The 56,049-nt window shown below is 68.8% G+C and carries 54 protein-coding genes and 2 riboswitches (1 of these 56 cut by a window edge); of the genes, 41 read left to right on the top strand and 13 right to left on the bottom strand.

Annotated features, from left to right (window positions below):
- Positions 1-102 precede the first annotated feature (102 nt).
- From rbfA to ABD255_RS37450, 3 genes are read left to right on the top strand one after another with little or no spacing between them, the layout of a single operon-like run.
- Positions 103-540 (top strand): 30S ribosome-binding factor RbfA, encoded by a 438-nt coding sequence (gene rbfA, locus ABD255_RS37440; protein ID WP_344221548.1) that lies wholly within the window; start codon positions 103-105, stop codon positions 538-540.
- Positions 521-1,435 carry a tRNA pseudouridine(55) synthase TruB gene (gene truB / locus ABD255_RS37445; protein ID WP_344221549.1) on the top strand — a complete coding sequence of 305 codons (915 nt, stop codon included), beginning with the start codon at positions 521-523 and terminating at the stop codon, positions 1,433-1,435. Before rbfA ends, truB begins: the two co-directional genes overlap by 20 nt.
- A gap of 20 nt (positions 1,436-1,455) precedes the next feature.
- Positions 1,456-2,340, top strand: a complete 885-nt coding sequence (locus tag ABD255_RS37450) for an NAD-dependent protein deacetylase (protein ID WP_344221550.1) — start codon at positions 1,456-1,458, stop codon at positions 2,338-2,340.
- Between the two features lie 109 nt (positions 2,341-2,449).
- Here ABD255_RS37450 and ABD255_RS37455 read toward each other — a convergent pair whose 3' ends face one another.
- On the bottom strand, positions 2,450-3,469 hold the full coding sequence (locus ABD255_RS37455; protein ID WP_344221551.1) for an SGNH/GDSL hydrolase family protein: 1,020 nt from the start codon (positions 3,467-3,469) through the stop codon (positions 2,450-2,452).
- Positions 3,470-3,589: 120 nt separating this feature from the next.
- Between ABD255_RS37455 and ABD255_RS37460 the strand changes: the two genes are divergently transcribed.
- The 9 genes from ABD255_RS37460 (at position 3,590) to ABD255_RS37500 (ending at position 16,090) form a co-directional block, all read left to right on the top strand.
- Positions 3,590-4,549, top strand: a complete 960-nt coding sequence (locus tag ABD255_RS37460; RefSeq protein WP_344221552.1) for a bifunctional riboflavin kinase/FAD synthetase — start codon at positions 3,590-3,592, stop codon at positions 4,547-4,549.
- 141 nt (positions 4,550-4,690) lie between these two features.
- Entirely contained in the window at positions 4,691-4,963 is a 273-nt protein-coding gene (rpsO, locus tag ABD255_RS37465; RefSeq protein WP_325021337.1) for a 30S ribosomal protein S15, read from the top strand.
- A 276-nt stretch (positions 4,964-5,239) separates the two neighbouring features.
- On the top strand, positions 5,240-7,474 hold the full coding sequence (locus tag ABD255_RS37470) for a polyribonucleotide nucleotidyltransferase (RefSeq protein WP_344221553.1): 2,235 nt from the start codon (positions 5,240-5,242) through the stop codon (positions 7,472-7,474).
- The gene (locus ABD255_RS37475) at positions 7,471-8,784 is read left to right on the top strand and encodes a M16 family metallopeptidase (protein WP_344221554.1); all 1,314 of its coding nucleotides are present in this window, start codon (positions 7,471-7,473) and stop codon (positions 8,782-8,784) included. The genes ABD255_RS37470 and ABD255_RS37475 overlap by 4 nt, the downstream gene beginning before the upstream one ends.
- 78 nt (positions 8,785-8,862) lie before the next feature.
- Complete coding sequence (locus ABD255_RS37480) at positions 8,863-10,266, top strand: FAD-binding oxidoreductase (RefSeq protein ID WP_344221555.1); 1,404 nt, start codon at positions 8,863-8,865, stop codon at positions 10,264-10,266.
- Positions 10,267-10,371: 105 nt separating this feature from the next.
- A complete protein-coding gene (locus ABD255_RS37485; protein ID WP_344221556.1) occupies positions 10,372-12,201 on the top strand; it encodes a hypothetical protein in 1,830 nt (609 codons plus the stop codon).
- A 58-nt stretch (positions 12,202-12,259) separates the two neighbouring features.
- Positions 12,260-13,006, top strand: coding sequence for a 4-hydroxy-tetrahydrodipicolinate reductase (gene dapB, locus ABD255_RS37490; protein WP_344221557.1), 747 nt, complete (start codon positions 12,260-12,262; stop codon positions 13,004-13,006).
- A 1-nt stretch (position 13,007) separates the two neighbouring features.
- Entirely contained in the window at positions 13,008-13,445 is a 438-nt protein-coding gene (locus tag ABD255_RS37495; RefSeq protein ID WP_344221558.1) for a hypothetical protein, read from the top strand.
- 89 nt (positions 13,446-13,534) lie between these two features.
- Positions 13,535-16,090 (top strand): ATP-binding protein, encoded by a 2,556-nt coding sequence (locus ABD255_RS37500; RefSeq protein WP_344221559.1) that lies wholly within the window; start codon positions 13,535-13,537, stop codon positions 16,088-16,090.
- Between the two features lie 598 nt (positions 16,091-16,688).
- Here ABD255_RS37500 and ABD255_RS37505 read toward each other — a convergent pair.
- On the bottom strand, positions 16,689-18,398 hold the full coding sequence (locus ABD255_RS37505) for an alpha/beta hydrolase (protein WP_344221560.1): 1,710 nt from the start codon (positions 18,396-18,398) through the stop codon (positions 16,689-16,691).
- Positions 18,399-18,492: 94 nt separating this feature from the next.
- The gene (locus ABD255_RS37510) at positions 18,493-19,137 is read right to left on the bottom strand and encodes a TetR/AcrR family transcriptional regulator (protein ID WP_344221561.1); all 645 of its coding nucleotides are present in this window, start codon (positions 19,135-19,137) and stop codon (positions 18,493-18,495) included.
- A 55-nt stretch (positions 19,138-19,192) separates the two neighbouring features.
- Here ABD255_RS37510 and ABD255_RS37515 point away from each other — a divergent pair, with 55 nt between their 5' ends.
- The 5 genes from ABD255_RS37515 to ABD255_RS37535 all read left to right on the top strand — a co-directional run bounded on the left by ABD255_RS37515 (position 19,193) and on the right by ABD255_RS37535 (position 21,005).
- Positions 19,193-19,486, top strand: coding sequence for a hypothetical protein (locus ABD255_RS37515; protein ID WP_344221562.1), 294 nt, complete (start codon positions 19,193-19,195; stop codon positions 19,484-19,486).
- A 97-nt stretch (positions 19,487-19,583) separates the two neighbouring features.
- Positions 19,584-20,141 (top strand): DinB family protein, encoded by a 558-nt coding sequence (locus ABD255_RS37520; protein WP_344221563.1) that lies wholly within the window; start codon positions 19,584-19,586, stop codon positions 20,139-20,141.
- Positions 20,138-20,575: a VOC family protein gene (locus ABD255_RS37525; RefSeq protein ID WP_344221564.1), complete on the top strand. Its 438-nt coding sequence runs from the start codon at positions 20,138-20,140 to the stop codon at positions 20,573-20,575. Before ABD255_RS37520 ends, ABD255_RS37525 begins: the two co-directional genes overlap by 4 nt.
- Positions 20,575-20,790: a hypothetical protein gene (locus ABD255_RS37530; RefSeq protein ID WP_344221565.1), complete on the top strand. Its 216-nt coding sequence runs from the start codon at positions 20,575-20,577 to the stop codon at positions 20,788-20,790. Before ABD255_RS37525 ends, ABD255_RS37530 begins: the two co-directional genes overlap by 1 nt.
- Entirely contained in the window at positions 20,787-21,005 is a 219-nt protein-coding gene (locus ABD255_RS37535; RefSeq protein WP_344221566.1) for a DUF5655 domain-containing protein, read from the top strand. The genes ABD255_RS37530 and ABD255_RS37535 overlap by 4 nt, the downstream gene beginning before the upstream one ends.
- Here ABD255_RS37535 and ABD255_RS37540 read toward each other — a convergent pair.
- Entirely contained in the window at positions 20,998-21,783 is a 786-nt protein-coding gene (locus ABD255_RS37540) for an alpha/beta fold hydrolase (protein WP_344221567.1), read from the bottom strand. The genes ABD255_RS37535 and ABD255_RS37540 overlap by 8 nt on opposite strands.
- A gap of 370 nt (positions 21,784-22,153) precedes the next feature.
- Between ABD255_RS37540 and ABD255_RS37545 the strand changes: the two genes are divergently transcribed.
- Both ABD255_RS37545 and ABD255_RS37550 read left to right on the top strand, forming a co-directional pair.
- Positions 22,154-22,318 carry a hypothetical protein gene (locus ABD255_RS37545; RefSeq protein WP_344221568.1) on the top strand — a complete coding sequence of 55 codons (165 nt, stop codon included), beginning with the start codon at positions 22,154-22,156 and terminating at the stop codon, positions 22,316-22,318.
- Between the two features lie 60 nt (positions 22,319-22,378).
- Positions 22,379-23,071, top strand: coding sequence for a DsbA family oxidoreductase (locus tag ABD255_RS37550; protein WP_344221569.1), 693 nt, complete (start codon positions 22,379-22,381; stop codon positions 23,069-23,071).
- Positions 23,072-23,075: 4 nt separating this feature from the next.
- Here the strand turns inward: ABD255_RS37550 and ABD255_RS37555 are convergent, their stop codons facing one another.
- Positions 23,076-23,462 (bottom strand): cupin domain-containing protein, encoded by a 387-nt coding sequence (locus tag ABD255_RS37555; protein ID WP_344221570.1) that lies wholly within the window; start codon positions 23,460-23,462, stop codon positions 23,076-23,078.
- 52 nt (positions 23,463-23,514) lie between these two features.
- On the opposite strand from ABD255_RS37555, the gene ABD255_RS37560 reads away from it, so the two are divergent.
- Positions 23,515-24,489 (top strand): GlxA family transcriptional regulator, encoded by a 975-nt coding sequence (locus ABD255_RS37560; RefSeq protein WP_344221571.1) that lies wholly within the window; start codon positions 23,515-23,517, stop codon positions 24,487-24,489.
- A 75-nt stretch (positions 24,490-24,564) separates the two neighbouring features.
- On the opposite strand, the gene ABD255_RS37565 is transcribed toward ABD255_RS37560, so the two are convergent.
- Positions 24,565-25,176, bottom strand: a complete 612-nt coding sequence (locus ABD255_RS37565) for a GNAT family N-acetyltransferase (RefSeq protein ID WP_344221572.1) — start codon at positions 25,174-25,176, stop codon at positions 24,565-24,567.
- A gap of 171 nt (positions 25,177-25,347) precedes the next feature.
- Between ABD255_RS37565 and paaA the strand changes: the two genes are divergently transcribed.
- The 6 genes from paaA (at position 25,348) to ABD255_RS37595 (ending at position 29,815) form a co-directional block, all read left to right on the top strand.
- The gene (gene paaA, locus ABD255_RS37570) at positions 25,348-26,277 is read left to right on the top strand and encodes a 1,2-phenylacetyl-CoA epoxidase subunit PaaA (RefSeq protein ID WP_344221573.1); all 930 of its coding nucleotides are present in this window, start codon (positions 25,348-25,350) and stop codon (positions 26,275-26,277) included.
- On the top strand, positions 26,274-26,585 hold the full coding sequence (gene paaB / locus ABD255_RS37575) for a 1,2-phenylacetyl-CoA epoxidase subunit PaaB (protein WP_344221574.1): 312 nt from the start codon (positions 26,274-26,276) through the stop codon (positions 26,583-26,585). Before paaA ends, paaB begins: the two co-directional genes overlap by 4 nt.
- Positions 26,582-27,322, top strand: coding sequence for a 1,2-phenylacetyl-CoA epoxidase subunit PaaC (gene paaC / locus ABD255_RS37580; protein ID WP_344221575.1), 741 nt, complete (start codon positions 26,582-26,584; stop codon positions 27,320-27,322). The genes paaB and paaC overlap by 4 nt, the downstream gene beginning before the upstream one ends.
- Positions 27,319-27,795 carry a 1,2-phenylacetyl-CoA epoxidase subunit PaaD gene (gene paaD, locus ABD255_RS37585; protein ID WP_344221576.1) on the top strand — a complete coding sequence of 159 codons (477 nt, stop codon included), beginning with the start codon at positions 27,319-27,321 and terminating at the stop codon, positions 27,793-27,795. Before paaC ends, paaD begins: the two co-directional genes overlap by 4 nt.
- A gap of 51 nt (positions 27,796-27,846) precedes the next feature.
- Positions 27,847-28,929, top strand: a complete 1,083-nt coding sequence (gene paaE / locus ABD255_RS37590; RefSeq protein WP_344221577.1) for a 1,2-phenylacetyl-CoA epoxidase subunit PaaE — start codon at positions 27,847-27,849, stop codon at positions 28,927-28,929.
- A 76-nt stretch (positions 28,930-29,005) separates the two neighbouring features.
- Positions 29,006-29,815 (top strand): metal-dependent hydrolase, encoded by an 810-nt coding sequence (locus ABD255_RS37595; protein WP_344221578.1) that lies wholly within the window; start codon positions 29,006-29,008, stop codon positions 29,813-29,815.
- A gap of 67 nt (positions 29,816-29,882) precedes the next feature.
- On the opposite strand, the gene ABD255_RS37600 is transcribed toward ABD255_RS37595, so the two are convergent.
- From ABD255_RS37600 to ABD255_RS37610, 3 genes are all read right to left on the bottom strand, one after another.
- Positions 29,883-31,118, bottom strand: coding sequence for a hypothetical protein (locus ABD255_RS37600; protein ID WP_344221579.1), 1,236 nt, complete (start codon positions 31,116-31,118; stop codon positions 29,883-29,885).
- A gap of 71 nt (positions 31,119-31,189) precedes the next feature.
- Positions 31,190-32,392, bottom strand: a complete 1,203-nt coding sequence (locus tag ABD255_RS37605; RefSeq protein WP_344221580.1) for a neutral zinc metallopeptidase — start codon at positions 32,390-32,392, stop codon at positions 31,190-31,192.
- 29 nt (positions 32,393-32,421) lie between these two features.
- Positions 32,422-33,588, bottom strand: coding sequence for a hypothetical protein (locus ABD255_RS37610; protein WP_344221581.1), 1,167 nt, complete (start codon positions 33,586-33,588; stop codon positions 32,422-32,424).
- 140 nt (positions 33,589-33,728) lie between these two features.
- Here ABD255_RS37610 and ABD255_RS37615 point away from each other — a divergent pair, with 140 nt between their 5' ends.
- Complete coding sequence (locus ABD255_RS37615) at positions 33,729-34,469, top strand: leucine-rich repeat domain-containing protein (protein ID WP_344221582.1); 741 nt, start codon at positions 33,729-33,731, stop codon at positions 34,467-34,469.
- Here ABD255_RS37615 and ABD255_RS37620 read toward each other — a convergent pair.
- Entirely contained in the window at positions 34,460-34,972 is a 513-nt protein-coding gene (locus ABD255_RS37620) for a hypothetical protein (RefSeq protein ID WP_344221583.1), read from the bottom strand. The genes ABD255_RS37615 and ABD255_RS37620 overlap by 10 nt on opposite strands.
- A 246-nt stretch (positions 34,973-35,218) precedes the next feature.
- Between ABD255_RS37620 and dapA the strand changes: the two genes are divergently transcribed.
- The 3 genes from dapA (at position 35,219) to ABD255_RS37635 (ending at position 38,950) form a co-directional block, all read left to right on the top strand.
- Positions 35,219-36,133 carry a 4-hydroxy-tetrahydrodipicolinate synthase gene (gene dapA / locus ABD255_RS37625; RefSeq protein WP_344221584.1) on the top strand — a complete coding sequence of 305 codons (915 nt, stop codon included), beginning with the start codon at positions 35,219-35,221 and terminating at the stop codon, positions 36,131-36,133.
- On the top strand, positions 36,130-37,824 hold the full coding sequence (locus tag ABD255_RS37630) for a ribonuclease J (RefSeq protein ID WP_344221585.1): 1,695 nt from the start codon (positions 36,130-36,132) through the stop codon (positions 37,822-37,824). The genes dapA and ABD255_RS37630 overlap by 4 nt, the downstream gene beginning before the upstream one ends.
- A 94-nt stretch (positions 37,825-37,918) precedes the next feature.
- A complete protein-coding gene (locus tag ABD255_RS37635) occupies positions 37,919-38,950 on the top strand; it encodes a LacI family DNA-binding transcriptional regulator (RefSeq protein WP_344221586.1) in 1,032 nt (343 codons plus the stop codon).
- 88 nt (positions 38,951-39,038) lie between these two features.
- On the opposite strand, the gene ABD255_RS37640 is transcribed toward ABD255_RS37635, so the two are convergent.
- Both ABD255_RS37640 and ABD255_RS37645 read right to left on the bottom strand, forming a co-directional pair.
- Positions 39,039-40,133, bottom strand: coding sequence for a fatty acid desaturase family protein (locus tag ABD255_RS37640; RefSeq protein WP_344221587.1), 1,095 nt, complete (start codon positions 40,131-40,133; stop codon positions 39,039-39,041).
- A gap of 120 nt (positions 40,134-40,253) precedes the next feature.
- On the bottom strand, positions 40,254-40,964 hold the full coding sequence (locus ABD255_RS37645) for an ANTAR domain-containing protein (RefSeq protein ID WP_344221588.1): 711 nt from the start codon (positions 40,962-40,964) through the stop codon (positions 40,254-40,256).
- A 137-nt stretch (positions 40,965-41,101) separates the two neighbouring features.
- On the opposite strand from ABD255_RS37645, the gene ABD255_RS37650 reads away from it, so the two are divergent.
- Both ABD255_RS37650 and ABD255_RS37655 read left to right on the top strand, forming a co-directional pair.
- Positions 41,102-42,634 carry an alkaline phosphatase D family protein gene (locus ABD255_RS37650; protein ID WP_344221589.1) on the top strand — a complete coding sequence of 511 codons (1,533 nt, stop codon included), beginning with the start codon at positions 41,102-41,104 and terminating at the stop codon, positions 42,632-42,634.
- A 55-nt stretch (positions 42,635-42,689) separates the two neighbouring features.
- Entirely contained in the window at positions 42,690-44,750 is a 2,061-nt protein-coding gene (locus ABD255_RS37655; protein ID WP_344221590.1) for a prolyl oligopeptidase family serine peptidase, read from the top strand.
- Positions 44,751-44,905: 155 nt separating this feature from the next.
- Here the strand turns inward: ABD255_RS37655 and ABD255_RS37660 are convergent, their stop codons facing one another.
- Positions 44,906-46,270: an aminotransferase class V-fold PLP-dependent enzyme gene (locus tag ABD255_RS37660; protein WP_344221591.1), complete on the bottom strand. Its 1,365-nt coding sequence runs from the start codon at positions 46,268-46,270 to the stop codon at positions 44,906-44,908.
- Between the two features lie 16 nt (positions 46,271-46,286).
- Positions 46,287-46,401: riboswitch (SAM riboswitch) on the bottom strand.
- A 139-nt stretch (positions 46,402-46,540) separates the two neighbouring features.
- Between ABD255_RS37660 and ABD255_RS37665 the strand changes: the two genes are divergently transcribed.
- The 9 genes from ABD255_RS37665 to ABD255_RS37705 all read left to right on the top strand — a co-directional run.
- Positions 46,541-47,056 (top strand): DinB family protein, encoded by a 516-nt coding sequence (locus ABD255_RS37665; protein ID WP_344221592.1) that lies wholly within the window; start codon positions 46,541-46,543, stop codon positions 47,054-47,056.
- A gap of 102 nt (positions 47,057-47,158) precedes the next feature.
- A riboswitch (SAM riboswitch) is annotated at positions 47,159-47,257 on the top strand.
- Positions 47,258-47,305: 48 nt separating this feature from the next.
- Positions 47,306-48,109, top strand: a complete 804-nt coding sequence (locus ABD255_RS37670) for a DUF4184 family protein (protein WP_344221593.1) — start codon at positions 47,306-47,308, stop codon at positions 48,107-48,109.
- Positions 48,110-48,380: 271 nt separating this feature from the next.
- Positions 48,381-50,795: an FtsK/SpoIIIE family DNA translocase gene (locus tag ABD255_RS37675; RefSeq protein WP_425554635.1), complete on the top strand. Its 2,415-nt coding sequence runs from the start codon at positions 48,381-48,383 to the stop codon at positions 50,793-50,795.
- Positions 50,796-50,798: 3 nt separating this feature from the next.
- Positions 50,799-51,371 (top strand): hypothetical protein, encoded by a 573-nt coding sequence (locus ABD255_RS37680; RefSeq protein WP_344221595.1) that lies wholly within the window; start codon positions 50,799-50,801, stop codon positions 51,369-51,371.
- 96 nt (positions 51,372-51,467) lie between these two features.
- Positions 51,468-52,226, top strand: a complete 759-nt coding sequence (locus tag ABD255_RS37685) for a helix-turn-helix domain-containing protein (RefSeq protein WP_344221596.1) — start codon at positions 51,468-51,470, stop codon at positions 52,224-52,226.
- Positions 52,227-52,591: 365 nt separating this feature from the next.
- Positions 52,592-54,322, top strand: a complete 1,731-nt coding sequence (locus ABD255_RS37690) for a MiaB/RimO family radical SAM methylthiotransferase (protein ID WP_344221597.1) — start codon at positions 52,592-52,594, stop codon at positions 54,320-54,322.
- Complete coding sequence (gene pgsA, locus ABD255_RS37695) at positions 54,319-54,936, top strand: CDP-diacylglycerol--glycerol-3-phosphate 3-phosphatidyltransferase (protein WP_344221598.1); 618 nt, start codon at positions 54,319-54,321, stop codon at positions 54,934-54,936. Before ABD255_RS37690 ends, pgsA begins: the two co-directional genes overlap by 4 nt.
- 134 nt (positions 54,937-55,070) lie before the next feature.
- A complete protein-coding gene (locus tag ABD255_RS37700) occupies positions 55,071-55,610 on the top strand; it encodes a CinA family protein (RefSeq protein WP_344221616.1) in 540 nt (179 codons plus the stop codon).
- Positions 55,611-55,773: 163 nt separating this feature from the next.
- A protein-coding gene (locus ABD255_RS37705) for a helix-turn-helix domain-containing protein (protein WP_344221599.1) crosses the window boundary here: on the top strand, positions 55,774-56,049 show its 5' portion. 18 nt of this gene lie beyond the right edge of the window; the window shows 276 of its 294 coding nt (coding positions 1-276); it begins with the start codon at positions 55,774-55,776; the stop codon falls past the right edge of the window.

Genomic DNA, 56,049 nt, shown 5'->3' on the forward strand with positions numbered 1-56,049 from the left:
GACCCGGCCGCCGGTCAGCCTTGTAACGTCCGGAGTGGCGGGTTTGATGCCGTCGCTCCGGACGTTACGCATGAGTGCAGGAATACGAGGGAGTGAGCCCTGATGGGTGAAGCAAGGGCGAAGCAGCTGGCCGACCGGATCCAGGTCCTGGTCGCGGAGTTGCTGGAGCGCCGGGTCAAGGACCCGCGGCTCGGCTTCGTCACCGTGACGGACGCCAAGCTGACCGGCGATCTGAGCGAGGCGAGCGTCTTCTACACGGTGTACGGCGGCGAGCAGGAGCGGGCGTCCACCGCCGCCGCGCTCGAGTCGGCTCGTGGCCTGATCCGCAGCGAGGTCGGCAAGGCCCTGGGCCTGCGGCGCGCGCCGACCCTGGCGTTCTACCTGGACGCCATCCCGGAGACCGCCGGCCAGATCGAGGAACTGCTGGCCAAGGCGCGGGCAGCCGACGCTGAGGTGGCCAAGTCGGCGGCGGGCGCCAAGCCGGCCGGCGACGCCGACCCGTACAAGCACCGCGAGGACGATGACTCCGACGACGAGTGAGGTCGACCTGTCCGTTGCCGACGGCATCGTCGTGGTCGACAAGCCGGCCGGGCTGACCTCGCACACGGTGGTGGCTCGCGTCCGCAAGCTCGCAGGCACGCGGAAGGTCGGCCACGCGGGCACGCTCGACCCGATGGCTACCGGTGTGCTGGTGGTCGGGCTGAACCGCGCGACCCGGTTGCTCGGCCACCTGCAACTGGCCGACAAGTCGTACGACGCGACGATCCTCCTCGGCGCCACGTCCAGTACGGACGACGCCGAGGGGGAGATCACCGCAACCGCGACTTCCGAGGAGCTTGCCGCGATCACCGCCGAGGAGATCTCGGCGGCGGTCGACGGTTTCCGCGGCGAGATCTCGCAGGTCCCGTCGAAGGTCTCCGCGATCAAGGTGGACGGCAAGCGCGCCTACGAACGCGTCCGCGCGGGCGAAGAGGTCGCGCTCAAGGCCCGCAGCGTGACCATCAGCCGGTACGACGTGGTCGACGTACGGGCTGGCGCTGCCGGTCTTGAGGTCGACATCTCCGTCGACTGCTCGAGCGGCACCTACATCCGCGCGCTGGCTCGTGACCTCGGCGCCGAACTCGGCGTCGGCGGCCACCTCACCAGGCTTCGGCGTACGCGGGTCGGGGCTTTCGGCATGTCCACCGCGCACACGCTGGAGGAGCTCGCCGAGGACTTCGCGCTGCTCCCGATCGCCGAAGTCGCCGCGGACACCTTCCCCCGCTTCGACGCCGACCCCGACCAGGCAGCCGCCATCCGTACGGGCCGCCCGCTGCCCGGTCTGAAGCTCACCCCTGGCGAACAAACCGCCATGTTCGACCCCTCCGGCACCTTCTTGGCGCTGTACGAACCCCACGGCCCCCTCGCAAAACCCACGGCCGTCTTCGTCTCCTGACGGGCACGTACTCTTGAGGAGTGCGTTCCCGTCCCACACTGACCTGGTCCCCTGGGCCTGACGTGCTCTCGCTTGCTCCCGGTACTACGGACGTCGCGCCCGTGGTGGACGTGGTCGCCGCGGGGGGAGTGGTGGTTCTCAGCGGGGCCGGGATCTCGACGGAGTCGGGGATTCCGGATTACCGCGGGGAGAGCGGGAGTCTGCGGACGCACACGCCGATGACGTACGGCGATTTCGTGGGGAGCGAGTCTGGGCGGCAGAGGTATTGGGCGCGGAGTCACCTCGGGTGGCGGACGATCGCCAGGGCCGCGCCGAACGACGGGCACCGGGCGGTCGCAGTACTGCAGGCCCGGGGGTTCGTCGACGGGGTGATCACTCAGAACGTCGACGGGTTGCACGGCGCTGCCGGTGCTCGGAACGTCATCGAACTGCACGGGAATCTCGACCGAGTGATCTGCCTGGACTGCCGGCAGACGACGCCACGCGAGCATCTGGATCGGCGGCTGCGCGAGGCCAACCCGGTGTTCGAAGGCGAAGCGACCCGCATCAACCCCGACGGCGACGTCGAACTGCCCGACGACGTGGTGAAGCACTTCCGCTTGGTCGATTGCACGAACTGCACTTCGCCGTTGCTCAAGCCGGATGTTGTCTTCTTCGGCGAAAACGTCCCAAAGCCCCGAGTCGAACGCTGTTACCAACAGATCGACGAGGCGCAGGCCGTCATGGTGCTCGGCTCGTCGTTGACGGTGATGTCCGGCTTCCGCTTCGTCCGCTACGCCGCGAAGGCAGGAAAGCCGGTCCTGATCATCAACCAGGGCCACACCCGAGGCGACCCATACGCCACGCTCCGCGTGAACCTCCCTCTCGGCCAAGCCCTGACAGAACTTGCTGACGCCCTCGTCTAGCCACGTACTACCCGCTGCCCGTCACGCCGCACCCGAACCCAAAGCCACCGAGCCGGCACCCTTGCGTGGAGGGAGCCGGCTCGGTGGTCGCCGTACGGATTGGAAAGGGTCAGCGTTGCGCGCTGGTCCGTAGGCGATCCAGGGAGGCCATGACGGCCGGGTCGGACTTTGCTTGGTTGGTGAGGGTGCGGGCTTCCGCGGCCCAGGTGGCCTGCTCGGCCGGCGTCACCGTTTGCCTCAAGCCGGTGAGCTTCTTGTACGTCAGCGAAGCGACGCCCGCCTGGCCCTCGAAGCGCGGGTGGTAGTTCAGCGCGCGGAGGAGGTTGACGTCCTTGCCCTGGATCCACGCCTGGCCGTCGGGGGCGCAGGCGTCGTGACCGGTCGACGGCCCGAAGGTGTCGACGTACGTCGCTCCGCCGGCCAGCGCCGCGTTCTCGACCGCCAGGTTGAGCTTCTGCTCGATCGAGTAGAGGTAGGCGTAGTCGCCGTCGGAGAACGGCAGGATGTCGGGGCAGGTGCCCGTCTCCGGCGCGATCTTCGGGTAGCCGATCAGCAGGACCGTTGCCTTCGGCGACCTCAGTTTCACGCCCCGGACCACTTCGGTGATCCGTGCCTCGGTCTGGGTGATCTTGGCGGCCAGCGTGTCGACGCCGTTCACCGTGAAGTGCGTCTTGCACGGCGAACCGGTCGGATCCGCGGCGCGCAGGCCGGGGCAGGTGCTGGTGATGTCGCCGAACACCCCGAAATCGTTGCCACCGATCCCGACGGTGACCAGGTCCGTGTCAGGCGTCAGCGCGTTGAACTGCGGGGGAAAGGTGCCCAGCGGCGTGCTCTGCGGCTGGGTCATGTTCGTGGTGTCCGCACCGCCGCAACTGACGTCCTTGAACGAAGGGATCCTCAACAGCGCGGCCAGTTGCTTGGGGTAGTTGCTGACCGACCGCACACACCCCAGCGACAGCAGTTCGGGCAGCGGGACCAGCGGCGCCGACGTGTACGAGTCGCCGAGCGCGACGTACCTCTTGTACTCCGCTGTCGGGGCGAAGGCCGAAGCCGGAGCGGCACTCGTGATCAGCAACGTGCCGGTGGCTGCCACCGCGAGGCAGGTGGCGACGAGGCGGTGAACGTTCACGGGACCTCCGAGGGCTCGAAAGAGTGCGCGCCCACCCTAAGTTGAGTGACACGATGATTACAAGGGGTGACCAGGGGACCTGTTGACAGACCCCGGCCGGGGACGTGGAATCCTTCTCTCATGCATGTCTGGCACGGTTTGGACGAGGTGGACCCCGGTTACGGTCCGTCGGTCGTCACCATCGGCAACTTCGACGGCGTGCACCGCGGCCACCAGGAGGTACTGGCTCACGCTCGCGCCCGGGCCGCCGAACTGGGCGGCCTGCCGGTGGTCGCGATGACGTTCGACCCCCACCCGATGGCCGTACTGCGCCCCGGCCACGCGCCCGCGATGATCAGCGAGCCCGGCCAGCGGGCCGAGTTGCTCGGCACGGCCGGAGCCGACGCGGTGCTGATCCTGCCGTTCGACAAGGACGTGGCGTCCTGGGCACCGCAGGAGTTCATCGACCGGGTCCTGGTCGGCACCCTGCACGCCAAGGCGGTCGTCGTCGGGGAGAACTTCCGCTTCGGCCACAAGGCCGCCGGGCACGTCGACACGCTGGTCGCGGCGGGTGCCGTCGCCGGCTTCCAGGTCGAGGGCCTGACCCTGGCGGGGGACAGCCGGCCCTGGTCGTCGACGTACATCCGCGAACTGATCGCCGAGGGTGACGTCGAGGGGGCCGCGGAGGCGCTCGGGCGGCCGCTGCGGGTCACCGGCGTGGTCATCGAGGGCGACAAGCGCGGCCGCGAACTGGGCTACCCGACCGCCAACATCCCCGCGGAGCCAGGCGCCGCGGTACCGCTGGACGGCGTGTACGCCGGCTGGCTGACCGTGCTCGAGCCCGCACCCGGCGCCCCGCAGTACGGCGAACCGTTGCCGGCCGCGATCAGCGTGGGCAGCAACCCCACCTTCGACGGGGTGGACCGCCGGGTGGAGTCGTACGTGCTCGACCGCGACGACCTGGAACTGTACGGCTCCCGGGTCGCCGTCGACTTCGTCGCCCGCCTCCGCGGCTCCCAGATCCGCTTCGACACCATCGACGACCTCCTGGTCCAGATGAAAGCCGACGTCGACAACGCCCGCCGACTCTTGACCCAGTGACCCCGCGAGGGGGTCACAAATTAGGGTGACGCGTCCACAGGCTGATACTCTGGGCGCTGCCGTCTGAACGGCCGCGGATCGAGAGTGCCCGGGTGACAAAAGCCCCGGTGCGCCGCGCAACGGACATCGAGAGGATCGCACGTGTCGTCAGCCAATCCTGAGGCGAAGAAGAAGATCATCGGCGAGTACGCCCTGACCGAGGGCGACACCGGTTCCCCCGAGGTCCAGGTCGCGCTCCTCACGCACCGCATCGCGGAGCTCACCGAGCACCTGAAGGAGCACAAGCACGACCACCACAGCCGTCGTGGCCTGCTCCTCCTGGTCGGTCAGCGCCGCCGGCTGCTGAACTACCTGTCGAAGAAGGACATCAACCGCTACCGGTCCCTGATCGAGCGGCTCGGCCTTCGCCGATGACCTCGTGAGAAGCGGCCCCCGAGTCCTGGGTGGCCGCTTCTCGCGTATCCGTGCCCGGCGTCGAATCGGCGCCAGGCGCGGCACAACTGAATAATCAACGACAACGAGACGACGCGAAACGCGTCCCGGGCCGACGACCGGTCCTCGGTAGTGGCCTTCGGGAGTGCGACTCAGCACCCGCGGGCCTCGATCGAAGACCGGCACCCCGGAACTCGCGCCTCGCAGTCGTCTCAAGCGAGAGAGGGGTATCCCGTGTCGGGATCCACCAACGCGCCCATGGAGGGCGCAGAGTTCGCTGAAGCCGTCATCGACAACGGCAGCTTCGGCACCCGTACCATCCGCTTCGAGACGGGCCGTCTGGCCCAGCAGGCCGCCGGCTCCGCCGCCGCCTACCTCGACGGCGACACGATGGTGCTGTCGGCCACCACGGCCAGCAAGAAGCCCAAGGACCAGTTCGACTTCTTCCCGTTGACGGTGGACGTCGAGGAGCGGATGTACGCCGCCGGCCGCATCCCGGGCTCGTTCTTCCGCCGGGAGGGCCGCCCTTCCGAGGAGGCCATCCTGACCTGCCGGCTGATCGACCGCCCGCTGCGGCCGTCGTTCGTCTCCGGCCTGCGCAACGAGATCCAGGTCGTCATCACGGTTCTGGCGCTCAACCCGGACAAGCTGTACGACGTGCTGGCGATCAACGCCGCGTCGATGTCCACCCAGATCGCCGGGCTGCCGTTCTCGGGCCCGATCGGCGCCACCCGCGTCGCCCTGATCGACAAGCAGTGGGTCGCATTCCCGACCCACACCGAGCTCGAGGACGCCGTCTTCGACATGGTGGTCGCGGGTCGTGTCACCGACACCGGTGACGTCGCGATCATGATGGTCGAGGCCGAGTCCACCCCGGGCACCTTCGACGCCGTTGCCGGCGGCAAGCAGGCGCCGACCGAGGAGATCGTGGCCGAGGGCCTGGAGGCCGCCAAGGGCTTCATCAAGACCCTGGTCGAGGCGCAGTCCGAGCTGGCCGCCAAGGCGTCCAAGCCGACCGGCGAGTTCCCCGTCTTCCCGGACTACCAGGACGACGCGTTCGCCGCGGTCGAGGCCGCTGCCACCGAGGAGCTGTCGCAGGCGCTCACCATCGCCGGCAAGCACGACCGCGAGTCCGCCACCGACGCCGTCAAGGCCGCCGTGGTCGACAAGCTGGCCGCCGACTTCGAGGGTCGCGAGAAGGAGCTGTCCGCAGCCTTCCGCTCGCTTACCAAGAAGCTGGTCCGGCAGCGTGTGCTCAAGGACAAGGTCCGCATCGACGGCCGCGGCCTGAGCGACATCCGTCCGCTCAAGGCGCAGGTCAAGGTGCTGCCGCGGGTGCACGGTTCGGCCATCTTCGAGCGCGGCGAGACCCAGATCATGGGTGTCACCACGCTGAACATGCTCCGGATGGAGCAGCAGCTCGACACGCTCTCCCCGGAGACGCGCAAGCGCTACATGCACAACTACAACTTCCCGCCCTACTCGACCGGTGAGACCGGCCGGGTGGGTTCGCCGAAGCGCCGCGAGATCGGTCACGGCGCGCTGGCCGAGCGGGCCCTGGTGCCGGTGCTGCCGTCGCGCGAGGACTTCCCGTACGCGCTGCGTCAGGTGTCCGAGGCGCTCGGCTCCAACGGCTCCACCTCGATGGGCTCGGTCTGCGCCTCGACGCTGTCCCTGCTCTCGGCCGGTGTACCGCTGAAGGCTCCCGTCGCCGGTATCGCGATGGGCCTCATCTCCGGTGAGGTCGACGGCAAGACCGAGTACGTCGCGCTGACCGACATCCTCGGTGCCGAGGACGCCTTCGGTGACATGGACTTCAAGGTCGCCGGAACCAAGGACTTCGTCACGGCCCTCCAGCTGGACACGAAGCTCGACGGCATCCCGGCGAGCGTGCTGGCCGGCGCGCTGACCCAGGCCAAGGAAGCCCGCCTGACCATCCTCGACGTGATGGCCAAGGCCATCGACGCCCCGGGTGAGATGAGCGAGTTCGCGCCGCGGGTCATCTCGGTGAAGGTCCCGGTCGACAAGATCGGCGAGGTCATCGGCCCGAAGGGCAAGATGATCAACCAGATCACCGACGAGACCGGTGCCGACATCTCCATCGAGGACGACGGCACGGTGTACATCGGTGCGACGGACGGCCCCTCGGCCGACGCGGCGCGCGCGATGATCAACGCGATCGCCAACCCGACCATGCCGGAGAAGGGCGAGCGCTACCTGGGCACGGTCGTGAAGACGACCAACTTCGGTGCGTTCATCTCCCTGCTCCCGGGCAAGGACGGTCTGCTGCACATCTCGAAGCTGCGCGGCCTGGCCGGCGGCAAGCGGGTGGAGGCCGTCGAGGACATCTTGTCCGTCGGCCAGAAGCTGCAGGTCGAGATCGCCGAGATCGACGACCGGGGCAAGCTGTCGCTGATCCCGGTCCTCGAGGAGGACAAGGCCGGCGACGACGCCGCGAAGGCCGACGACGCAGAGGTCGCTCCCGCCGAGTGACAAGGGCGATCACCAGCACGCTGCTGAGCCCGGAGGCGGGCGGTCCGGTCAAACGGACCGTCCTGCCCTCCGGGCTTCGCGTGCTGTCCCAGTCCGTACCGGGGTTCCGCTCGGTCACCTTCGGCGTCTGGGTCGGCGTCGGTTCGCGCGACGAACCGATCCAGCTGTCCGGCGCGACGCACTTCCTCGAGCACCTGCTGTTCAAGGGCACCGAGCGCCGGGACGCACTGGAGATCTCGGCGTCGCTGGACGCCGTCGGTGGCGAGATGAACGCGTTCACCGGCAAGGAGTACACCTGCTACTACGCCCGGGTGCTCGACGTCGACCTGCCGCTGGCGGTGGACGTCATCTGCGACATGATCACCTCGGCCACGCTCACCGCGGAGGACGTGGAGAGCGAGCGGGACGTGATCGACGAAGAGATCGCGATGCACGCCGATGAGACCTCGGACCACATCCACGACCTGTTCGCCGAGCAACTCTGGGGCGAGACGCCACTGGGCCGCTCCATCACCGGTACGCCGGAATCGGTGGCCGGCCTGAGCCGCAAGCAGGTGGTCGGCTGGTACCGGCGCCGCTATCTGCCCGAGAACATCGTCGTCTCCGTCGCGGGCAACGTCGAGCACTCCGACGTGGTGAAGTTGGTCCGCAAGGCGTTCGAGCGGCACTGGTTCACCGGTGAGTCCGAGCCCGCGCCCGTACGCCGGGGGTCGGCGCGCCGCGTTCCGACGTACGGGGGAGTGCGGGTGCATCGCCGGGACGTCGAGCAGGCGCACCTGGTGCTCGGCATGCCCGGCCTGGTGCGCAACGACGAGTGGCGGTTCGTCGCCGGGGTCCTGCACGGCATCGTCGGCGGCGGAATGTCCTCGCGGCTGTTCCAGGAGGTCCGGGAGAAGCGCTCGCTGGCGTACTCGGTGTTCACCTTCGGTTCGGCGTACGCGGACTCCGGCATGGTCGGGGTCTACGCGGCCTGCCTGCCGAAGAAGGCGCCCGAGGTGCTCGACGTGGTCCGGGCCGAGCTGGCGACGATTGCCAAGGGCAACATCACGCCGGACGAGCTGCTCCGGGGCAAGGGCCAGATGCGCGGCTCGGTGGTGATGGGCCTGGAGGACACCGGCGCCAAGATGACCCGGATCGCCAAGGCCGAACTCGTCTACGGCGAACTCCCGACCGTCGACGAGATCCTCCGCCGCATCGACGCGGTCACCCTCGACGACGTCTGCGATCTCGCCGCCGACCTGTACGCCGGGACGCCCGCTCTGACGGTGATGGGTCCCTTCAGCGAGGACACCTCTGCCTTCGTTCTGTGACGCGGGTGTAGCGGTCCGGCGCCCCCTCGACAGTCCTGGACGACCGGCGCACACTGGCGGCAGGGAGGGGGGCCCGCCATGAGCACAATCACTCCGGACGCGCATGTTGACGCACAGGCACTCGACGATCTGAGGGCAGACTTCCGCGGCGAGCTCGTTGGCCCCGGTGATCCGGCGTACGACGAGCGCCGGAACGTCTGGAACGGGTCGATCGACCGGCATCCGGCCCTGATTGCCCGCTGCACAGGCGTCGCCGACATCCGGGCCGCGATCGGCTTCGGCCGGCGTACCGGTCTGCCGGTCGCGGTCCGCGGCGGCGGGCACAGTTTCCCCGGTCACTCGACCTGCGACGGCGGCGTCGTGATCGACCTGTCGCCACTCAAGGGCATCCGCGTCGATCCGCTCCGCCGGACGGCTCGGGCCCAGGCCGGCGTCCTGCTCGGTGAGCTCGACCGCGAGACCCAGGCCTTCGGCCTCGCCACGCCCTCCGGCATCGTCACCCACACCGGCGTCGCCGGTCTCACCCTTGGCGGAGGGATCGGCTGGCTCATGCGCAAGTACGGGCTCAGCATCGACAACCTGACCTCGGTCGACCTGGTCACCGCCGCGGGCGAGTTGGTGACCGCGAGCGAGGACGTCAACGCGGACCTGTTCTGGGGTGTTCGCGGTGGCGGTGGCAACTTCGGCATTGTGACCGAGTTCGAGTTCCGGCTGCACCCCGTCGGACCGATCGTGCTGGCCGGGCCGATCCTGTGGCCGATGGCGTCGTCGCCCGAACTGCTGCGCTTCTACCGGGACTGGATCACCGAGGTGCCGGACGAACTCACCACGGCGGTCATCCATCGCTGGGTGCCGCCCTTACCCACGATTCCGGCGGAGTACCACGGACGCCCGGTGGTGATGGTCGTCGCGTGCTACGCCGGTCCCGTCGAGGACGGCGAGCGGGTGCTGGCACCGCTCAAGGCCTTCGGGCGGCCGTGGCTCGACCTGTGCACACCGAAGCCGTACCTCGCCCTGCAGGCGATGCTCGACCCGGGCTACCCGCACGGGCGCTGGTACTACATCCGGGCCTGTGACGTCGCCGAGCTGTCCGACGAGGTGATCGACATCGCCGTGGAGCGAGGCCTGGCGATCGACTCGCCGCTGACGTCGTACCCGATCTTCCATCTCGGCGGCGCGATCCGTGCTGTCGACGGGGAGCGGACGGCGTTCGGCGGCAGGTCGAGCGGTCACACCTTCAACTTCGTCGGAGCGACGCCCGGTCGCGATGGTTTCGCCGAGCAACGCGACTGGGTCCGGCAGTCCTGGCAGGCGCTGGAGCCGCACCAGTCCGGTGCGTACGTCAACTTCCTGAGCGACGAGGGCACGCCGCGGATCAGGGAGGCGTACGGCGCCGCGGCGTACGACCGGCTCAAATCCCTGAAGCAGAAGTACGACCCGGGCAACCTGTTCCACCTCAACCAGAACATTCCACCCGGCTGAGGCAAGACCACCGCCAGTCGTCGGCGATGTCTGATGACTCGGGCTGTTGTCCTACGTCCCATCCATCGTCACGTGAGGTAGTGATTTCTGGTCTAAAGTTCTTCGGTGAGTCCCGAAGATGTCGCCGCGAGCAAGGCTAGCGTCACGATGCGTGACCGAACGCTGTTGTTCGCGGTGATCGGGGTTGCTTCGGCCGTCTGTCTGACCTGGATCATCACCGCGGCCCGGACGGTCGGCTACGGGTTCGACATCACAGACGAGGGCTATTACCTGCTGTCCTACCGCTGGTGGAGCAGCAATCCGTTGGCGCTGACCGGGGTGCAGTACATCTACGGGCCGGTCTTCGAGTTGCTGGGCTTCGACATCGTCCGGCTCCGGATCTTCCGGCTGGTGACGATCGTCGTCGGGCAGTTGTTCTTCGCCTGGAGCTTCATGCGCTGGCTGCGCGTTCGCCGCCCGGCCGCGCCGCCCACCAAGCTGTGGGAGCTGGCGGGGATCACCGTGATCCTGGCCGCCGGCGGGATGTGTTACAGCTGGCTGCCGCTCAGCCCCGGCTACAACGATGTGATCCTGCTCGGCTCGTTCCTCGGCGTCTCCTGCGTGCTCTGGGCGGCCACGGCCGTGGAGCAGGACAAGAAGGTCCCGATCTGGGCGCTGATCCTGTTCGGGCTCGTGGTCAGCGTGATGGTGCTGGCCAAGTGGTCGTCGGTGGTGGTGCTCGCCCTGATCGGCGTGGCCGCGATCGTGGTGCTGGCCGGGCAGGGCGCCCAAGCCGTTGCCCGAGGCATCTTCTGGGCCCTGGCCGGGGCGACCGGGACGGCCGTGCTGGTGCATTTCCTGGTGGTCCCGCTGACGGAGGCGATCCCCGGCGTCCTCGCGGTCAACCGTTTCATCGCGGAGACCTCCTACTCCCCGTTCACGCTGATCGAGATGTATTGGACCACCGGCCTCAAGCTGTTCGGTGAGACCCTCCAGCAGCATTTCCTGCTGCTCATCGCCGCGGCCGTCGCCGTCGTGAGCCACGGCCCCGTACTGCGAATCGCTGCCTGGTTGCTCGCCGCGGCAGGGCTGGGTCTCTCGATCTACCGGGTCTTCCAGGACGGCGGACTCGGCGGCGGTCCGGCCAACAACGGGAAGTTCCAGGTCACCCTGCTGGCCGCGGTCCTGGTCGCGGTGGTGACGATCGTGGTCGCGTTGATCGCCAAGCGCTGGTCACCCGGCCGGGAGAACCTGCGGACCTGGGTCGTCCTGGGCCTGCTCGCGGTGCTGCCGTTCGTCCAGGCGTTCGGCACGAACAACCCGCTGTACTTGATCGGGTTCAACGCCTTCGCCGCCTGGGCCGCGCTGATGATCGCGGTGGTCACCGGCCTCGAGGCGGCACCGCTGGTCGCCCGGGTGACGACCGGCCTGGTGACGGTCACCTCGATCGTCGCCGTGGCGGCGATCGCGTACGGCGGTCTGATGCTCAACCCGTACCGCTCGCTCCCGCACAAGGACCTGACCACCGCCACCCCGATGAAGCCGCTGAGCGGGCTCAAGCTGTCCCAGACCACGGCGGAGAGATACACCGCGCTCGACAAGTTGCTGAAGCCGTACACGACGCCGTCGGGCCGGCCGATCATCGCCTTCGACAAGATGGCCGGGATCGTTCTGATGCTTCGCGGCCGCCCGTTCGGCGAGGCCTGGGTGTCGCCGAAGGAGCGCGAGCGGACCGCCGCGGGGATCAAGGAGGTCTGCTCGACCAAAGAACCGTGGCCGGGCAACCGTCAGCCGCTGCTGTTCTTCAACCGCCGGATCAGCGAGTTGGAGATCACCGCGCTGCAGGCATGCGGGCTGGACCTGCGGGTCGACTACAAGCTGATCGCCCCGCCGAAGACGACGATGAACCTGCAGATCTACGTCCCGCTGAACGACCCGGCCACCCGGACTCCTTGACGCGGATCGGTCCTGAGATCCTTGGCGGGACCGGTGGTGGTGACGAGGAAGGCTACGGATGATCAAGGTTGCGGTGCTGGGTGCCAAAGGGAAGATGGGCAGCCAGACGTGCCAGGCCGTCGAGGCCGCCGAGGACTGTGAGCTGGTCGCGGCGCTCGACCAGGGCGACGAGCTGACCCGGCTCACCGAGGCCGGCGCGCAGGTGGTGGTCGACTTCACCCGGCCCGAGGTCGTGATGGGCAACCTCGCCTGGTGCATCGAGCACGGCATCCACGCGGTCGTCGGGACCACCGGCTTCGACGAGGAGCGGCTCGCGACGCTGCGCACGCAGCTCGAGGCCAGCCCCGGCACCGGAGTACTGATCGCCGCGAACTTCTCCATCGGCGCGGTGCTGATGATGCAGTTCGCCGCCCAGGCCGCCCGGTACTACGAATCCGTGGAGATCATCGAGCTGCACCACCCCGACAAGGTCGACGCCCCCTCCGGTACGGCGCGGCGTACGGCGGAGCTGATCGCCGAAGCCCGCCGGGAGGCCGGCGCGGGATCGATCCCGGACGCCACCTCGACCGGTCTCGACGGCGCGCGCGGAGCCGACGTCGACGGGATCCGGGTGCACGGCGTCCGGCTGCGGGGCCTGGTCGCGCACCAGGAGGTGCTGTTCGGCGATACCGGCGAGACGCTGACGATCCGGCATGACTCGATGCACCGCGAGTCGTTCATGGCCGGCGTGCTGCTCGGCGTCCGGCGGATCGTGGACACCCCGGGGCTCACCGTCGGCCTCGAGCACTTCCTCGACCTCTCCTGAGATGACGGCCAAGCGCTCCGCCCTGGTGATCGCGGCGGTCTTCGTCGCGTACGCCGTACTGCTCGGCTGGCGGGGGGTCCTGCTGATCGGCACGGGTGATCCCATGGCAGTCGGGCTCGGTGTCGCCGTCCTGGTCATTCCGCTGGTCGGGGCCTACTTGGTCTGGCGGGAGATCCAGTTCGGGCGGCAGACGGAGGCGCTCGCGCGGGAGCTCGCCGAGTCCGGTGGGCTGCCGGTGGATGACCTGCCGAGGCGGCCGTCGGGACGGATCGACCGGGCCGCCGCGGACGCCGCCTTCACGAAGTACAAGGAGGAGGCGGAGGCGGCGCCGGACGACTGGCGGGTCTGGTTCCGCCTCTCCACGGCGTACGACGCGGCGGGTGATCGCAAGCGCGCCCGGGCCTCGATGCGGACCGCGATCGCCCACCGCCGGCGCTAGCGCCAGTTGCGAGTTTCCTGTGAGTTGGCTGGGAACGCCCCCGCTTCCGCTGACAACGCGGTGCGGAACGGGATACCTTCAGCTTGTGGATGGCGACCGCCACCCACAAGGTCGGAGACTGGGTGGGCCGTCCTTTGCCATCAGACGGGTCTCGCCGCGGCTCGGACGACGCCCAGGCAACGGGTTTCGGCGATCTCCTGCGCCGGCACCGGCGTGACGCCGGTTTGTCGCAGGAGGGTCTGGCGGAGCTGGCCGGCCTGAGCGTCGATGCGATCGCGGCCCTCGAGCGAGGTCGTCGACGAGCGCCCAGGCCACACACGCTGAGGCTGCTCGGAGACGCTCTGCATCTCGGCGCGCTCGATCGCGCGGAGCTGACCGCGGCCGCCCGCCGCGACGGTGACGCCGGACCACGCACGGCGATGCGGCCGCTACCGGTCGCCGCCAACGAACTCGTCGGCCGCGGGGACGACCTGGCCGAAGCCGGCCGGCTGATCGGCGAACGGGTCACCCGGCTGTTGACCTTGAGTGGTCCCGGTGGCGTCGGCAAGACGAGGCTCGCGCTCGCCATCGCCGGGGGAGTGGGCTCCAAGTTCGACGACGGGGTCTGCTGGGTGCCGCTGGCGCCGGTGTCGGATGCCGGCGCGGTCGCTCCGGCCGTCGCCGCCTCGACCGGCCTGCACCCGCTCGACGGCGTCCGGCTGGTCGAGGAGATCGGCGAGCAGATCGGACGCCGCAGCCTGCTGCTCGTGCTCGACAACTGTGAGCACGTGGTCGCGGATGCGGCGCAGGTCTGCTCGGCTCTGCTGGAGCGCTGCCCGAATCTGTCGATCCTGGCGTCCAGCCGTGAGTTGCTGCGCGTTCCCGGCGAGAGCGTCTTCGTCGTGCCGCCGCTCGGGCTGCCTGAGTCCGACGAGCAGTCGGACAGGGCGCCCGCGGTCAAGCTGTTCGTCGAACGGGCGACCGCGCGCGGGCACGAACCAGTCGAGCAGTTCGAGCAGGTCGCCCGCGTGGTCCGGCGGCTGGAGGGCATGCCGCTCGCGATAGAGCTCGCCGCGGCCCGGACGAACGTGCTCACCGTCGAGGAGCTCGCGACCGAACTGGAGACGTCGTTCGCCATTCTCAGCAGCTCCAGCCTGGCCGGCGGCTCCAGTACCGCGACCCCGCGGCAGCAGTCCTTGTACGGCGCGATCGAGTGGAGCCACGACCTGCTGACACCCGCCGAGCGTGAACTGTTCGCGACGATGTCGGTGTTCGTCGGGGGATGGACCCTGAACGCGGCAGCGGCGGTGCTCGCCGGCACCGTCGCCCCGGGACCGCTCGAACGCGCTCGCGCCCTCGATCTCACCAGCCGGCTGGTGGACAAGTCGCTGATCCGGGTGAGCCGCGATCGCGGCATCGCGCGGTACGACATGCTCGCGGTGATCCGGGAGTTCGCCGCCGGAAAGCTGACGGCCGCGAGTCGGGAGCAGGAGACCGCGCGGCACCACGCGGCGTTCTACACCGCGCTGGCCGAAGAAGCCGAGGCACATCTGCGCGGGGCGAATCAGGCCGACTGGCTCGATCGACTGGACGGTGAACTGGACAACGTCCGCGCGGCGATGAACTGGGCCCTGCGGTCGGGATCAGCCGGCGAGGCTGTGCGGCTCGCCAGTGGGCTGTGGTTGTTCTGCTACCTGCGCGGCCACTACGCCGAAGGCGGCGAATGGCTGGAACGCGCTCTCGCCGTGGCGGACTCGCCCGGCGTCGGAGCGCAGTACAAGGCGAAGGCGTCGCTCGGGGCGGGGATGCTGGCGTTCCTGCAGTGCGAGTACGACGTGGCGACCGCCCGGCTGGAGTCCGCGCTGGCGCAGTACAAGGAGCTCGACGACACAGCCGGTACTGCGCTCGTCATGCAGCGGCTGGGGAGTGTCGCCCGGGAGCGCGGCGACTACCTGGCCGCGGAGAACCTGCACTGCCAGAGCTACGACCTGTTCGAGAGCCTCTCTGACCGGTCGGGGATGTCGTGGGCGCACAACCAGCTCGGGTTCGTCGCATGGTTGCGCGGTGATCTGGAGATCGGAGCGCGGCGCTGCCGTCGGGCGCGGGACAGCTTCCGGGTGCTGGGGGATGGGGAGGGCCTGGCCTGGTCGCTGATCAGCCTCGGCGCCATCGCGCAGTACAGCGGGGATCTGACCGAGGCCGAGGATTTGCTGCAGGAGAGCCTCGCGCTGTCGCAGCGGCTCGGGTACCGCGAGGGCGTCGCCTGGTCGCTCAACCTGCTCGGCATCGTCGAGCGCCGGCGCGGCTTCACCGATCGCGCCGTGCACCTGCTCGACGAGAGCCTCGCTGAGCATCGGGATCTTGGTGATCGGTGGCGGTCCGCGAGTGTGCTGGAGGAGCTGGCGACGGTTGCTCAGCAGCGCAACCGCACGGAGTACGCGGCGTTCTTGATCGGGGCGGCGGACGGGATCCGCGAGGTGATCGGGGCGCCTGTCCCGGAGGTGGAGAAGGCGGATCAGCTCGCCACCCGGCGGGCCATCGAGCAGACTCTGGACAGGCGGGCGTTCCGGGCTGCGTGGTCCGCGGGCCGCGCGGCGCCGCTGGCCGCCGTGGCCGATGGCTATCCGGGGCCGAGTGCCTCCCCGGACCGCTCGCACCGCCTCTGAGGTTCGATGGGGTGGCGGGGTTCGGGCTAGAGGGACTGGGCTGTCTGCACGGGGCTGGACATCGGCTGGGGTGCCGTCCTCTGGTGCCACATTTGCCGCGCGGGCCGGTTTGGGGAGGCTTACACCCCTGGATGGGGGTGAGATCCTCCCCGGTCGGCCTGGGAGTGTTTAACTCCCCGGATGGAAAACAGCCTCGCGAGGCACCACGACCTGGGGGATCGAAGGTACCCCGCGAGGGATCTCGGGACGCGGGACAGACCAAAACGGGTCCCGGCCGGCTGTGTTCTGTCTGACCCCCCAGGCAGTCCCCCCACCTCACAGCCGGCCGAAGCCTCGTTCCAGCGTGGGCATCTTCTCGTCGAGCCCTCCCAGACGACGTTCGGATGATTCCCCGCGTTGACTCAAGGTTGCCGGGGTCACGCTGCGTCGCACAGGGACGCTACCCTGACATCGCCCTGACAACACCCGGGTGACAACGAACGCCTCGTCGCGATCTTGCGGATCGTGACCAGGCGTTTCCGTTCTGTACCGCAATTGAACCGGCAATGCGCCCTTATTTCACGACGTAAACGGTGCTGCCGGCAAATTGCCGGGTTTGTCAGCGCAGATAACCGGAGACGGCCCTGGTGAATCCGGCGATCCGGTGCAGCGGCGCGCCGTCGATCTCCTCGCCGGGTTGCGGAGTGGTCGGTGCCGGAATTCCCTCGCCCTTGCAACTGGCGTCCTTGGCTGGCGCCTTGCCGGTGGTGAGGAACGTGTTGACGATCCGGTCGGCGCACTTGTTCACGCCGCCGTAGATGCCGTGGTCACCCTCACCGGTGATGGTCAGCAGCCGCGAACCGGCGTACCGGCTGTGGGCCGAGGTGGCCAGGGACAGGTTGGTCGCCGGGTCGTGCACGGACTGCACCATCAGCGTCGTCGGCAAGCCCTTCCCGGTCGGCGTCGGCATCTGCACCTGCGGGCGATCCCAGTAGTAGCAGGGGTTCTCGTTCATGCTCCAGCCGACCAGCGGATAACGCGGACCGAGCCGCGCCGACAGTTGGTCGCCGAACTCGCGGCCCTGCGGCCACTCGGTGTCGTTGCAGGTGACGGCGGTGAAGGTAGCGTTCTCCGCGTCGTCGGCGAACGGCCGGCCGAACGGCGTCAGCCCGACCGTACCGCGGGTCGCGCGCTGGACGAGTTCGTGCTGGCGGGCCAGCGGCAGGGCGTCCACCTTGCGCTGGGCGGCCTTGGGGCTGCCTTTGCTCTGGGCCGCGGACAAGTCGCGCAAAAAGGCGAGGTCGACCGCCAGGGACTGGAAATCCAGCTTTGTATACATATCGCCGGAGACGATGTTGTCCAGCGCGTTCTGGTCGTAGCTGATCTTCACCGAACCGTCCAGGAACTCCTCGACGGCCGGCTGCCTTTTCAGTTCGCGCCGAAGGCGTTCGTAGGTCCTGATCACCAGCCGTGCCGAATTCCCGAGTTTCAGTTGCTCATCGTATTTCGCCGCCCACGGTGCGAAATCCTCCCGGAAACGGCGTTCGAACGCTTCCGGCTGCGCGCTGAAGGTGTCGACCCAGGGCCGGGTGAAGTCGGTGTTGGAGTCGAGCACGAACCGGCCGACGTGACTGGGGAAGTAGGTCTGGTAGTACGCGCCCATCCAGGTGCCGCCGGAGTAGCCGACCCAGTCGATGACGTCGAAGCCGAGCAGTTGGCGGATCAGGTCGATGTCCTGGACGGTCTGCGCGGTGTTCACGTAGGGGAGCAGGCCGCGCGACTGGCGTGCGCAGTACGGGGCGGCGAGTCCGGCGGCCGCGGAGATGAGGTCGAGGTTGCCGGGGTCCCGGTCGCGGGCGTCCATGGTGAAGCCGGGAGCGCCCTCGCAGGTGACATTGGCGCTGTCGCCCGTGCCGCGCGGGTCGAAGCCCACGGTGAGGTGGTTCTTCGCCAGCGCGGGCTGGCCGGCCAGGTACGGCGCCATGCCGAGTCCGGCGCCACCGGGACCGCCCGGGTTGCCGAAGACGACCCGGCTCGGCTTGCCCTTGGCGGGGGCGACCTTGCTGACAGCCAACTGGATGTCGTGGCCGCTGTACTGGTTCGACCAGTCGCGGGGTGCGGTGATCTTGGCGCAGAAGGTCCGCATCTCCTCGTCCCCGCACGGCTTCCAGGCCGGCTTCTGGTCGAGGTACTTCTTGGCTACCTTGTTGGGTCCGGTCTGCACCTTCGCCGGCCCGGTCTGCAACGAGGCGGTCGCCCCGGAGCCGGGGATGGCGAGCAGAGCGGCGGTACTGATACCCAGGGCGACGGCCAGGGTACGGAACTTCATTCATCCTCCTGCGGATGGCCAAGCGTGATCGGACCGTCGCAATCTGTCATGGCAGACTCCCGCGGTCGAGCACCACCCCCGGCCCGGCGCGGGATCACTCGGCTGATAAGGCCTCGCAGAGTTGTGGGCGGAGAGTCTCGTAGGTCCAGTTCTCCCAGTCGGTCGGTGACCATTGGCGATCGTTGACCAACAGGAGATACAACTCGGGGCTGAGCAGCCCGAAGAGAATGTCGGCCGCGCGTTCGACGGTGAGGTCTGACTTGGCGCCTTGCTTGCCCAGCAGGCTGGTGGCTGCGGCCGTCTGGACCGTGAGGCGGGGGTCTTCCTGATCCGGCCAGAGTTCACCGATGGCTGGATCCGTCGCCGCGGCCGCCTCGAGCATCTTCATGATCGGGGCCACCCGATCGAGGACCGCTCGCGTCCCGCCGACGTGTTGCCGCAGGTGCTCGGTGGCCGTCTTCGCGGCCAGCGCCTCGCGGAACCAGGGTCGCTCCATCGTCGCCACCGGCTCGTCGTCGCCGGCGATCGTCCGGTCGACCACCTCCTTGAGCACGGTCTGCTTGTTGCCGAATCCGTAGTAGATCGTCTGCACCGCACACCCTGCTCGCTCGGCGATGTCCTGCAGCGAGGTAGCGCCGTACCCGTCACGAACGAACAACTCACCGGCCGCGTCGAGGATGCGAGCGCGGGTCAGCCGCGCCTTCTCGGACCGTCCGTCAATCTTCTTGACCGCCATCATGTTTGTAGTCTATCTCTAGAGTTATTCACTAGAGTCCAACTACAAGGAGTTTGCGATGACGATTCTGCGACTGACCCGCTTCACCCTCAAGCCGTCGGTCGAGACCGACACGATGCTGAGCACCCGCGCCGAGCTGATCGAGGCCGTCCGGGCGAAGTTCCCCGGCCTGACCGAGACCCGTTTGGCCAAGGTCGACGACACCACCTGGCTCGATCTGTGGCGGTGGGAATCCAACGAGTCCCTCCAGGCGGCATTGGCCGGTGCGCCGGCGCTGCCCCAAGCCGCTGCGGCGTTCGCCCTGGTCGAAGACGCCACCGAGGAGCGGATGGAGTTGGTCGAAGAGCGCTGAGCCTCGTACTGCGTTCGGCGGGCACCCGGCTGACATCGGCCGGGTGCCCACGATGGGCGGCGCCGTTTTGTCGGTCGGTGGTTCTAGGGTCGGCGGCATGGGTGACTGTGATGAGTTGCTGATCGGGCAGTTGGAGTTCTACTGGGACATCCATCTGCGGCCAAGGCTGGAAGGGCTGACGGACGACGAGTACCAGTGGGCTCCCGCGCAGCCCAGCTGGACAGTGCATCCGGATGCGGACGGCAAGATCGTGATGGATCGGGAATGGCCCGAGCCGTCGCCGCCACCGGTGACGACGATCGCCTGGCGGCTGGTGCACATCGGCGTCGGCTGTTTCGCCACCCGGGTCAACACGTTCTTCGACGATGACGGCGTGGACGCACCCATGTTCGACCCGCGGCACATCCCCTCCGACCTCCCCGGTACTGCGGACGCCGGGCTGGCGTTCCTCGACCACTGGTACGGGCGGTGGCACGGCGCGATCAGGGGGCTCGACGACGCGGGGCTCGCCAAGCCGCTCGGCCCGAAGGGCGGCGAGTACGCCGAGGACACGATGCTCGGCCTGATCACTCACCTCAACCGCGAGGTGATGCACCACGGCGCCGAGATCTGCCTGCTGCGCGATCTCTACCGGGCGGGCATGGTGACCAGATGAACGCTTTCGACCTGCACGTCGTCTTCGACTGCGCCGATCCCGACCGGGTCGCGCGGTTCTGGCTCGAGGCGCTGGGTGGCTACGACTTCCCGATGGGAGTGCCGGAGGGCTTCGACAGTTGGGAGGAGTGGGCCGACGCGCAGGGCATCCCCGAGGATCAACGGCCGACCGGACGCACGCTGGTCGACAAGGTGCGGGACCGGCCGGACATCTTCTTCCTGAAGGTCCCGGAAGCCAAGTCGGGCAAGAACCGGCTGCACCTCGACATCAAGGTCGCGCCGGGTCTCGGTGGCGACGACCGGCGGGCGAAGATCGAGGAGGAGGGCGAGCGGCTGACGGGTCTGGGTGCGACCGTCGCCGTCAGGATGGACGAACCTGATGGATTCCATCTGGTGATGCAGGATCCCGAGGGCAACGAGTTCTGCGTGGCGTGATGCATGGGCTCTGGTCCTGCCCGAGCTGCGGCCGGACCTCCGCCAACCGCAACCAGTCGCACACCTGCCGGCCACTGGGTGACCTGTCCGCGCACTTCACCGGCAAGGACGAGGCGGTCCGCGAGACCTTCGACGGGATCCTCGAGGTGGTGCGCGACTTGGGCCCGGTAGAAGTCCTGCCCGAGAAACCCGCATCGCCTTCCACACCCGCATGAGCTTCGCCGCCTTCACCCCACGCCGCCATTGGCTCGACGGCCACGTAGTACTGGCCGAACGCCTCGACAGCCCCCGCTTCACCAAGATCGAGGTCTACTCCCCCCGCAACATCCTCCACGCCTTCCGCCTACACACCCCAACCGAGATCGACGCCGAGGTCATCGACTGGCTAACCCGCGCCTACGCAGTCGGCCAACAACACCACCTCACTTGAAACCACGCAGAGCACCGAAGATCAGCCGCTGCACTGCGTCGTCCGGGTCGTGGCCGCCCACGTACTCCCTGGCCGTCGCGCTGGGCAGCGTCGCCAAGAGCCACTCGGCGTGGGCGGGCGTGGAGTTGTCATCCTCCGACCCGAACCAGACGTCCACCGGTGCCTGAACGTCCCGCGGATCGAATCCCCAGGGCTTGCTCAGCGCGAGATAGTCATCGATCCAGCCGTCCAGCCCTTCGATGCAGCTAGCGCGCATCCGCTCGACCCGCCCGGCATCGGATCCGCTGCTGAGCTCGCGCATGATGTCCTGCCCACTCCGACCCAGCTGATCTCGGAGGAAGGTCTCGCCGCGCCTGGCATCAGCAGCCCAGTCGAGTGACTCAAAGGCCGCCGTCCCGGGCGGCGCGATCCCGCTCACGGTGCTGCACCTGACCACCCGGTCCGGCAGCAACGCGGCCGTCGCAAAGGCATGCGGTCCGCCGCCCGAGAATCCCGTCACAGCGAACCGATCCCACCCCTGCGCATCAGCCAACGCTGCTACGTCCGCAGCCACCTCCACCACTGCTCGACCCAGCTTCCGCGTAGACCCGTAGCCCGGCCTCCCGAACAGCAGCACGCGCAACCCGCTGTCCTCGATCGCGGCAACCACATCAGGCCGCTCCCACCGACTCCCCGGCGTCCCGTGATGCGCAACAACCGGCGCCCCATCCTCGGCGCCGTACAGGCAGTACTTCACGGTCCGCTCGTCTGCTGTCTCTACCTCATAGGTCTGCGCCACCACCCCATTCAATCCGGTGGCGCCGTGGGCGGGCCTGCTGTTTTCTGGGGTGGTGGAGGGCGCCGATGGGAAGTACTGCCGCAGGACACTCGGGACTGGATTGCGGCTCGGCTCGGTGAGCCAGTGGGATTCGAGCCGGCTGTCGGGGGATCGGCAGTCGTGGCGGGCATTGCCCGGACTGCCGACGACGCGTTCTTCCTGAAGGCTGTCCCGGTGGAGTCGCCGGCGGTGGCCGACTACCCCCTGACCGCGGTGGATCGGATGGCGGCGGACGGGGCCGCCGCTGAGCCCGATGCGGTGGACGCGATGCTTGTGGCGCTCGCGTCGTACTGGCGGCGCGTCGCAGTACACCTGTGGATGAGGGATCGGCGTGGATCCGGCCGCGGCAAGAGCGGTCGGGTGCTGCCACCATCCGCTGGCTTCGTCAACGGTGGGCTGGGCGACGGTGGTGACGTTGGAAGGCGCCGGGCGTCGCATCCAGGTCGCACGGCCGAGCGAGTTGGTCGCCGCGATCGAGGAGCGCTTCCCGATCTAAGCGGACTGCAGTCCGAATTGATGGTATGGTCGGTTCTCCCTTGCTCTGAAGGAGAATCTGATGACCGTTGCCGTCGCGCCGAACACCATTGCGGTGTACTCCGACCTGTGGTGCTCGTTCGCTCACCTGGCCGTCCATCGCCTGCACAAGACGCGGGCGCGGCTGGGACTGGAAGGCGTGGTGGCGCTCGACCACCACGCCTTCCCGCTCGAACTGCTCAACGGGCACAGCAGCCCCCGGCCGGGAACCGACTCCGAGGTGTCCGCCATCGGACGGCTCGATCCCGACGCGGGTTGGCGGCTCTGGCAGGCGCCCGACTGGACCTATCCCACCACCACGCTGCCCGCGTTGGAGGCGGTCCAGGCGGCGAAGGAACAGAGTCTGGCCGCGAGTGAAGCGCTGGATCTCGGCCTGCGCAAGGCCTTCTGGGTAGAGAGCCGATGCATCAGCCTGCGCCCGGTGCTGCTCGAGGTCGCCGCCGAGACCAGTGTCATCGACGTGGACTCGCTCGCCGAGGCGCTGGACACCGGACGGGCGCGACACCTGGTGATGCGCGACTTCGCCGTCTCTCAGACCGATGCCGTCCGCTGCAGCCCGCACCTGTTCCTTGCCGACGGCACCGATTCCGCGAACCCCGGGGTCGAGGTCCACTACACCGGCGACTACGGCACCGGCTTCCCGATCGCGACCGCCGACGACCCTTCCGTCTACGAGGACCTCCTGCTGAGGGCGGCCTCGCTGCAGACCGCCTAGGACACTAGATCGAGATCCCCGTGTGGGTCTGGATGTGATCGGGGAGCGGGTCGTGGGAGTCGCCGGTGGTGGGAGTGCCGGCCGGGTCGATCACGACGATCTGAGCGCCGCCGTCGGAGAACGGCCGGTGGTAGACGCCGCGGGGGACGACGAAGACCGAGCCCGCCGGAAGCGACACGACCCGCTCCTCCGGGTCGCGGACGGCGATGCTGAGTTGGCCGTCGAGGACCAGGAAGAACTCGTCCGTGGTGTCGTGCACGTGCCAGATGTAGGAGCCTTTGACGTGGGTGACGCGGACGTCGTAGTCGTTGATCCGCGCGGCGATCCGCGGACTCCACAACTCATCGAAGGTGGTCAGAACAGCCCGGAGATCGATCGGTTCGTTGGTCACTCGTCCATCGTGGCCGGGTGCGGCGGTCGGCCGTGAGTGCTAGGAATAGCACATGTCGAAAGAATCCTCGCACCGCGTCGTCGTGATCGTCGACCACGGGTCCAACCCGTTCGAGCTCGGCGTCGCGACCGAGTTGTTCGGCCTGCGCCGCCCCGAACTCGACCGCGTCTGGTACGATCTGACCCTCTGTACTCCGGAACCGGCCGTCCGCATGCACGAGGGATTCTTCACGCTGACCGGAGTCGCCGGGCTGGATCAGGTGGACCTGGCGGACACGGTGATCGTGCCGAACCGCCCGGATCCCGAGGCGATGCCGTCACCCGCGGTGCTGGACGCAGTACGGCGGGCTGCCGCGCGCGGGGCTCGGCTGGTCAGCTTCTGCACCGGTGCTTTCACACTGGCCGCGGCCGGCGTGCTCGACGGGCGGCGAGCGACTACGCACTGGAAGTGGGCCGAGCTCTTCGGCGCCATGTATCCCCAAGTGGAGCTCGAGCCGGACGTGCTGTTCGTCGACGACGGGGACGTGCTGACCGCCGCGGGGAGTGCGGCCGCGCTCGATCTCGGATTGCATCTGATCCGGCGCGACCACGGGGCCGAGGTGGCGAACGCGGTCAGCCGGCGGCTCGTCTTCACCGCCCACCGCGACGGCGGCCAACGGCAGTTCATCGACCAGCCGGTGCCGCCGGTCGCCGATACCTCACTGGCTCCGCTGCTGGCGTGGGTGCGCGATCAACTGGCCAGCCCGCTCACTGTCGCCGAGATCGCCGCCCACGCTTCGATGAGTCAGGCGACGTTGCACCGCCGCTTCCAGGCGGAACTCGGCACGACGCCGCTCGCGTGGCTCACCGGCGAACGCGTCGCCCTGGCCTGCCGCCTGCTGGAGGCGGGCGAGGTGCGCCTTGACCTGGTCGCCCGTCAGGCCGGTCTGGGAACTGCCACCAACCTGAGAACCCAGCTACGCCGCCGCACCGGCCTCACGCCAACGAACTACCGCCGCCGCTTCTCGCTCCAACCCACCCCAGCCTGAGCCCCGCGGTGCTCAGCCACACCCGCGAACTCGCTCGCGCGCCCGACCAGGCAGCACACGGCAACGAATGGCGGGCTACTCGTCCGTGCTCGGGTCCGTGTGAAGCCGGATCTGCTTGACGCGGACGGTGCCGTCGCCGTACAGGTCCAGTTCGCGGTGGGCGCCGTCGGGGGCCCAGCCGGAGTCGGTGTAGAAGGTGCGGAGGACGTCGTCGGTGGAGTTCACCCAGACGGTGACGCGCTGGAAACCGTCGGCGCGGATGGTGTCGACGACGGCGTTGAGCAGGCGGGAGCCGTGACCGGCGCGAGTGGCCTCGGGGTCGACGGCAAGCTCGGCGACCAGGGCGTCATTGCGCGGGTCGGCGTCGGGGTCGTCGGACGCGGTGATCGCGGCGAAGCCGACCAGCGTCCGGCCGGCCAGTGCGACCATCACCCGGTTGCGGGCCTCGCCGGGGGAGAGGAGCGCGGCCCGCCACTGAGCGGCGAACTGCGCCGGGTTCAGGTCGGCGAGCACCTCCGCCGGCAGCAGGGCGTCGTACGAGCGGCGCCAGGCGGCGACCTGGATCTCGCCGATCGCGTCCGCCTCGGCCGGCAACGCCAGCCGCACGCTCGACTCCGCGATCGGGTCCTCGGCGGCGCCCATCGAAGTCAGGCTTTCAGGTTCCGGGACGCCGAAGTCGCTACTCATGCCCCCATCCTTTCAAAGCGCGCCGAACGGGCCATCGGCAGGACCCGTCGGGGCCGGCATCCTGCCGCCGGGCATCGCGGACGGCGCTTCAGTAGCCGCATCTGTCCGGCTTTGTGACACTTCCTGTTGGTTTTGCAGACGAAGTGTCACAAGTCGGCTATGCTCGGCCCCATGGACAGCTTTCAGGCGACGATCGACGCGGACGGCCGGATCGAGCCGCGCGACGCGATGCCGGAGGGGTACCGCAAGACCCTGATCCGGCAGATCGCGCAGCACGCGCACTCCGAGATCATCGGCATGCAGCCCGAGGGCAACTGGATCAGCCGCGCGCCGTCGCTGCGCCGCAAGGCGATCCTGATGGCGAAGGTCCAGGACGAGGCCGGCCACGGCCTGTACCTGTACGCCGCCGCCGAGACGCTCGGGGTGGATCGGGCCGACCTGCTCGACCTGCTCCACAGCGGCAAGCAGAAGTACTCCAGCATCTTCAACTACCCGACCCTGACCTGGGCCGACATCGGCGCGATCGGCTGGCTTGTCGACGGTGCCGCGATCGTGAACCAGGTCCCGCTGTGCCGCTGCTCCTACGGGCCGTACGCGCGGGCGATGGTCCGGGTCTGCAAGGAGGAGTCGTTCCATCAGCGGCAGGGGTTCGAGATCCTGCACACGCTGTGCACCGGCACCCCCGGGCAGAAGGAGATGGCGCAGGACGCGCTGAACCGGTGGTGGTGGCCGAGTCTGATGATGTTCGGTCCGCCGGACGCGAGTTCGACCCATTCGGAGCAGTCGATGGCGTGGGGGATCAAGCGGCACAGCAACGACGAGTTGCGGCAGCGCTTCGTCGACATGACCGTGCCGCAGGCTGACGTACTCGGCATCCGCGTCCCGGACGACGGGCTGCGCTATGACGAGGAGACCGGGCACTACAGCTTCACCGAGCCGGACTTCACCGAGCTGTATGAGGTTGTCAAGGGCAACGGTCCGTGCAACCAGCAGCGGCTGGCGCACCGGGTGAAGGCGCACGAGGACGGCGCCTGGGTCCGCGAGGCTGCCGCGGCGTACGCCGAGAAGCAGGCCGCGAAGGCCCAGGGGAGCGCCGCATGACCGAGCACCAAGGCACCGGGCCGCGCCCGAGCGTCGAGCCGCTCTGGGAGGTTTTCGTTCGGTCTCGGCGGGGGCTGTCGCATGTGCACGTCGGCAGCCTGCACGCGCCGGACGCGACGATGGCGCTGCGCAACGCCCGCGACGTCTACACCCGCCGCCAGGAGGGTGTGTCGATCTGGGTCGTCCCGGCCGCCGACATCACCGCCTCCAGCCCGGACGAGAAGGACGAGTTCTTCGACCCGGCCGGCGACAAGGTCTACCGGCACCCGACCTTCTACCAGGTCCCGGAAGGCGTCGAACACTTGTGAACGACCTTTTCATCTACACGCTCCGCCTCGGCGACGACGCGCTCATCGCGGCGCAACGGACCGCCGAGTGGATCGCGGCCGCTCCGCAGCTCGAGGAAGACGTTGCTCTGGGCAACATCGGCCTCGACCAGCTGGGCCAGGCCCGCTCACTGCTCCAGTACGCCGGGCTGGTCGAGGGCGCGGGTCGCTCCGAGGACGACCTGGCCTACTTCCGCGACGAGCGCGACTTCCTCAACCTCCAGTTGTGCGAGCTCCCGAGCGGCGACTTCGCCCACAGCATCGCCAGACTCCTGTACTTCGCGACGTACCAGCACCTGCTCTACGAGGAGCTGCGCACGTGCTCCGACGAGACCCTCGCGGGTGTCGCCGGCAAGGCCGTGAAGGAGGTCGCGTACCACGTGGACCACGCGACCCAGTGGGTGCTGCGACTCGGCGACGGCACCGAGGAGAGCCATCGTCGGATGCAGGCCGGCCTCGACGCGATGTGGCCGTACACGGCCGAACTGTTCGCCTCGGACGCCCTGGTGCAACGCCTCGACGTCGCGGTCGATCCGTCCACTCTGCACGACGAGTGGGAGCGCCGCATCACCCAGGTGATCGACGAATCCACCTGCACCAGGCCGACCTCGTCGTACCAGCACTCGGGTGGCCGCGAAGGCCGTCACACCGAGCACTTCGGCTTCCTGCTGGCTGAGATGCAGCACGTGGCCCGATCGCATCCGGGAGCGTCGTGGTGAGCGACACCGCGATCTTCGAGGCAGTCGGCGAGGTCGCGGATCCGGAAGTACCGGTGCTGACGATCGCCGATCTCGGTGTGCTCCGAGGCGTCCGGCACGAGGGCGACGAGGTGGTCGTCACGATCACCCCGACGTACTCCGGCTGTCCCGCGATGGACCTGATCCGGCACGAGGTCGAGCTCACTCTCAACTCCCTGCACGTCAACGGCCGGGTGGAGACGGTGTTGTCGCCGGCCTGGACCACCGACTGGATGAGCGACGAAGGCAAGGCCAAGCTGACGGAGTACGGGATCGCTCCGCCGACCGGTACGCGTGCTGTCGGCGGACCGGTGTCGCTGAGCCTGACCATCCGGTGTCCGTTGTGCGGCTCGCCCGACACCACCGAACTGAGCCGGTTCGGATCCACGTCCTGCAAGTCGTTGTGGCGCTGCAACTCCTGTCGTGAACCCTTCGATCACTTCAAATCCCTTTGAAATCATGCACAGCAAATCCCTTTGAGAATCACGCACAGCAAGGCGATCCAGATGACGACGATGACCCGGCGCAGGGCCACCTTCCATCCGTTGACGGTGAAGGCGATCGACCTGATCACCGAGGACTCGGTCGCGATCACCTTCGACGTGCCCGAGGAACTCGCGGCGGAGTACGAGTTCGCCGCGGGTCAGCACCTGACCGTCCGGCGCACGGGTGAGGACATCCGCCGCAGCTACTCGATCTGCTCGCCGGCCGGTTCCGGCGTACTGCGGATCGCGGTCAAGCGGATCCCCGGCGGCGAGTTCTCGTCGTACGCCGCGAGCGGGCTGAAGGTCGGCGACGTCATCGAGGTGATGACCCCACTCGGCCGGTTCGGTACGCCACTCGACCCCGCGCACGCCAAGCACTACGCGTTCGTCGCCGCGGGCAGCGGGATCACGCCCGTACTGTCGCTGGTCGCGACCATCCTCTCCGTCGAGCCGCAGAGCCGGGTGACCTTGCTCTACGGCAACCGCACGGCCGGCTCGGTGATGTTCGCCGACGAACTCGCCGACCTGAAGGACGTGTACTCCGAGCGCCTGCACCTGGTGCACGTGCTGTCCCGCGAGTCGACCGACGTCGAGTTGTTCAGCGGCCGGATCGACAGGGACCGGCTGGGCCGGATGTTCGACACGATCCTGCCGGTGCGGTCGGTCGACGAGTGGTTCCTCTGTGGGCCGTACGCGATGGTCGTCGGCGCGCAGGAGTTGCTGCTCGACCAGGGCGTACGGCGCGAGTCGGTGCACGCCGAGTTGTTCCACGTCGGCGACGAGGCGCCGGTGGTCCGGGTCGAGGAGAACGTGGCGGACGAGGACGCCGCCGAGGTGACGGTGATCCTGGACGGCCGCCGCTCGACGTTCCCGCTGGGCGAGCACGCGAAGGCGGTGCTCGACGCGACCCTCGCAGTACGGACCGACGCGCCGTTCGCCTGCAAGGGCGGCGTCTGCGGCACCTGCCGCGCAAAGGTGATCGAGGGCACGGTCCGGATGGACACCAACTGGGCTCTCGAACCCGACGAGATCCGCGCCGGCTACGTGCTCACCTGCCAGTCCCACCCCACCAGCGAAAAGGTCACCCTCGACTTCGACGCCTGACCGCTGCGCCTGCGCCGATTTGTCGGTGTCCGCTGGAAGGATTGGCGGCTCACGACAGAGGGGGTGGGGCGCCGTGATGGGGCGTTCGCATGCGTTGTCCGGGTGGGTCGCCGGGTTGGTGGTGGCGCCGTTCGTCGGGCTGAACACGGTGGCCGAGGTGGTGCCGTTCGCGGTCGCGACCGCCGGGTACGCGCTGGTTCCCGATCTTGACCACCCGGGCGCCAGCGCTTCGCGGGTGCTCGGCCCGATCACCGGCTTCGTGTCCGGTGCGGTGCGGGCGTTCTCGGGTCTGCTCTACGCGATCACCAAAGGCCCGCGCGACGAGGACAGCACCGGGCGGCACCGGCACGCGAGTCACACTCTCGCGGCGGCGATCGCGCTCGGCTTCCTGACTTCCAGTGTCGGCGCGACCGGTGGCTGGCGGGCGGTGCTCGCGGTCGCGTTGTTCGGCCTCATCCTCGCGGCTGACGTGCTCGGCGACTGGGTGCTGATGGTGGTTGTCGGCACGGGCGCCTGGACGCTGGCGGGCAGTTGGCTTCCCGGTACTACGGTCACCCAGGCCCTGCAGGGCGGCCTGGCCGAGATCGGCAGTTGGATCGGCGTCGCTGTGGCGGTCGGGATGTTCGTGCACTGCCTCGGTGACAGCCTGACTCGCTCTGGTTGTCCCTGGCTGTGGCCGCTGCCGATCCGCGGCGAGACCTGGTACGAGATCCGGCTGCCGCGCGCGCTGCGCTTCCGCACCGGTGGCTGGGTGGAGAACGGGATGATCGCGCCCGCTCTGGTGGTCGCCGGGGTGCTGTTGCTGCCAGGTGCCTGGCCGCTTGTGCAACAGGTGTTCGACGCGATCCTGTCCACCACATCGGTCTGGATCGCGGGTGGCCAGTGAGGTGGAACCTCGTGGGTGGCTGGGCTCGGGGCAATTGTCCCGGCCACCCACGAGGGCTTGGGTGGACTCAGTTCGCGTCGGGCGCTACCAGCGTCGGGAGCTGCCGGTCGAAGAGTCCGGCGAAGGCCAGGCTGGGGAGGATGTGGCCCTGGTTCGCCGCGGTGCGGGCCACGCCGTAGCCCCACTCGGACGCGCGCAGCCGCTGGTTCGGGGTGCCGTGATGGCTGCCCGCGGTGAAGCTGCAGTCGCCGAGCTGGAAGAAGACCTGGTCGAACTCCTGGATCCGCTTCCACTGCAGGGCGTCGCCCCGGGCGTGGGTGAGGAAGTAGGAGGCGAAGGAGTCGGCCATCAGCTCGATCCGGCGGGCTGCCTCCGGCCCGGTCAGCGTGGTCTGGAACAGCCCGCGCTGGAACTGGACGTGGTGCCCGTACTCGTGGGCGAGGATCGCCTGCGCCGTGACGTCGTCGTACCCGAGTGCCTGGTAAGCCGCCAGGATGCCGTCGCCCATCAGGATCTCCGCCGGGATGACGGTGAAGCCGGGGATGTTCTGGCCGGCGAAGGCGAAGGCGTTGAAGGTGAAGAACGGGTGGTTGCCGAAGTCGAACTTCTCCTGGTTCATCGCCGTCGCGATCTCGTCGGCGAACTCGTTCGCCAGTGCGACCGGCAGCCCGTAGCCCTCGGCGAACAGACGCACCAGCCGGGGCCGGTCGAGCAGCATGCTGCCGTGCATCGGCACCAGCTTGATGTCGGCGCCGTGGATGTCCCAGAAGTTGCGCAGGTCGCGGAAGGTGTGGGTCGTCGCGGTGGTGAACTGACCGTTCGCGCCGAACTGTGAGCCGGCGTCCTGCGGCCAGAGCACCGCGTCGTAGAAGATCGGGTCCCAGCTGCGGATCGCGTTGACCAGGGCAACGTCTTGGGGAGTCCAGTCGGCGCGGGAGGCGACGAGCCAGTCGCGCACCGGGGTCGACGCGGTACAGGTGTAGTCGGCCGGGTTGATGACCTGGTCGACGAGCTCGGACAGCGGGTTGTCGTCGACGCCGAGCTTCTGCTTGAGCAGTTCGGTCGTGGTCGGCTGGCCGGCCGGGGTGAGTGCGGCCAGCTTGTCGGCGAGAGCCTGGGTCCGCTCAGGCGACAGCGTGCCGCCTGTGCTGTGGCGGGCGCAGTGGCGGTGGCAGTGGAGCCGCTGGCCTGTAGGGGTGCGGCGGCCAGGCCGAGGCCGAGCGTCGCGGCGAGGGTGACCGCGGCCCAGGCGATGGGCTTGTTCATGAACTTCTCCTTGACGAAAACGGGCAGGGGACAGCAACGCAGCAGGCTGCGGCGGTTCAGGCGGTTCGGGCGGTTCGGGCGGTTCAGGCGGTGCGTGCTCAGGTTTGATCAGTTGGCGTCAGGCGCCACGATGACCGGCAGCGCTTGGTCGAAGCGTTCGCCGACCGTCAGTGACGGCAGGACATGACCCTGATTCGCGGCGCTGTCGGCCAGGTCGTAGCCCCACTGCGCGGCCCGCTCCCGCTGGTTGGGCGTTCCGTGGTGGCCGAGGCCGAGGAAGTTGCAGTCACCGATGGCGCGGAACACCCGGCTGAACTGCTCGATCCGCTTCGCCTGCAGAGCCGCGCCGCGGGCGTGCGTCAGGTGGTACGCCGCGAACGCGTCCGCCATCAACTCCAGCCGCCGGTTCCCTTCGGGCGTGCTCCCGCCGGTGTGGAAACCCTTGCGGAACTGGAGATGGTGCCCGTACTCGTGGGCCATGATCGCCGGCGCCGCGACATCGGCCAGCCCCAGTACGGTGAACGTCTCGAGCACTCCGTCGCCCATCACGATCGTGTCCTCGACCGGCAGACCGAGATGCGCGAACTCGTCGTCCTCGGCCGCGAAGGCGTTGAACGTCAGCGCGGGATGCTTGCCGTACAGGAACTTCTCGGTGTTCGCCGCGGTGGCCAGCAGGTTGCTGTAGAAGATGACCTGGGCCTCCGGCATCGCGCGCAGCCGCAACACCCGAGCGATCCGGGCCGGGTCGATCATCATCTCGCCGTGCATCGGGACGACGTCGATCGGCTGGTCCGCGATGTCCCAGAAACCGCTCAACTGCCGGAAGGACTTCGTGACCTGGTGGTCGTACTCGCCGTTCTGGCCGTAGTGCTCCTCGTGCTGCGGGAACAGGATCGCGTCGTACGCGAGGAGGTTCCAGAACTGGGACAGGGCGAACACGCCGCGGTCGAAGCCGTCCCAGTTCTTCATCAGCGACTCGATGTACGCCAGGGCCGGGGAGTTCGATACGCAGGTGTAGTCGGCCGGGTTGAGGGCGGCTCGCAGCAGGCTGTCCCGTGGTGAGTCCGTGCCTCCGCCCCGCTTGAGAGCCTCGTACTCCGCCAAGGTGTCGGCCGGCAGTTGGGCCTCGAGTTCGGCCAGCAACCGCTGAGCCTCTTCGGGGGTCCGGCTGCCTGCGGCCGTCGGCGTCTCCAACTGCACCGCGGTCGTAGCGGTGGCAGTGGCGGCTGAGATGGTTGCTGTCGGCCCGGCGGTGAGGGACAGGCCGGCGACAAGGGCCAGACCAGCCGCGGCCGCGAGGTGCTTCTTCATGCGATGTCCTCGATTCTCCGGAGCGGGCCTCAGTTACCGGCGTCGGGGGCGACGAGGTCCGGCAGCTTGGCGTCGAAGCGCTGGGCGAAGGTCAGGCTGGGCAGGATGTGGCCCTGGTTCGGGGCGCCGGTGACCACGCTGTAGGCCCATTCGGCCGAGCGCAGCCGCTGGTTCGGGGTGCCGTGGTGGCCGGGGTCGGCGAACCCGCAGTCGCCGATTCCGGCGAAGACCTGGGTGAAGAGCCGGACCCGCTTCCACTGCATGCTGGCACCGCGCGAGTGCGACAGGAAGTACGCCGCGAACGCGTCGGCCATCAGTTCGGTCCGCCGGGTCGCCTCGGGCCCGGTGAGCTCGGAGGTGAACAGCCCGTCCTCGTACTGGACGTGGTGGCCGAACTCGTGCGCCAGGATCGCCTCCGGTGCGACGTCGGCCAGCCCGATCGCCTGGAACGCCTGCAGGATGCCGTCACCCATCACGATCTGGTCGGGCAGCGCCGCCAGCGCCGGGTCCGGGTCGCCCTCGCCGGTGAAGGCGTAGGCGTTCATGCTGTTCAGCGGGTGGTTGGTGATCTTCGGCTGCGACGCCCAGGTGGAGAACAGGTCGGCGAAGTACGCCGAGTCGGCCTCGGAGCGGTGGAAGACGGTCCGGAAGGTGTTGTACACCGCGGTGCGGTCGGCCAGGATCGCGCTGTGCATCGGTGCCAGCCGGATGTCGCCGGACTCGATGTCCCAGAACGTCCGCAGGTGCTTGAAGGTGTGCGTGATCGCGGTGCTGTACTCGCCGTTCGGGCCGTAGCGGGAGTCCGATGGCGTGATCATGCTGGCGTAGCCGGCCAGGTTCGTCAGCGCGGCCGCGAACGCGAACACCTTGTCCAGTTGGGTCCAGTCGGTGATCGTGCCGGCCACCCAGTCGGTGAGCGGCGTGGTCGGCGAGCACTCGTAGTCGTCCGGATCGAGGGCCGCGAGGATCGCGCCCTGGGTGGCGGGAGCCTCGTCGAGCCCGAGCCGCTCCGCCGCCGCGGTGGCCGCGTCGATGACGTCGGCCCCCAGCAGGTCGCGGGCCTGGTCGAGCAGCGAGCCGGCGGCGACCTCGGTCTGGACAATGGCGGCGGACGACGCCGCTTGAGCCGGAGCCACGGAGACAGCCGTGAGGGTGAGCGTGGCGATGGCCACCGGCAAGGCGAAGTATTTCTTCATCACAACTCCTAGGGATCGCCGCTGGGACGGTCGGCGAAAGGCGGGGACTGGCCTCAGTATTGGCCGCCATCCCGGGCCCGGTCCCGGCCTCGCGCTGTCAGAATCCGGCATGGCGAGAACCTGACGCCTAAGCTCCACCGATGACCGCGCGCACCCTCAACCTCGGCGAAACCGCCCTGCAGGCCCTCGACCCCGAGTTCCGCCAGTACGCCGCCCTGCGCGAGCTCTACCTCCACGGCAACCAGTTGACCGCGCTGCCGGACTGGCTCGGGGAGTACGCCGACCTCCGCATCCTCGACCTGAGTCACCAGCCGCTGGCCGCTCTGCCGAACTCGCTCGGGCGGTTGAAGAACCTGGAGTTCCTCTACGTCAGCGATCTCGCGATCAGCGCGCTACCCGAAGCGCTGGGGGACTTGGAGTCATTGCTGTACCTCGGTGCCACCGACAACGGGCTGACTCGAGCGCCGGCCAGTCTCGGGCGACTGAGCAACCTCGTCGAGCTGCGCCTCTACGGCAACAAGCTCACCGAACTACCCGACTCGTACGGCGAACTCGCGGCGCTCAGGGAGCTCCACCTGGACGGCAACCCTCTCGAGCGGTTGCCCGACACCTTTGACCAGCTGGACGAGTTGCGGGTGATCAGCCTCCGCGGGAACGCGTTGACGGACTTCCCCAGCCAGCTCGGCCGTCTTCCCCGGCTCCGGCAGCTCGATCTGCGGGCCAACCGGATCACGCGACTCCCCGACCTCGGCCCGGAGGCGTTCCCGGCGCTGGAGAAGCTCGACCTGCGGTGGCTCGACCTCAGCGCAGTACCGGAGTGGGTGCATGAGTTGCAGCGCCGCGACTGCCTGGTGTTCCGGACGGCCGCGGGTCAGAGGTAGTCCTGCGGGCGGCCGAGGAGGTAGGACGGGTGGCCGGCGGATTCGAGGGAGGCGGCGAAGCGCTGGGTGTTGCGAACGCCTGGCCAGACCTCCCACGCGAGCAGCGGCATGGCCAGGACCGCGCCGACCAGGATCACCCAGAAGCTGTCGACGATGAACGCGAGCGGCAGCGAGAGCAGGAACACCGCCTCGCAGACGGCGAAGCGGACGAAGGTCGAGGAGGTGAAGCGTTGCCAGGACAGCCTCTCGACATCGGCCGGACGGCCGCCGGGCTGCAGGGGCGCAGTACGGAAGCCGGCCAGTTCGCAGAGCGAGTACGCGCCGGCGGCCGCGGCGAGGATCAGCAGCGGAGCCCAGGTCGGCGGGAAGTCACCGATGCCGTCGACAGCCAGGACGAACCACATCACCAGGGTGATGAGTGGAATCGCTGCCAGCATGCTGCCCATCACGGTCATCAACGAAGTGGCCTGCGGCGGCCGGGTCGCGTTCATCGGGTTCGACACGAGCCAGACCTTAACGCCCGCGGACGGCCAACGCGGCCACTGCGAACCCAAAATTCAGCACAAAGTGAGTGGTCCTGCACAGAGAGTATTTTCAGGAAGTTTTTCTGACTTTTTTGCCGGAAGCTGTAACGCCTGCGGGGGGCGGCCCGATAGGACGAGTGAGCCTGGTGGCTGCCCGGACCCCCGAGCGGACAGCCACCAGGCCTACTCATTTCCCGAGGTGCTGGGAGCGGTAATCTGAGCCCCATGTCCTCAAGCGCACCTTCCGCCTCAGCAGCCCTGCCTTTCGGCCGGCTGACGACGGCGATGATCACTCCGTTCCGGCCCGACGGCTCGCTCGATCTCGATGCTGCGCAGAAGGTGGCGACCAAGCTGGTCGACCAGGGCAACGACGCGCTCGTGATCAACGGCACCACCGGTGAGGCACCGACCACCACCGACGAGGAGAAGGTGCGGCTGATCCACGCCACCCTCGAAGCGGTCGGCGACCGGGCCAAGGTGGTCACCGGAGTCGGTTCGAACAACACCGCCCACAGCGTGGAGTGCGCGAAGGCCGCCGAGGCCGCCGGCGCGCACGGCCTGCTGGTGGTCACGCCGTACTACAACAAGCCTCCGCAGGAGGGCATCAAGCTGCACTTCACCACGGTCGCCGACGCCACCGGCCTGCCCGTGATGGTCTACGACATCCCCGGCCGAACGGGCGTGCCGATCACCACCGAGACGCTGCTGGCGCTGGCCGAGCACCCGAGGATCGTCGCGGTGAAGGACGCCAAGGGCGACATCGCCGGGACCACGAAGGTGCTGGCCAACTCCGACCTCTTCTACTACTGCGGCGCCGACGAGCTGAACCTGGCCTGGCTGTCGATCGGCGCGGTCGGCCTGGCCAGCGTGGTCGCCCACGTCGCCGGCCCGCAGTACCGCGAGATGATCGACGCCGTCGTCGCCGGTGATCTCGCCACCGCACAGCAGATCGATCGCCGGCTGGTGCCCGCCGTCGAGGCGATCATGATGAGGACCCAGGGCGCCATCATGGTGAAGGCCGCGCTCAAGCTGACCGGCGTCATCGAGCACGGGACCCTGCGGTCGCCGTTGGTCGAGGCAAGTGCCGAGCAGGTGGACTGGCTCGCCACCGACCTCAAGACGGCAGGACTGACTGCATGAGCCACCCCCACCCAGATCTGGACGCTCCGGCACCATTGGCTCCAGGCGCGCTGCGGATCATCCCGCTCGGCGGCCTGGGCGAGGTCGGCCGGAACATGACCGTCTTCGAGTACGACGGCAAACTGCTGATCGTCGACTGCGGCGTGCTCTTCCCGGACGAGAACCAGCCCGGCGTCGACCTGATCCTCCCGGATTTCCAGCCCATCCGGGAGCGTCTGGACGACATCGTGGCGGTTGTCCTGACGCACGGCCACGAGGACCACATCGGCGGCCTGCCCTACCTGCTGCGTGAGCGCGGGGACATCCCGGTGGTCGGCTCGCAACTGACCCTGGCACTGCTCGAGGGCAAGCTGAAGGAGCACCGGCACCGCAACGTGCCGCAGCAGACCGTTGTCGAGGGCGAGACGGTCCGGTTCGGCCCGTTCGAGTGCGAGTTCGTCGCGGTCAACCACTCCATCCCCGACGCGCTCGCGGTCGCGATCCGCACTCCGGCGGGTCTGGTGCTGCACACCGGCGACTTCAAGATGGACCAGTTGCCGCTGGACAGCCGGATCACCGACCTGCGCTCGTTCGCGCGGCTAGGCGCGGAGGGCGTCGACCTGTTCATGGTCGACTCCACCAACTCCGAGGTGCCGGGCTTCACCACCCACGAGCGCGACATCGCGCCGGTGCTGGACCGGGTCTTCACCAACGCCCGGAACCAGCGCATCATCGTGGCCTGCTTCGCCTCCCACGTGCACCGGGTCCAGCAGGTGATGGACGCCGCCGTGAAACACCACCGAAAGGTCGCGTACGTCGGCCGCTCGATGGTGCGCAACATGGGCGTGGCCCGGGACCTGGGCTTCCTCACCGTTCCCGGCGACACCCTGATCGACATGCGCGAACTGGACAACTACCCGCCGGAGCAGGTGGTGCTGGTGTCCACCGGTTCGCAGGGCGAGCCGATGTCGGCGCTGTCGCGGATCGCCGCGAACGACCACCACGTGGTCCAGATCCAGCCCGGTGACACGGTCGTGCTGGCCTCGTCGCTGATCCCGGGCAACGAGAACTCGGTCTTCCGGGTGATTAACGGGCTGACCCGGCACGGCGCGCACGTGATCCACAAGGGCAACGCGCTGGTGCACGTGTCCGGCCACGCGAGCGCGGGTGAACTGCTCTACTGCTACAACATCGTCAAGCCGCGCAACGTGATGCCGGTGCACGGCGAGATCCGGCACCTGCACGCGAACGCCGAGCTGGCCCGGCAGACCGGCGTACCGGCGGCGAACGTGGTCGTGGTCGAGGACGGGGTGGTGGTCGATCTGGTCGACCGCAAGGCCTTCGTCGCGGGCAAGGTGGAGTGCGGTTACGTCTTCGTCGACGGCTCGACCGTGGGTGACATCACCGAGACCTCGCTGAAGGACCGGCGGATTCTCGGCGACGAGGGTTTCATCTCGGTGATCGCCGTGATGGACTCTGTCACCGGCAAACTGACAGCCGGGCCGGAGATCCAGGCACGCGGGTTCGCCGAGGACGACACCGTCTTCGACGACCTGAAGCCGAAGATCGAGGCGGAGATCGAGAAGGCGATCGGGAGCGGGGTGGACGACATGTACCAGTTGCAGCAGGTCATCCGCCGGGTGGTCGGCAAGTGGGTGAGCGATACTCACCGCAGACGACCGATGATCATTCCCGTCGTCGTGGAGAGTTAGACGAGAGGGTGGGCCACGTGAGCGAGCGAAGCGAGCGAACCAGAAAGCAGAGCAGCAATTGCTCACCGGTGCCCGCAGCGAGGCGAGGACACCGGTGAGCATCACTGGTGTCAATGGAGCCGGGCAGCGCCGGCCCACCATGAAAGAGGTCGCGGCCCGGGCGGGCGTGGCGCTCAAGACCGTCTCCCGGGTGGTCAACGAGGAGCCGAACGTCAGCCCGGAGCTGACCGCGAAGGTCCAGGCCGCGATCAAGGACCTGAACTACACGCCGAACGAGAGCGCCCGGATGCTGCGCCGCGGCAAGACCGGCACGATCGCCGTGGTGATCCGCGACATCGGCGACCCGTTCTTCGCCTCGCTCGGCCGCGCGGTCGAGCTGTGGGCCCGGTCCAGCGGCTCGGTGGTGATGATCGGCCTGACCGACGAGGACCCCGAGCGGGAGCGCGACGTCTGCCTGGAGTTCGTCGCCCGGCGCCCGGACGCGCTCATCATGGCGCCGATCGGAGAGACCCAGGACTACCTGGCGCCACACGTGGACGCCGGCATGGCCGTGGTGACGATCGACCGGCCGGCGCACGGGATCGAGGCCGACGCCGTACTGGCGGACAACGCCGGCGGCATCGACCAGGCGATCGACCACCTGGTCCGCCAGGGGCATCGCCGGATCGCCTATCTCGGTGACGACGAGCGGATCTTCACGGCCCGCGAACGCGTCGTCGCCTACCGGGCGGGAATGGCCCGGCATCGCATCGAGGTCGACGAGGACCTGGTGCACCTGTCCGAGCCGACCACCGAGGGGATCGGGATCACGCTGTCCGCAGTACTGGATCGGCCTGAGCCCGCGACGGCGATCCTGTCGGCGAACAACATGACCACCGCCGAGGTACTGCGGGGCATGGCCGGGCGGCGGGATCGCGTCGCGCTGGTGTCGTTCGACGATCTGGCGCTGGGGGATCTGCTCAGTCCTGGTCTGACCGCGGTGGCGCAGTCGGCCGACGTGATGGCGCGGACCGCGATCCAGTTGATGACCGAGCGCCTTCCCGAGCCGCACCGCCCGGGCCGGACGGTCCGGGTGCCGGTGAAGCTGACGATTCGCGGGTCGGGCGAGATCCCGCCGTCCAGCTGATCGCGACCAGCGCCCTCGGCGACCACCACGGGTAGGGAAGGGCTGCGGCCGATGATGCCCTGGCCGCGGCTCTTCCGTTGCTCGAGAGCTAGTTCCGCAACTGGGTCGCCAGCGGGCACTGGAACGGGTCGCGGGCCCGGAGGCCGACGTTGTTCAGGTAGTCGACGACGATCTTGTAGGACTCGAACAGACCGACCTCGGTGTACTTGACCTGATGGATCTGGCAGTACTCCCGCACGATCGGCCGGACCTTCTTCAGCGTCGGCCGGGGCATGCTCGGGAACAGGTGGTGCTCGATCTGGTAGTTGAGCCCGCCCATCGCGAAGTCGACCACCGCGCCGCCGCGGATGTTGCGCGACATCAGCACCTGACGGCGCAGGAAGTCCAGCTTCATCGTGGCCGGCACCAGTGGCATGCCCTTGTGGTTCGGGGCGAACGAGGCGCCCAGACAGACGCCGAACACGGCTAGCTGCAGGCCGAGGAAGGCGCTCGCCTTGCCGAGCGGCAGCACGACGTACAGGGCGGTCACGTAGAGGCCGATCCGCGACACGACGACCGCGGCCTCGATGCGCTCCACCCGGCTCGCTCCGCGCCGGAAGAGGTGCTGCAGGCTCGACACGTGCAGGCTCAGCCCCTCGAGGGTGAGCAGCGGGAAGAAGAACCAGCCCTGGCGGTCGCCGAGCCACTTCACCAGGCCCTTCCGGCTGGCGACGTGGTCCGGAGTGAACGCGACCACTCCGATCCCGATGTCGGGGTCCTTGCTCACCTGGTTCGGAGAGTTGTGGTGCTTGCTGTGCTTGTTGCGCCACCAGGTGATGCTCATCCCGGCCAGGCCGCCGGCCAGGATCCGCGCGGTCCAGTCGTTCCAGGCGGCGGAGTCGAAGATCTGCCGATGCGCGCTGTCGTGGCTGAGGAAGGCGACCTGGACGAGGATCAGCGCGAGCGCACCCGCCATCAGCAGCTGGAACCAGGAGTCACCCAGCAGGACGAACCCGGTGATCACACCGCCGAGCGCGGCCAGCACGAGGCCGATCCGGGTCCAGTAGTAGGCGTAGCGACGCCGGAGCATGCCCAGGTCACGCACGGTGTGCAGGAGGTCGCTGTAGAGGCTGGCGTGGCGCTCCTGCGGTCGCTGCGGGTGGGCGTCGTCGGCCAGAAGTTGCGTCAAAGTGATTTGCCCCATCCAGGAGTGCATCAGTCGATGCGCTACCGGGTCCGGGGCAGCGCCACGAGAAGGTGGCTGTACAACGTCAACGGAACCATGGCGGTCAAGGCGGCGCAAGCCGAACGCGGGTCAGCGGCGTCACACCGCGCGCAGGCGGGAGGTCGGCAGTGACCCGTCGAGCACGCCGTGGGCGACCGAGCCCAGGCCGCAACCCGTCCCCCTGGCATAGGCGCGCATCGCCGCGAAAGCGTCCGGCAGGCTCAGGCCGGAACGCTCCGCCAGCATGCCCTTGGCCTGCTCGATCAGCACCCGGCTGTCGAGGGCGCGCTGCAACTGCTCGGCGAGCGCCTTGCGGCCGCGTACCTCCCGTTCGTGCAGCAAGCCGATCGTGGCCATGTCGGCCAGCGCCTGTCCGAGCCGGCTGTCCTCGTCACTCAACGCGGCGGTGCTGGACCGGAAGAGGTTGAGCACGCCGATGATCTCGCCGCGCAACCGCAGCGGCAGCGAGTGCGCGGAGGCATAGCCGGCGGCCGCGGCGACTTCGGCGAGCCGTGGCCAGCGCGCCAGATCGACGTTCACCACCGGGCTCGCGGACCTGAAGCAGTCCGGGCACGGCCCCTCCTGCTGCTGCAGCTCGAACAGTTCCACCAGTTCCGCCCGATCGTCCGAGGCGGTCATCACCTGCAAAGCGCCGTCCTCGTCGGCCAGCATCAGCCCGGCGGCGTCCACCTCCAGCAGTTCGACGGCCGCGTCGGCCAAGACGCCGATGAAGTCGACCAGGTCGAAGTCGGCGACCAGCGTGTCGGCGAGCTCGATGAAGACCTGCGTCAGGCGGTGTTCCCTGGTCATTGGCCGGTGTTCCCTTTCGAACCTGATGTCCCTCCATGATGGGTCCGCGCACAAGTTCTGGGACACCCCTGCCGAGTTGTCAGGCCGTTCGCCCGGCAGTCACCGGCTCGTCACCCGGGAGGAGCACCTTCGGCAGCATGAACTTGAGCCGCCGCCAGTTGCTGGCCGCCACCGCCGCCGCGAGCGCCACTGCCGCAGTACCGAGTGTGTCCGCCGCCGCTGCCCCCAACGTCGTCCGCCGGACCCGGCCCGCGCTGCCGTCGGGGATCGCCAGCGGTGATGTCACCTCCGACTCGGCCGTCGTGTGGTCCCGCACCGACCGCCGCGCCCGTCTCGTCGTCGACCTGACCAGCCACGGCCGGTTCGACCGTGCCGTTCGGCTGCGCGGTCCGATCACCTCCGCCGACGCCGACTTCACCGCTCAACTGCCGCTGCGGGGACTCCGCCCGGGCCAGCGCTATGACTACCGGATCGGCTTCGAGGACTCGTCCGGCCGCCTGGGCGAGACCGCCGCAGGCTCCTTCAGTACTCCGGGCCGCAACCGCCCGGTGTCCTTCGTCTGGACCGGTGACACGGCCGGTCAGGGCTACGGCATCAACCCGGACTTCGGCGGCATGATCGCGTACAGGGCGATGCACCAGACGCGGCCGGACTTCTTCCTGCACTCCGGCGACAACATCTACGCCGACGGCCCGATCGAGGCCGAGGTGAAGGTTGCCGACGGCAGCATCTGGAAGAACGTGGTGACCGAGGAGGTCAGCAAGGTCGCCGAGACGCTGGCCGAGTACCGCGGTCGCTACAAGTACAACCTGCTCGACCAGAACGTGCGCGACCTGTACGCCGACGTGCCGATCGTCAGCCAGTGGGACGACCACGAGACGGTGAACAACTGGTACCCCGGCGAGATCCTGACTGACGCCCGGTACACGGAGAAGCGCGTCGACGTGCTCGCCGCCCGGGCCCGCCAGGCGTTCCTCGAGTACCTGCCGATGGTCCACCAGGCCGGCCGGAACCGGATCTACCGCAAGGTGAGCCACGGCCCGCTGCTGGACGTGTTCTGCCTGGACATGCGCACGTACCGCGACGCGAACCCGGCGCCGGGTGCCGCCGGGCCGGTCGCGATCCTCGGAGCCGAGCAGGCCGCCTGGCTCGTCCGGGAGGTCGCCGCCTCCAAGGCGACCTGGAAGGTGATCGCCAGCGACATGCCGATCGGCGTACTCGTCCCGGACGGCACCGAGATCGAGGCGGTGGCCAACGGCGTGGCCGGAGCGCCTGGTGGCCGTGAGCACGAGATCGCGTGGGTGCTCAGCCAGTTCAAGCGCCGCAAGGTCCGCAACACCGTCTGGCTCACCGCGGACGTGCACTACTGCGCCGCACACCACTACGACCCGTCCAGGGCCGCCTTCACCGACTTCGACCCGTTCTGGGAGATCGTGGCCGGTCCGGTCAACGCCGGGACGTTCGGCCCGAACGCGCTCGACGCCACCTTCGGCCCGAAGCTGGAATTCGTGAAGGCGGCCGACTTCCCGAACCAGCCGCCGTCGGGTGGCAACCAATTCTTCGGCCACGTCGAGATCGACCCGCGCACCGAGGTGTTCACCGCCTCACTCCGTGACCTCTACGGCAAGGTCCTGTGGCGCAAGGACCTGCCGCCCGCCCGTCGCCGTTGACACGCAAGGGAAACCCGGCGGAGCCGGCCTGGTACGTCGTACTAGGTTGGCTCGCATGACTGTCGAGTACCCAGCCAGCCGCCGTGACGAGAGCGTGGTCGACACGCTGCACGGACACCAGATCGCCGACCCGTACCGCTGGCTGGAGGACCCCGACTCCACCGAGACCAAGGACTGGGTCCGCCGCCAGAACGAGGCCACCGAGGCGGAGCTGTCGGGCTACCCCGAGCGGGAGTGGTTCCAGCAGACGATGGCTGCGATCCTGGCGCGGCCGCGGGCCGGAGTACCGAATCAGGAGTCCGGCTGGTTCTTCGTCGGCCGCAACGACGGCACCCAGGCGCAGGACGTCGTGTACGTCGCCGACTCACTGCAGGGACTGCTCGAGGGCGACCGGGTGCTCATCGACCCGAACAAGCTCTCCGAGGACGGCACGGACTCCCTCGGCAGCTACACCGTCAGCCCGGACGGCCGGTACTTCGCGCACGGCGTCAACGAGAGCGGCAGCGACTGGATCACCTTCAGGCTGCTGGAGGTCGCCACTGGCGCCGAGGTGGACGACGTGGTCACCCAGGCCAAGTTCTGCGAGGCCACCTGGCTGCCCGACTCCTCGGCTTACCTGTACCTGCATTACCCGGCCAGCGGTCGCACCGAGGGGACCGAGACCGCGGCGCTCGGCGGCGGCCAGTTGAAGCTCCACAAGGTCGGTACTCCGCAGGCAGAGGACTCCCTGATCCTCAGCTTCCCGGAGAACGACCGGATCTTCATCGGGCCGGAGGTGTCCGATGACGACCAGTACCTCGTCGTGACCATCAGCGAGGGCACCGACCCCAGCACGCGACTGTGGCTCTACCCGCTGTCGGCCGACGGTCTCGGCGAGCCGGTGAAGGTGATCGACGAGTTCCGCGACGAGACCCACTTCGTGCGGATGGCCGGCGACCGCCTCGTCCTGAAGACCGACAGGGACGCGCCGCGCGGCCGAGTGGTCAGCTGCGATCTGTCCGGAAACTTCACCGACCTCATCCCCGAGGGCGAAGGAGCACTGCAGTCGGTCCGCGGGACCGCGTCGGGCCTAGCGGTGCTGTCCTTGCTGGACGCGCAGCCGGTTCTCTCCCTGCACGACCTCGACGGCGGCAACGCGCGGCTGATCCCGGTCCCCGGTGGCGGCGTCGTCGGACTCAACTCCAGCCCCAAGCACGACGAGGTCTTCATCGGCCTGTCCTCCACGACCGACCCGACAGTCGCGTACTACGTCTCCGCCGCGTCTGGGGAGTTCCGCGCGCTGCCTGAGCTGGTCCCGGCGGGCAGCGGCTTCGAGTCGCCCGAGATCACCATCACCCGGCGTGTGGAGCCGGGGCGCGAGGTGCCGTACTTCCTGATCAGCCGGGCCGACCTGACCTTCGACCAGCCCCGCCCCACCATGATGTGGGGGTACGGCGGCTTCCGCGTCCCCCTGCTCGCCGACTACCGGCCAGGGTGGCCCGCCTGGCTCGCGGCCGGCGGGGTGCTGGTGATCACCAACCTGCGCGGCGGCGGCGAGTACGGCAGTTCCTGGCACGACGACGGCCGGCTGCGGAACAAGCAGAACGTCTTCGACGACTTCATCGCCGTGGGGGAGCACCTGGCCAAGACCAAGGTGACCACCCCACAGCAGTTGGCGATCCACGGCCGCAGCAACGGTGGTCTGCTCGTCGGCGCGGTGATGACCCAGCGGCCCGACCTGTTCGCGGTGGCGCTGCCCGGCGTCGGCGTACTGGACATGCTGCGCTTCCATCTGTTCACGGTCGGCGCGGCCTGGGCCTCGGACTACGGCCTGCCTGACGACCCGGCGCAGTTCGAGGACCTGCTCGCCTACTCGCCACTGCACAACCTGCGCGACGGTACGCAGTACCCGGCGACTCTGGTTGTCACCGGGGACCACGACGATCGGGTGGTTCCGCTGCACAGCCACAAGTTCATGGCGACGCTGCAGCACGCCCAATCAGGCGACAGCCCGGTCCTGAGCCGCATCGAGGTCAACACCGGCCACGGCTTCGGCAAGCCGGCCGCCATGATCGCCGCGGAGTGGGCCGACCTGCTGGCGTTCGCGGCTCACCACACTGGCCTGCGGCCGCAGTAGTAGTTGGTAGATCGTCCGAGCCGTGCCTTGGCCTGCGGGCGTTTGCCGCTCACCGTGCAGGAGGTCTACAGCCGGACTTCTCACCAGGCCCTGGGGATTCGCAGCCCTTCACCGAGCGGTGGATCGGGCTCAGGCGGTTGGTGAGTGGGGGAGGTTCACCAGATCCTGGGAGCCTCGAGGTCGCGGGGGTCGCCGACCGGCTGGCAGCCGTGCGCGGACTCCTCGTACTCCGCGGCGAGGCCGGTGGTGGCCAGCGTGCGGATGGCGTTCACGAGGCGGTCGACGTGCTCACGGGTGGTGCCGAGGCCGAGGCTGGCGCGGACCGCCGTACAGTGCTCCGGCGAGTCGGCGAGCAGCCGCCCGACCAGCGGGTGAGCGCAGAACTTGCCGTCCCGGACACCGATCCCGTACTCCGCCGAGAGCGCCGCAGACACCAAGATCGAACTGACGCCCTCGATGGTGAAGCAGACCGTGCCGACCCGGTCCGCGTCGGCGCCGAAGATGTCGTACGTCGTGACACCCGCGATCTGGGCCAGGCCGGTGCGGAGCCGGGCGAGCAGGCTGCGCTCGTGCTGCTCGATCGCCTCGCGGTGCTTCGTGATCGCGGCGCAGGCGGCGGCCAGGGCGATCGCGCCGATGACGTTGGGGGAGCCGCCTTCATGGCGGGCCGGGCCCTCGTTCCAGGTGGTGGTGTCGCGTGTCACCGCTGCGGTCGCGCCTCCGCCGTAGAGGTAGGGGTCGGCCGCGTTCAGCCAGTCGGCCCGGCCGATCAGCGCGCCGGCGCCGTACGGGGCGTAGAGCTTGTGGCCGGACAGGGCGACCCAGTCGACGTCCAGTTGCTCGATGTTCACCTCGCGGTGCGGGGCGAGTTGGGCGACGTCGAGGCAGACCCGGGCGCCGTGGGCCTTGGCGACGGCGGCGATCTCGGCGATCGGGAAGATCTCGCCGGTGACGTTGGAGGCGCCGGTGATGACGACGAGGCGCGGGCCTTCGGGCGCAGTACGGAGGGCGTCGGCGACGGCCGTGACTGCCGCCGGGTGGGAGGTGGGCGCCGGCAGGCGGACGGTTCGCTCGGCCGGCCAGGGGAGGAGGGCCGCGTGGTGCTCGGATTCGAACACGATCACGGTCGCGTCGGCCGGGACCGCGCGGGCCAGCAGGTTCAGGGCGTCGGTGGTCTGCCGGGTGAAGATCACCTGATCGGTCTCGCGAGCGCCGACGAACGTGTGGACCTCGTTGCGGGCCCGCTCGTACCACTGGGTGGTGATCCGGGAGGCGTACCCGTTGCCGCGATGCACCGACGCGTACGACGGCAGCGCGGCCTCGACGGCAGCGCGTACCGACTCCAGGCACGGCGCGCTGGCTCCGTGGTCGAAGTTCGCGTAGTCCGTCACTCGGCCGTCGGCCAGCGGTACGAGCAGGTCGCTCGCGACAGTGGCGGGAATGTTGCCCGTGGTCAGGCTGGTTCTGGACGGCCTGGCAGGGGTCGCGCTGGCAGGCTCGAGGATGGAGAGGATCGACATGGTTCTGCTCCCGGGTGGTCCGCACTTGCCGATTCGGGGTATCCGAACGGCCGGGTCCTCACCCGGGGCACCCCACCGCGGAGGAGGGTTGCCGGCCAGCAAGCCGGGGCTTCGCGCTGGCACTCATGACCTGCCGAAGACGGTAACCAACGAGGTGGTCATGGCGCCAGCAGCTATCTCACTTCGTGGGATTGTGCGCCGTATCGTGAGATCGGGTGCAGGGAAACAATTGCCGTGGGCAATTTCGGGTGGCTGGGAGAGGATGCTCCGATGACCTGGATCGCCCCCGAGATCGAGCGCCCGAGCGGCTCGCTGATCGCTCCCGAGCAGGAACTCCTGGCCGGCTACCTGAACTTCTACCGGACGACGCTGCTGGTGAAGTGCGCCGGCCTGACCGCCGAGCAGTTGGCCGAGCGCCCGTCCCCGCCGTCGAATCTGTCCCTGCTCGGGCTGATCCGCCACCTCACGAAGGTCGAGCGGATCTGGTTCCGCATCCACTTCGCCACCGACCCGGCCGAGCCGCTCTTCGCGCCTGCGTTGGGCAAGGACGCGGACTTCGAGCTGATCGACGCCGGCCGCGCGCAAGCGGAGTACGAGGGTCTGATTGCGGAGTGGGGTCTCTCCGACCAGGCCGCCGCCGGCCACTCCCTCGACGAGCGCTTCACCTTCAAGGGCCAGGAGTCCACGCTCCGGATGATCTACATCCACCTGATCGGCGAGTACGCCCGCCACTGCGGCCACGCCGACCTCCTCCGCGAACAACTGGACGGCGTCACCGGCGCCTGAAGAAGAACGGCTCCACCACCGAGCCCAGCCCGGCCATCGCCAGCGGCCCACCTTGCGTCGGACCGGCGGCCGGTACCTCACGAAGGTGAACCCGAGCCGGCAGGTCATGAGTGCCAGCGCGAAGCCCCGGCTTGCTGGCCGGCAACCCGTCCGTGGCGATCTGATCCCCGATCACCATCCCCGGACCGGGCAGGTCTGATCCGCAGCGGCTTCATCGCCGCCGACCTCCTGGGGCTCTAACCTGCGGCTGTGCCGTTCCCTCTAGCCCATCCTGCTGCTGTTCTGCCGCTTGTGCGTAGGCCGTTGGTGGCGTCAGCGTTGGTGGCTGGGGCGGTGGCGCCGGATCTGCTGTACGTCGGGCCGCTCTACCGATTCGCCACCATGCACATCCACGGGAATCTGACGCTCACGCTGACGCACAAGTTCTCGTCGGCGTTCTGGCTGGATCCGCTGCTCGCGCTGCTGGCTCTCCTCGTCTTCCACCTCGTACTACGCCGTCCACTGGTCGCGCTGGCCCCGGCAGCCCTCGCCGCTCGACTGCCGTTGCCTCCCCGCGGGTTCTCGCCGGTGCGGGTGTTCTGGATCGTGGTGTCCGTGGTCATCGGCGGCTTCACCCACGTCCTGTGGGACTCGTTCACGCACTACGACGGGTACTTCGTCCGCCACAACTGGGACTTCTTCACCGCGAACATCACCTCGTACTGGGACGTCAACCGCGTGCTGCAGTACCTCAGCAGCATCGGCGGGATCCTGGCCATCGCGGTCTGGCTCTACTTCTGGTGGCGTCGGACAAACCCCGGCCAGATCGAGCCCGAGCGCTACGTGCCCGCCTCCGCCCGGTACGCCGTACTGGCTGCTGCTGGCCTCGCCGGCGTCGCTGCCGCCGTGCTGGAGGTTGCCCGCGCAGAGGGGCCGCTACTCGGGGAAGCAGTGTTCCGGCTGATCCTGACCGGGCTCGCTATGGGTGGGCTCATCGTGCTCGGCTGCTACGTCGTCATCTGGCACCTGCTGCTCCTCCGCGGCCTCCGGGGCGGACGGGTGTCCGCGCTGTGACGCTACGGATGGGGCGGCGTAATCGGCGTGTGACACGTGTGACTCGAGTGGTAGTCGGGGTAGCCTGCTAAACATGGCGACCCGCACGTCTTCCACGGCGCGGGCGCGGAAGTCCGCAGCCAGCAGCCCCGCTTCGGGCCGCTCGGCGGCTGGTGGCCGCTCCCGTCCATCTGGCGCCCAGAAGCGTGGGCAGAGCGCGAAGCGCAGTGGTTCTACCGCTGCGCGCACAGCCGCGCCCAAATCCACCAGCGCGGGTCCCTTCGCGGCTGCCATGCTGGCTGTCGGCAGAGGGCTGATCAAGTGCTGGATCGGCATCGCCCACCTGCTCGGCGGCATGGTCCGCGGCATAGGCCACGGCGCCCGGGACCTGGATCCAGCCCATCGCCGTGACGGTGGCGGGCTCACCCTGATCGGTCTGGCGCTGGTAGTGGCCGCCGCGATCTGGTGGGACCTCCCGGGTGCGGTCGGCAACGGCGTGCGGACCGTGGTCAGCGGCAGCGTCGGCATGCTCGGCTGGGCGGTGCCGCTGATGCTCCTGTTCATTGCCCTGCGCACGATGCGTCACCCGGACCGCAACGGCCCGGCCGGACGCCAGGTGATCGGCTGGACCGCCTTTTCCCTCGGTGTGCTCGGCCTGGTCCACATTGCCAACGGCCTGCCGCGTCCCAGCGACCCGGGCGACGGCCCGCTGCAGGAGGCCGGCGGCGCGATCGGCTACGTCGTCTCCTCGCTCCTGTCGGATCTGCTGACGCAGTACGTCGCCGCGCCGCTGCTGGTGCTGCTGACGATCTTCGGCGCGCTGGTAGTGACAGGCACGCCGATTTACGCGATCCCGCTGCGTGTGCGGGCCGCGTTCGACGTACTGCTCGGGCGTACTGAGATCCCGGCCGACGCTCCGTCGGTGGCGGGTCAGGCCGACGACACCGTCCGGCTCACCCGGAAGGAGCGGCGCGCGAAGGCCGCTCTGGACGAGGACGGCGAGCCGACCGTCAAGCCGTACGACTCGCCGGTGCTCGAAGGGCGCGAGATCGCCAAGCGCGGCCGCAAGAAGGCCCCGGTCGAGCCGGAAGAGGACCCGTACGAGGTCGACGCCTCGGCCGACACCGAAGCCGAGCCGGCCTGGAAGGCCGCCGCGGCCGCTTCGAAGGCCGAGTCGGCCGGCGAGCCGCCGCCGCACACGCCGATCCCGCAGCGGGTGGAGCAGCTCAGCCTGTCCGGCGACATCACCTACACGCTTCCCGACGGCCAGATCCTCAAGCCGGGTTCGGTGCACAAGGCCCGGACCAAGGCGTCCGACGCCGTGGTCGACCGCCTGACCGAGGTGTTCGAGCAGTTCGGCATCGACGCCCAGGTGACCGGCTACACGCGTGGCCCGACAGTCACCCGGTACGAGGTTGAGCTCGGCTCCGCGGTCAAGGTCGAGAAGGTCACCGCGCTCAGCAAGAACATCGCGTACGCCGTCGCCAGCGCCGACGTGCGGATCCTGTCGCCGATCCCGGGCAAGTCCGCGATCGGCATCGAGATCCCGAACACCGACAAGGAGATCGTCAGCCTCGGCGACGTGATCCGGTCGGCGACCGCGCGCAACGACCACCACCCGATGGTGGCGGGACTCGGCAAGGACGTCGAGGGCGGCTTCGTCGTCGCCAACATGGCGAAGATGCCGCACCTGCTCGTCGCGGGTGCGACCGGCTCGGGTAAGTCGTCGTTCGTGAACTCGCTGATCACCTCGGTGCTGATGCGGTCCACGCCCGACGAGGTGCGGATGATCCTGGTCGACCCCAAGCGGGTCGAGCTGAACAACTACGAGGGCATCCCGCACCTGATCACGCCGATCATCACCAACGCCAAGAAGGCGGCCGAGGCACTGCAGTGGGTCGTGCGCGAGATGGACATGCGCTACGACGACCTGGCGGCCTTCGGGTTCCGGCACGTCGACGACTTCAACAAGGCGGTCCGTGGCGGCAAGGTGAAGGTGCCGCCGGGCAGCGAGCGGGTGCTCACGCCGTACCCGTACCTGCTGGTCATCGTCGACGAGTTGGCCGACCTGATGATGGTCGCGCCGCGCGACGTGGAGGACTCGATCGTCCGCATCACCCAGCTCGCCCGGGCTGCCGGCATCCACCTGGTGCTGGCCACCCAGCGGCCGTCGGTCGACGTCGTCACCGGTCTGATCAAGGCGAACGTGCCGTCCCGGCTGGCCTTCGCGACGTCCTCGCTGGCCGACAGCCGGGTCATCCTGGACCAACCCGGCGCGGAGAAGCTGGTCGGTCAGGGTGACGGGCTGTTCCTGCCGATGGGCGCGAGCAAGCCGATGCGGATCCAGGGGTCCTGGGTCACCGAGAACGAGATCCGCGCGGTCGTCGAGCACTGCAAGGAGCAGTTGCAGCCGACGTACCGCGAGGACGTCACCGCGGCGCCCGGCCCGAGCAAGGATCTCGACGACGAGATCGGGGACGACCTCGACCTGGTCGTGCAGGCGGCCGAGCTGATCGTCTCCACCCAGTTCGGCTCGACGTCGATGCTGCAACGTAAGCTCCGGGTCGGTTTCGCCAAGGCGGGCCGGCTGATGGACATCCTGGAGAGCCGGGGCGTGGTCGGGCCGAGCGAGGGATCGAAGGCCCGCGACGTACTGGTGAAACCGGACGACCTAGAGGATTTCGTCGCCACACTGCGAGGAGAGTGACCCGTGACCGCCCATACCGCGATGCCCCGGTCTGAGCAGCACGTAGTCGACCCCGATTCCACCAACCACGAGTTCAGCATCCGCGCCTCGCAAGGGGTGCACGGTGCCCTGGCCGTCGGCGCGGGACTGGTCGCGATCGGTTTCGCCGCCTCCGCCTCGACCAGCCCGACCGGCGTACTGCGCTGGCTCGCGGCCGCCGGGTTCGCGGTACTGGCGCTGGTCTGCGCGCGGGCGATGACGGTCGGGTCGATGCTGGTCGCCGACGAGGTCGGGATCCGGCTGCGGATCCGCAACGAGTGGATCGGCACCCGCTGGGAGGAGATCGAGGAGGTGACCGTGCTGAAACGGCGGCACCCGCTCGACGACGGCCGCGTCGCGGTGCACCTGCTCGACCCCGGACCGGTGCTCGGCTCGATGCCGTCGGCAACTCGCAAGGTAACCGATGCCAACCGTCGACTGACCGGCTCTTCGCTCGCGGTACCGTTCGGGTTGACGGCCAAGCCGTCGAACGGGGAAGTGGTTCAGGCACTGCACATGCTGGCGGACACCAGGTGTCCGGTCAGGGAACAACTCTGAGCTTCGCGTGACCCCGTCGAACCAAGGCCGTTGACTGTGTGACGTCGGCGGATCAAGGAACGCGTCAGCAAGACGGTGGAGAGAGGCGGTGGCGACGTGAGCATCGGGAGCGACCTCACAGCGGCCCGCGAACGGGCCGGTATGACGATCGAGCAACTGAGTGCGTCGACCCGGATCAGATCCGGTCTGCTCATCGCCATGGAGGCCGACGACTTCTCCCGCTGCGGCGGCAACTTCTACGCCCGCGGCCATATCCGCTCGATCGCCCGCGTGGTCAAGGCGGACCCGGACGCGCTGCTGGCGAAGTTCGACGAGTCGCATCCCGCGCCTGAGGCCGACCGCAGCCGGCGTGAAGAGCGAGCCGGCAACAAACTGCCCACGCTGCACCCGGCCCGCCCCCGCTGGGCTGTCGTGCTCGGCGCGATCCTGATCGGCCTGATGGGCTGGGGCATGGTCCGCCTCTTCACGCTCCCCAGCGATGTCGAGGCAACCGCCTCCAAAACCGCTCCGACAGTCGCGGTGACCACGCCCGCCCCCAAGCCGACCCCGAAGCCGTCGGCCAAGACCACCAAGCCGGCACCACCCGCCAAGCCGGCAGTCCCCGGCCAGGTCAGGCTCATCCTCAAGGCCCGCGGAGACGGCTCGTACGTAACCGTCCGCAACGCCAAGGGCCTGAAGCTCTTCCAGGGCCTGCTCGGCCCCGGCTCCATCCAAACAGTCGTCCACAAGGGCGAAATCCGAGTCTCCCTTGAGAACGGCAGCAATGTCGCCGTCTACATCAACGGCCTACGAGTAATCCCAGAAGACAAACGCTTCACCATCACCCCCACCGGCAAACTAGCCCCCACCGACTGAGCCGCCAGCGGCGATCTCTCGGTTGCACGGGCTGAACTCTCACCGGCCATCACTCACTGGCAACCTCGCCACCGCCCGCCGGCGAATCCGACCGCCTCCTCAGCCACAACCGCGAGCTCGCTCGCGCACCCAGCCCCACACCTCGCGAGCTCCACCGCCAGCCTCCGCGGTCACCGGCTCACCAACTCACCCGCGGAATCCGACCGCCTCCTCAACCACACCCCGCGAGCTCGCTCGCGTACCCAGCCCCACACCTCGCGAGCTCCACCGCCGGCCTCCGCGCCCACCGACCCGCACCTACGTGTGCTCACCGACTGCGGATGCTTGATTTCGACGGCGTGCACAGAGCAGTCATACTCAAGGTGATGACTACGACTCCCACCACCGTCGCCCTGGTCACCCTGGGCTGTGCCCGCAACGACGTCGACTCCGAGGAACTGGCCGGCCGGCTCGAGGCCGGTGGCTTCCGCCTCGTCGAGGACGCCGCCGACGCGGACACCGTGGTGGTGAACACCTGCGGATTCGTTGAGGCCGCCAAGAAGGACTCCGTCGACACCCTGCTCGCCGCCTCCGACTACAAGGACTCCGGCCGCACCCAAGCCGTCGTAGCAGTCGGCTGCCTCGCCGAGCGGTACGGCGAACAACTGGCCGAGGCCCTCCCGGAAACAGACGCAGTCCTCGGCTTCGACGACTACGCGGACATCTCCGACAAGCTCCGCTCGATCCTCTCCGGCACCAAGCATCAGTCGCACGTACCCCGCGACCGCCGCAAGCTCCTCCCACTAGCCCCCGCCGACCGAGCGAGCACCCAAGGCGTAGCCCTCCCCGGCCACGGCGACACCACCCCCACCGCGGCACCCGTCGACCCGGCCGCTGCCGGGGTGTCCACCGACGCAACCACCGCAGATGCCGCCACCTCGGCGACCCAGGCAGGCAATGCCCCGGCGAACGGTGCCCACCATGTGCTCGTGCAGGACGCCACCGCGAGCGGCTCGCAGGCCGCCGCGGTTAACGCTGGGCAGGCGGCGCTGGAGCAGAGCTTGAAGGGCCGCACCGTCAAGGCGAGCGCGCCGAGCGAGCTCACCATCGACGCGCCGGACCTGCTGGCCGCTCCTGCGAGTGGTCCGCGCGTGGTTCGGCGGCGGCTGGATGGTGGGCCGATGGCGCCGTTGAAGCTGGCGTCGGGTTGTGACCGTCGGTGTGCCTTCTGCGCGATCCCGGCCTTCCGTGGTGCGTTCGTGTCCCGCCGCCCGACCGAGGTGCTCGGCGAGGCGCACTGGCTCGCCGAGAACGGTGTCCGCGAGGTCTTCCTCGTCTCGGAGAACTCCACCTCGTACGGCAAGGACCTGGGCGACCTCCGCCTCCTGGAGACTCTGGTCGCGGAAATCGCCGAGGTACCAGGCCTGACCCGCGTACGCGTCTCGTATTTGCAGCCCGCCGAGATGCGCCCCACGCTTATCCAGGCGATGACGTCGACCCCCGGCGTCGCGCCGTACTTCGACCTCTCGTTCCAGCACGCCTCCGGCCCGCTCCTGCGCCGGATGCGCCGGTTCGGTGACGCCGAGCGCTTCCTCGAGTTGATCGCACTCGTTCGCTCCCAGGCGCCGACGGCCGGCATCCGGAGCAACGTGATCGTCGGGTTCCCAGGGGAGACCGAGGAGGACGTGGACATTCTCTGCGACTTCCTTTCCCGCGCCGGGCTCGACGCGATCGGGGTGTTCGGGTACTCCGACGAGGACGGCACCGAGGCCGAGACCTACGACGGCAAGCTGGACGAGGACACCATCGCCGCCCGGCTGGACCGCGTCACCCGGCTCGCCGAGGACGTGACGTCGGCCCGCGCCGAAGCCCGGATCGGCGAGACCGTCGAGATCCTGGTCGAGTCGATCGACGGGGACAGCGCCGAAGGTCGCGCCGCCCATCAGGGGCCGGAGGTGGACGGATCGACCACACTGACCGGTTTCCCGGCCGATCTGGCCATCGGTGACCTGGTCACCGCCGAGGTGGTCGGCAGCGAGGGCGTCGACCTGATCGCCGAGTTCGCCGCGCACGTGCCCACCCGAGAAGGCGTCGCGGCAGCTAACCTGACCGCGTGACGATCCCGCCGAACCCGGTGCCGAGTGCAGCCGGTCCGCTCAGCGCGCCAAGCGCCTGGAACGTGGCCAACGCGCTGACCGTACTGCGGCTCGCCCTGGTGCCGTTGTTCGTCTGGCTGCTGCTCCGCGACGGCGGTGCCGACGACGGCAACCGGCTGCTCGCCGCCGCCGCCTTCGTGGTGGCGATCGTCACCGACCGCTTCGACGGCGACATCGCGCGCCGCTGGAACATGGTCACGAACTTCGGCAAGATCGCCGACCCGATCGCCGACAAGGCGCTCACCGGAGCGGCGTTCATCGGCCTGTCGATCCTCGGCGACCTGCCCTGGTGGGTGACGATCGTCGTACTGGTCCGTGAGTGGGGTGTCACCGCCCTCCGCTTCTGGGTGATCCGGCACGGCGTGATGCCGGCCAGCCGCGGCGGCAAGTTGAAGACCGTCCTGCAGGCGATCGCGCTCGGCCTCTACCTCCTTCCTTGGCACTCGGTAGCAGTCATTCACTGGACCGCTGTCGTCTTCATGGGCGCCGCGGTCATCGTGACGCTGATAACCGGCCTCGACTATGTAGGCCGAGCCCTCCGCCTCCGAGCAGCCGCGAAACGCCCCCTCCCATGACCTCGACCCACCCCGACACATCCCAAGCCAAGAACACGGCCCAGGCTGGAGGTATGAGCGAGGTGGAGGACAGTGTTGAGGTTGAGGGGCAGGTGCCCCCGCCCGGCAGCTTGGAGGCTGAAGGCCGGCTGCCTATGCCGGGGGGCGCAGGGGCGGGGCTGGCGGACACGGCCTTGGGGGACAGTCCTGCGACCTCTCCGCGGGCGGCAGTGCGGTTGGTGGAGCTCCTCAAGGCGCGGCGGGCTACGGTCGCTACAGCTGAGTCGTTGACCGGTGGGCTCGTAGGTGCGGCTCTGACGGACATCCCGGGCGTGTCGGCGGTCTATCGCGGTGGTGTGGTCGTTTACGCGACAGACCTGAAGGCGACGCTTGCAGGCGTCCCTGCGGATCTCCTGGCCGACCTGGGTCCGGTGCATGCCGACACTGCCGCAGCGCTGGCCAGCGGCGTACGGGAGCGGCTGGGGGCGACCTACGGCCTTGCCACGACCGGTGTGGCCGGACCTGACCCGCAGGCGGGGATCGAGGCAGGCACGGTCTACGTGGCGGCTGCTGGGCCGGAGGCTGTGAAGGTCCGCAAGCTGGCCCTGAGCGGTGACCGGGCAACGGTCCGGCAGGGGAGTGTGCAGGCGGCACTGGAACTCGCGGTCGAGTTGGTGACGGAAGAACTGGCCTAACCGGAGTGTTGAGACCAGCATGGGAACAGGTAGGGCAGACTGGTACGGCGCACCGAAGCTGGACATTGCGAGGAGTAGTGACCCAGCAACGGGTACCGTTGGTCCCCACGGTCGAGCTACGGTGCGAGTAGATTCGGTCCGACAGGCGGAAGGGAGAAACCTCATGGTGCTGGTTCGTGGCCTTCTGGGCGACGTCCTGCGACGCAAGCGGCTGCGCCAAGGGCGCACTCTGCGCGAGGTGTCCGCCGATGCCCGGGTCAGCCTGGGCTACCTCTCCGAGGTCGAGCGGGGCCAGAAGGAGGCGTCGAGCGAACTGCTCGCCGCGATCTGCATGGCGCTCGACGTGCCGCTCTCGACGATCTTCGCCGAGGTCAGCCAGGACCTGGCCCGTGAAGAGGCCCTGGTGCTGGCCCACCCGTCGATCGAGCCCGCCGAGGTC

The sequence above is a fragment of the Kribbella sancticallisti genome (genome assembly GCF_039530625.1).
Taxonomy (GTDB): Bacteria; Actinomycetota; Actinomycetes; order Propionibacteriales; family Kribbellaceae; genus Kribbella; species Kribbella sancticallisti.

Bases quoted from the DNA above. Each gene is read 5' to 3' on its own strand.
- rbfA (WP_344221548.1), top strand. From the start codon at position 103: ATGGGTGAAGCAAGGGCGAAGCAGCTGGCCGACCGGATCCAGGTCCTG.
- truB (WP_344221549.1), top strand. From the start codon at position 521: ATGACTCCGACGACGAGTGAGGTCGACCTGTCCGTTGCCGACGGCATC.
- ABD255_RS37460 (WP_344221552.1), top strand. From the start codon at position 3,590: ATGCATGTCTGGCACGGTTTGGACGAGGTGGACCCCGGTTACGGTCCG.
- ABD255_RS37470 (WP_344221553.1), top strand. From the start codon at position 5,240: ATGGAGGGCGCAGAGTTCGCTGAAGCCGTCATCGACAACGGCAGCTTC.
- ABD255_RS37480 (WP_344221555.1), top strand. From the start codon at position 8,863: ATGAGCACAATCACTCCGGACGCGCATGTTGACGCACAGGCACTCGAC.
- dapB (WP_344221557.1), top strand. From the start codon at position 12,260: ATGATCAAGGTTGCGGTGCTGGGTGCCAAAGGGAAGATGGGCAGCCAG.
- ABD255_RS37495 (WP_344221558.1), top strand. From the start codon at position 13,008: ATGACGGCCAAGCGCTCCGCCCTGGTGATCGCGGCGGTCTTCGTCGCG.
- ABD255_RS37500 (WP_344221559.1), top strand. From the start codon at position 13,535: ATGGCGACCGCCACCCACAAGGTCGGAGACTGGGTGGGCCGTCCTTTG.
- ABD255_RS37505 (WP_344221560.1), bottom strand. From the start codon at position 18,398: ATGAAGTTCCGTACCCTGGCCGTCGCCCTGGGTATCAGTACCGCCGCT.
- ABD255_RS37510 (WP_344221561.1), bottom strand. From the start codon at position 19,137: ATGATGGCGGTCAAGAAGATTGACGGACGGTCCGAGAAGGCGCGGCTG.
- ABD255_RS37515 (WP_344221562.1), top strand. From the start codon at position 19,193: ATGACGATTCTGCGACTGACCCGCTTCACCCTCAAGCCGTCGGTCGAG.
- ABD255_RS37520 (WP_344221563.1), top strand. From the start codon at position 19,584: ATGGGTGACTGTGATGAGTTGCTGATCGGGCAGTTGGAGTTCTACTGG.
- ABD255_RS37525 (WP_344221564.1), top strand. From the start codon at position 20,138: ATGAACGCTTTCGACCTGCACGTCGTCTTCGACTGCGCCGATCCCGAC.
- ABD255_RS37530 (WP_344221565.1), top strand. From the start codon at position 20,575: ATGCATGGGCTCTGGTCCTGCCCGAGCTGCGGCCGGACCTCCGCCAAC.
- ABD255_RS37535 (WP_344221566.1), top strand. From the start codon at position 20,787: ATGAGCTTCGCCGCCTTCACCCCACGCCGCCATTGGCTCGACGGCCAC.
- ABD255_RS37550 (WP_344221569.1), top strand. From the start codon at position 22,379: ATGACCGTTGCCGTCGCGCCGAACACCATTGCGGTGTACTCCGACCTG.
- ABD255_RS37560 (WP_344221571.1), top strand. From the start codon at position 23,515: ATGTCGAAAGAATCCTCGCACCGCGTCGTCGTGATCGTCGACCACGGG.
- ABD255_RS37565 (WP_344221572.1), bottom strand. From the start codon at position 25,176: ATGAGTAGCGACTTCGGCGTCCCGGAACCTGAAAGCCTGACTTCGATG.
- paaA (WP_344221573.1), top strand. From the start codon at position 25,348: ATGGACAGCTTTCAGGCGACGATCGACGCGGACGGCCGGATCGAGCCG.
- paaB (WP_344221574.1), top strand. From the start codon at position 26,274: ATGACCGAGCACCAAGGCACCGGGCCGCGCCCGAGCGTCGAGCCGCTC.
- paaE (WP_344221577.1), top strand. From the start codon at position 27,847: ATGACGACGATGACCCGGCGCAGGGCCACCTTCCATCCGTTGACGGTG.
- ABD255_RS37595 (WP_344221578.1), top strand. From the start codon at position 29,006: ATGGGGCGTTCGCATGCGTTGTCCGGGTGGGTCGCCGGGTTGGTGGTG.
- ABD255_RS37605 (WP_344221580.1), bottom strand. From the start codon at position 32,392: ATGAAGAAGCACCTCGCGGCCGCGGCTGGTCTGGCCCTTGTCGCCGGC.
- ABD255_RS37610 (WP_344221581.1), bottom strand. From the start codon at position 33,588: ATGAAGAAATACTTCGCCTTGCCGGTGGCCATCGCCACGCTCACCCTC.
- ABD255_RS37615 (WP_344221582.1), top strand. From the start codon at position 33,729: ATGACCGCGCGCACCCTCAACCTCGGCGAAACCGCCCTGCAGGCCCTC.
- dapA (WP_344221584.1), top strand. From the start codon at position 35,219: ATGTCCTCAAGCGCACCTTCCGCCTCAGCAGCCCTGCCTTTCGGCCGG.
- ABD255_RS37630 (WP_344221585.1), top strand. From the start codon at position 36,130: ATGAGCCACCCCCACCCAGATCTGGACGCTCCGGCACCATTGGCTCCA.
- ABD255_RS37640 (WP_344221587.1), bottom strand. From the start codon at position 40,133: ATGGGGCAAATCACTTTGACGCAACTTCTGGCCGACGACGCCCACCCG.
- ABD255_RS37645 (WP_344221588.1), bottom strand. From the start codon at position 40,964: ATGACCAGGGAACACCGCCTGACGCAGGTCTTCATCGAGCTCGCCGAC.
- ABD255_RS37650 (WP_344221589.1), top strand. From the start codon at position 41,102: ATGAACTTGAGCCGCCGCCAGTTGCTGGCCGCCACCGCCGCCGCGAGC.
- ABD255_RS37655 (WP_344221590.1), top strand. From the start codon at position 42,690: ATGACTGTCGAGTACCCAGCCAGCCGCCGTGACGAGAGCGTGGTCGAC.
- ABD255_RS37660 (WP_344221591.1), bottom strand. From the start codon at position 46,270: ATGTCGATCCTCTCCATCCTCGAGCCTGCCAGCGCGACCCCTGCCAGG.
- ABD255_RS37665 (WP_344221592.1), top strand. From the start codon at position 46,541: ATGACCTGGATCGCCCCCGAGATCGAGCGCCCGAGCGGCTCGCTGATC.
- ABD255_RS37675 (WP_425554635.1), top strand. From the start codon at position 48,381: ATGCTGGCTGTCGGCAGAGGGCTGATCAAGTGCTGGATCGGCATCGCC.
- ABD255_RS37690 (WP_344221597.1), top strand. From the start codon at position 52,592: ATGACTACGACTCCCACCACCGTCGCCCTGGTCACCCTGGGCTGTGCC.
- ABD255_RS37700 (WP_344221616.1), top strand. From the start codon at position 55,071: ATGCCGGGGGGCGCAGGGGCGGGGCTGGCGGACACGGCCTTGGGGGAC.